Origin of the sequence: Enterobacter cloacae complex sp. BZL2005 (assembly GCF_049238885.1) — a bacterium.
In the GTDB taxonomy this organism is placed as follows: Bacteria; Pseudomonadota; Gammaproteobacteria; order Enterobacterales; family Enterobacteriaceae; genus Enterobacter; species Enterobacter roggenkampii.
On the sequence record NZ_JBMKGI010000002.1, the window covers coordinates 571,814 to 615,566 of the forward strand.

41 protein-coding genes, 1 tRNA gene and 4 pseudogenes (1 of these 46 only partly in view) are annotated in these 43,753 nt (G+C 55.7%); 16 read left to right on the forward strand and 30 right to left on the reverse strand.

What is annotated here, in order from left to right; translation table 11 throughout:
• The 14 genes from ACOTXI_RS07135 to pdxB form a co-directional block, all read right to left on the reverse strand.
• Positions 1-383 carry the 5' portion of an ABC transporter permease gene (locus ACOTXI_RS07135; RefSeq protein ID WP_008502590.1) on the reverse strand. The gene continues 334 nt to the left of window position 1, outside the view, so only the first 383 of its 717 coding nucleotides appear in the window; the start codon lies at positions 381-383; its stop codon lies beyond the left edge, outside the window.
• Positions 380-1,066, reverse strand: a complete 687-nt coding sequence (locus ACOTXI_RS07140; RefSeq protein ID WP_008502591.1) for a histidine ABC transporter permease HisQ — start codon at positions 1,064-1,066, stop codon at positions 380-382. The genes ACOTXI_RS07135 and ACOTXI_RS07140 overlap by 4 nt, the downstream gene beginning before the upstream one ends.
• An 88-nt stretch (positions 1,067-1,154) precedes the next feature.
• Positions 1,155-1,937 (reverse strand): histidine ABC transporter substrate-binding protein HisJ, encoded by a 783-nt coding sequence (gene hisJ / locus ACOTXI_RS07145; protein ID WP_008502592.1) that lies wholly within the window; start codon positions 1,935-1,937, stop codon positions 1,155-1,157.
• A gap of 226 nt (positions 1,938-2,163) precedes the next feature.
• The gene (gene argT / locus ACOTXI_RS07150; protein ID WP_008502593.1) at positions 2,164-2,946 is read right to left on the reverse strand and encodes a lysine/arginine/ornithine ABC transporter substrate-binding protein ArgT; all 783 of its coding nucleotides are present in this window, start codon (positions 2,944-2,946) and stop codon (positions 2,164-2,166) included.
• Positions 2,947-3,237: 291 nt separating this feature from the next.
• Positions 3,238-3,807, reverse strand: a complete 570-nt coding sequence (locus tag ACOTXI_RS07155) for a UbiX family flavin prenyltransferase (protein WP_032663144.1) — start codon at positions 3,805-3,807, stop codon at positions 3,238-3,240.
• Positions 3,808-3,896: 89 nt separating this feature from the next.
• Complete coding sequence (purF, locus tag ACOTXI_RS07160) at positions 3,897-5,414, reverse strand: amidophosphoribosyltransferase (RefSeq protein WP_021241570.1); 1,518 nt, start codon at positions 5,412-5,414, stop codon at positions 3,897-3,899.
• 33 nt (positions 5,415-5,447) lie between these two features.
• The gene (cvpA, locus tag ACOTXI_RS07165; RefSeq protein WP_103786751.1) at positions 5,448-5,936 is read right to left on the reverse strand and encodes a colicin V production protein; all 489 of its coding nucleotides are present in this window, start codon (positions 5,934-5,936) and stop codon (positions 5,448-5,450) included.
• 165 nt (positions 5,937-6,101) lie between these two features.
• Positions 6,102-6,800, reverse strand: coding sequence for a cell division protein DedD (gene dedD / locus ACOTXI_RS07170; protein WP_008502596.1), 699 nt, complete (start codon positions 6,798-6,800; stop codon positions 6,102-6,104).
• On the reverse strand, positions 6,790-8,058 hold the full coding sequence (folC, locus tag ACOTXI_RS07175; RefSeq protein WP_058654833.1) for a bifunctional tetrahydrofolate synthase/dihydrofolate synthase: 1,269 nt from the start codon (positions 8,056-8,058) through the stop codon (positions 6,790-6,792). The genes dedD and folC overlap by 11 nt, the downstream gene beginning before the upstream one ends.
• A 70-nt stretch (positions 8,059-8,128) precedes the next feature.
• Positions 8,129-9,034, reverse strand: a complete 906-nt coding sequence (gene accD / locus ACOTXI_RS07180) for an acetyl-CoA carboxylase, carboxyltransferase subunit beta (RefSeq protein ID WP_008502598.1) — start codon at positions 9,032-9,034, stop codon at positions 8,129-8,131.
• A gap of 154 nt (positions 9,035-9,188) precedes the next feature.
• Positions 9,189-9,848 carry a DedA family protein gene (locus ACOTXI_RS07185; protein WP_008502599.1) on the reverse strand — a complete coding sequence of 220 codons (660 nt, stop codon included), beginning with the start codon at positions 9,846-9,848 and terminating at the stop codon, positions 9,189-9,191.
• A 28-nt stretch (positions 9,849-9,876) separates the two neighbouring features.
• Positions 9,877-10,689 carry a tRNA pseudouridine(38-40) synthase TruA gene (truA, locus tag ACOTXI_RS07190; protein ID WP_021241572.1) on the reverse strand — a complete coding sequence of 271 codons (813 nt, stop codon included), beginning with the start codon at positions 10,687-10,689 and terminating at the stop codon, positions 9,877-9,879.
• Positions 10,689-11,702, reverse strand: a complete 1,014-nt coding sequence (locus ACOTXI_RS07195) for an aspartate-semialdehyde dehydrogenase (protein WP_023325776.1) — start codon at positions 11,700-11,702, stop codon at positions 10,689-10,691. Before ACOTXI_RS07195 ends, truA begins: the two co-directional genes overlap by 1 nt.
• Before the next feature lie 67 nt (positions 11,703-11,769).
• On the reverse strand, positions 11,770-12,906 hold the full coding sequence (gene pdxB, locus ACOTXI_RS07200; RefSeq protein WP_023294134.1) for a 4-phosphoerythronate dehydrogenase PdxB: 1,137 nt from the start codon (positions 12,904-12,906) through the stop codon (positions 11,770-11,772).
• A 113-nt stretch (positions 12,907-13,019) separates the two neighbouring features.
• On the opposite strand from pdxB, the gene flk reads away from it, so the two are divergent.
• Complete coding sequence (gene flk / locus ACOTXI_RS07205; RefSeq protein ID WP_008502603.1) at positions 13,020-14,024, forward strand: flagella biosynthesis regulator Flk; 1,005 nt, start codon at positions 13,020-13,022, stop codon at positions 14,022-14,024.
• 90 nt (positions 14,025-14,114) lie between these two features.
• Here the strand turns inward: flk and ACOTXI_RS07210 are convergent, their stop codons facing one another.
• Complete coding sequence (locus tag ACOTXI_RS07210) at positions 14,115-15,293, reverse strand: MFS transporter (protein ID WP_087855230.1); 1,179 nt, start codon at positions 15,291-15,293, stop codon at positions 14,115-14,117.
• Positions 15,294-15,500: 207 nt separating this feature from the next.
• On the reverse strand, positions 15,501-16,718 hold the full coding sequence (gene fabB, locus ACOTXI_RS07215) for a beta-ketoacyl-ACP synthase I (protein ID WP_008502605.1): 1,218 nt from the start codon (positions 16,716-16,718) through the stop codon (positions 15,501-15,503).
• A 158-nt stretch (positions 16,719-16,876) separates the two neighbouring features.
• Between fabB and mnmC the strand changes: the two genes are divergently transcribed.
• Positions 16,877-18,874, forward strand: coding sequence for a bifunctional tRNA (5-methylaminomethyl-2-thiouridine)(34)-methyltransferase MnmD/FAD-dependent 5-carboxymethylaminomethyl-2-thiouridine(34) oxidoreductase MnmC (gene mnmC / locus ACOTXI_RS07220; protein WP_421633873.1), 1,998 nt, complete (start codon positions 16,877-16,879; stop codon positions 18,872-18,874).
• Between the two features lie 97 nt (positions 18,875-18,971).
• Here the strand turns inward: mnmC and ACOTXI_RS07225 are convergent, their stop codons facing one another.
• Genes ACOTXI_RS07225 through prmB form a run of 6 tightly spaced genes read right to left on the reverse strand, consistent with a single transcriptional unit; the run spans position 18,972 to position 23,520 of the window.
• Positions 18,972-19,247 (reverse strand): YfcL family protein, encoded by a 276-nt coding sequence (locus tag ACOTXI_RS07225; protein ID WP_008502607.1) that lies wholly within the window; start codon positions 19,245-19,247, stop codon positions 18,972-18,974.
• Positions 19,248-19,260: 13 nt separating this feature from the next.
• Complete coding sequence (locus tag ACOTXI_RS07230; RefSeq protein ID WP_008502608.1) at positions 19,261-19,806, reverse strand: elongation factor P hydroxylase; 546 nt, start codon at positions 19,804-19,806, stop codon at positions 19,261-19,263.
• The gene (locus ACOTXI_RS07235) at positions 19,806-20,615 is read right to left on the reverse strand and encodes a sulfite exporter TauE/SafE family protein (protein ID WP_058654829.1); all 810 of its coding nucleotides are present in this window, start codon (positions 20,613-20,615) and stop codon (positions 19,806-19,808) included. Before ACOTXI_RS07235 ends, ACOTXI_RS07230 begins: the two co-directional genes overlap by 1 nt.
• Positions 20,615-21,439 carry a penicillin-insensitive murein endopeptidase gene (gene mepA, locus ACOTXI_RS07240; protein ID WP_008502610.1) on the reverse strand — a complete coding sequence of 275 codons (825 nt, stop codon included), beginning with the start codon at positions 21,437-21,439 and terminating at the stop codon, positions 20,615-20,617. Before mepA ends, ACOTXI_RS07235 begins: the two co-directional genes overlap by 1 nt.
• 2 nt (positions 21,440-21,441) lie before the next feature.
• Positions 21,442-22,527, reverse strand: coding sequence for a chorismate synthase (aroC, locus tag ACOTXI_RS07245; RefSeq protein ID WP_087855231.1), 1,086 nt, complete (start codon positions 22,525-22,527; stop codon positions 21,442-21,444).
• Between the two features lie 60 nt (positions 22,528-22,587).
• Positions 22,588-23,520: a 50S ribosomal protein L3 N(5)-glutamine methyltransferase gene (gene prmB / locus ACOTXI_RS07250; RefSeq protein ID WP_008502612.1), complete on the reverse strand. Its 933-nt coding sequence runs from the start codon at positions 23,518-23,520 to the stop codon at positions 22,588-22,590.
• Between the two features lie 145 nt (positions 23,521-23,665).
• Here prmB and smrB point away from each other — a divergent pair, with 145 nt between their 5' ends.
• A complete protein-coding gene (smrB, locus tag ACOTXI_RS07255) occupies positions 23,666-24,217 on the forward strand; it encodes an endonuclease SmrB (protein WP_023344606.1) in 552 nt (183 codons plus the stop codon).
• 46 nt (positions 24,218-24,263) lie between these two features.
• Here smrB and sixA read toward each other — a convergent pair whose 3' ends face one another.
• The 4 genes from sixA to ACOTXI_RS07275 all read right to left on the reverse strand — a co-directional run bounded on the left by sixA (position 24,264) and on the right by ACOTXI_RS07275 (position 28,977).
• Positions 24,264-24,749 (reverse strand): phosphohistidine phosphatase SixA, encoded by a 486-nt coding sequence (gene sixA / locus ACOTXI_RS07260; protein ID WP_014884683.1) that lies wholly within the window; start codon positions 24,747-24,749, stop codon positions 24,264-24,266.
• A 209-nt stretch (positions 24,750-24,958) separates the two neighbouring features.
• A complete protein-coding gene (gene fadJ / locus ACOTXI_RS07265) occupies positions 24,959-27,106 on the reverse strand; it encodes a fatty acid oxidation complex subunit alpha FadJ (RefSeq protein ID WP_058654827.1) in 2,148 nt (715 codons plus the stop codon).
• Positions 27,106-28,416 (reverse strand): acetyl-CoA C-acyltransferase FadI, encoded by a 1,311-nt coding sequence (fadI, locus tag ACOTXI_RS07270; RefSeq protein WP_058654825.1) that lies wholly within the window; start codon positions 28,414-28,416, stop codon positions 27,106-27,108. The genes fadJ and fadI overlap by 1 nt, the downstream gene beginning before the upstream one ends.
• A 276-nt stretch (positions 28,417-28,692) precedes the next feature.
• Positions 28,693-28,977: a YfcZ/YiiS family protein gene (locus tag ACOTXI_RS07275; RefSeq protein WP_023294142.1), complete on the reverse strand. Its 285-nt coding sequence runs from the start codon at positions 28,975-28,977 to the stop codon at positions 28,693-28,695.
• Between the two features lie 372 nt (positions 28,978-29,349).
• Between ACOTXI_RS07275 and fadL the strand changes: the two genes are divergently transcribed.
• Entirely contained in the window at positions 29,350-30,633 is a 1,284-nt protein-coding gene (gene fadL, locus ACOTXI_RS07280) for a long-chain fatty acid transporter FadL (protein ID WP_008502618.1), read from the forward strand.
• A gap of 44 nt (positions 30,634-30,677) precedes the next feature.
• On the opposite strand, the gene mlaA is transcribed toward fadL, so the two are convergent.
• Positions 30,678-31,430 carry a phospholipid-binding lipoprotein MlaA gene (mlaA, locus tag ACOTXI_RS07285; protein WP_008502619.1) on the reverse strand — a complete coding sequence of 251 codons (753 nt, stop codon included), beginning with the start codon at positions 31,428-31,430 and terminating at the stop codon, positions 30,678-30,680.
• A gap of 315 nt (positions 31,431-31,745) precedes the next feature.
• Here mlaA and ACOTXI_RS07290 point away from each other — a divergent pair, with 315 nt between their 5' ends.
• The 8 genes and pseudogenes from ACOTXI_RS07290 to ACOTXI_RS07325 form a co-directional block, all read left to right on the forward strand.
• Positions 31,746-32,675: a formate/nitrite transporter family protein gene (locus ACOTXI_RS07290; RefSeq protein WP_023325783.1), complete on the forward strand. Its 930-nt coding sequence runs from the start codon at positions 31,746-31,748 to the stop codon at positions 32,673-32,675.
• 75 nt (positions 32,676-32,750) lie between these two features.
• Positions 32,751-32,825, forward strand: a tRNA-Arg gene (locus ACOTXI_RS07295).
• Positions 32,826-33,000: 175 nt separating this feature from the next.
• Positions 33,001-34,200, forward strand: coding sequence for a tyrosine-type recombinase/integrase (locus tag ACOTXI_RS07300; RefSeq protein WP_007851503.1), 1,200 nt, complete (start codon positions 33,001-33,003; stop codon positions 34,198-34,200).
• Between the two features lie 143 nt (positions 34,201-34,343).
• Positions 34,344-34,565, forward strand: a pseudogene (locus ACOTXI_RS07305) (transposase); the annotation flags it as partial.
• Between the two features lie 236 nt (positions 34,566-34,801).
• Positions 34,802-35,884 carry a DNA-binding transcriptional repressor LacI gene (lacI, locus tag ACOTXI_RS07310; protein ID WP_103786753.1) on the forward strand — a complete coding sequence of 361 codons (1,083 nt, stop codon included), beginning with the start codon at positions 34,802-34,804 and terminating at the stop codon, positions 35,882-35,884.
• Positions 35,885-36,005: 121 nt separating this feature from the next.
• On the forward strand, positions 36,006-39,080 hold the full coding sequence (gene lacZ, locus ACOTXI_RS07315; RefSeq protein ID WP_015386474.1) for a beta-galactosidase: 3,075 nt from the start codon (positions 36,006-36,008) through the stop codon (positions 39,078-39,080).
• Between the two features lie 51 nt (positions 39,081-39,131).
• A complete protein-coding gene (gene lacY, locus ACOTXI_RS07320) occupies positions 39,132-40,385 on the forward strand; it encodes a lactose permease (RefSeq protein ID WP_003846917.1) in 1,254 nt (417 codons plus the stop codon).
• A 65-nt stretch (positions 40,386-40,450) separates the two neighbouring features.
• Positions 40,451-40,591 (forward strand): annotated as a pseudogene (locus ACOTXI_RS07325) (maltose acetyltransferase domain-containing protein); the annotation flags it as partial.
• A 14-nt stretch (positions 40,592-40,605) separates the two neighbouring features.
• Here the strand turns inward: ACOTXI_RS07325 and ACOTXI_RS07330 are convergent.
• From ACOTXI_RS07330 to ACOTXI_RS07340, 3 genes and pseudogenes are all read right to left on the reverse strand, one after another.
• Positions 40,606-41,303, reverse strand: a protein-coding gene (locus tag ACOTXI_RS07330; RefSeq protein ID WP_226328998.1) for an IS1 family transposase whose coding sequence is annotated in 2 segments (ribosomal slippage) — positions 40,606-41,054 and positions 41,054-41,303 — 699 coding nt in all. Because the reading frame shifts where the segments join, the coding sequence is not laid out codon by codon here.
• A gap of 184 nt (positions 41,304-41,487) precedes the next feature.
• A pseudogene (locus ACOTXI_RS07335) lies at positions 41,488-41,592 on the reverse strand (transposase domain-containing protein); the annotation flags it as partial.
• Positions 41,549-41,812: a transposase gene (locus tag ACOTXI_RS07340; RefSeq protein WP_004118209.1), complete on the reverse strand. Its 264-nt coding sequence runs from the start codon at positions 41,810-41,812 to the stop codon at positions 41,549-41,551. The pseudogene ACOTXI_RS07335 and the gene ACOTXI_RS07340, both read right to left, overlap by 44 nt.
• A 14-nt stretch (positions 41,813-41,826) precedes the next feature.
• Between ACOTXI_RS07340 and ACOTXI_RS07345 the strand changes: the two genes are divergently transcribed.
• From ACOTXI_RS07345 to ACOTXI_RS07360, 4 genes and pseudogenes are all read left to right on the forward strand, one after another.
• Positions 41,827-42,090 carry a hypothetical protein gene (locus tag ACOTXI_RS07345; RefSeq protein WP_015386469.1) on the forward strand — a complete coding sequence of 88 codons (264 nt, stop codon included), beginning with the start codon at positions 41,827-41,829 and terminating at the stop codon, positions 42,088-42,090.
• A gap of 243 nt (positions 42,091-42,333) precedes the next feature.
• Positions 42,334-42,615, forward strand: coding sequence for a helix-turn-helix domain-containing protein (locus tag ACOTXI_RS07350; protein WP_004152118.1), 282 nt, complete (start codon positions 42,334-42,336; stop codon positions 42,613-42,615).
• 34 nt (positions 42,616-42,649) lie between these two features.
• The gene (gene hsp20 / locus ACOTXI_RS07355; RefSeq protein WP_000350435.1) at positions 42,650-43,219 is read left to right on the forward strand and encodes a small heat shock protein sHSP20; all 570 of its coding nucleotides are present in this window, start codon (positions 42,650-42,652) and stop codon (positions 43,217-43,219) included.
• 105 nt (positions 43,220-43,324) lie between these two features.
• Positions 43,325-43,753: pseudogene (locus ACOTXI_RS07360) on the forward strand (Clp protease ClpC); the annotation flags it as partial.

Here is a 43,753-nt window from a genome sequence, read left to right on the forward strand (position 1 = left end):
ACAGAACGAATCGCCCCCGCGAAAATCTCCGTGGTGTAGGCGCACGTGTTGAGCGTCAACGCCAGCACCGTACAGTTCAGACCGCTGCGGAAGAACGCATTCAGCATCTCAGTGCCTTTTACGATCTCAAGCGTATACATTCCCGAGTAGAACACCAGCAGCTGCACGTACAGCGGCGTACCGCGAAAGACGTAGGTGAACAGCCAGATCGGGAACTGGATAAATTTATTGTTCGAGACGCGGCCAATGGCAAGAAACACCGCCAGAATACCGCCCATTACCACGGAGGAGATCAGCAGCCAGAGCGTAATCGCCACGCCGGTAAAGCGGTAGCCATCTGTCCACAGCAGCGATTTCCAGTATTCCTGAATAATCTCAATCACAGGTCAGCCCTCTTCACACCCACGGAGTAGCGACGCTCCAGCAGAAGCAGCACACCATTGGAGACGGTCGTAAAGACCAGATAAATCACGCCACAGACCACCGCAAAATAGAACGGCTCCCAGGTGCTCTTACCCGCCAGCTGAGTCGCTTTCACGACGTCTTCCAGACCGAGCAGCGAGACCAGCGCTGTCGCTTTGAGGATAACCTGCCAGTTGTTCCCGATGCCCGGCAGCGCGTAGCGCATCATGGCCGGGAACATAATCCGACGAAACGTTTGTGATGAGGTAAAACCAAATGCGGTTGCCGCCTCAATGTGACCTTTCGGCACGGCCATGTAAGCACCGCGGAAGGTTTCAGTGAAGTAGGCGCCGTAGATAAAACCGAGGGTAATAATACCGGCCACCATCGGGTCGATATCAATTTGTCCCATGCCCATCGCGTCTGTTATGCCGTTAAGCGCAATCTGCAGACCGTAAAAAATCAGCAGCATCAGCACCAGATCGGGAACGCCGCGAATGAGCGTGGTGTAGCCTTCAAAGATTAGCGCCAGGGGTTTGTTAGCTGAAAGCTTCGCCCCTGCGCCTGCCAGACCTATCAGCACCGCCAGCACCACGGAGCTGATAGCCAGCTCAAGGGTGACAAGCGCGCCCTGTAAAATAACGCCAGAAAATCCGTACAGCATACCGCGAGCCCTGTCGTATCGTGAGTGGTGGAACCGTGTCTTTTCCCCTCCCGCCGTGGGAGGGGCCGCACGTTATATGACGGGGCGATTAGCCGCCGTAAACATTAAAATCAAAGTACTTTTTCGCCAGCTTGTCGTAGGTGCCGTCTGCGCGCATTTCAGCGAACGCCTTGTTCAGCGCTTCACGCAGTTCGTTGTCTTCTTTGCGCAGGCCCATACCGGTGCCCACACCAAACAACTTCACATCCTTAATGGACGGGCCGCCAAACTTGTAATCTTTACCTACCGGCGTTTTCAGGAAGCCTTCGCTAGCCGCGACTTCATCCTGGAATGCGGCATCAATACGGCCTGCCGTCAGGTCAGCGTAGATATTTTCCTGGCCCTGATAGGAGACAATTTCAATCCCCTTCGGTGCCCAGTGCTCGTTGCCGTAGGTTTCCTGAGTGGTGCCCTGCAGCACGCCCACGCGTTTGCCCTTCAACGACTCCAGCGTAGGCTGAATATCAGACGATTTCGCCACCACCAGACGTGAATCGGCCGCGTAGAGTTTGTCGGTGAAGGCAATCTCCTGCTGGCGTTTTTCAGTGATGGAGAGGGAGGACATGATTACGTCGATTTTTTTCGCTTTCAGGGATGGGATCAGCGCATCCAGCGGGTTCTCAACGTAGGTACACTGTGCTTTGATGCGTTTGCACAGCTCATTGGCCAGATCGATGTCAAAACCGACCAGTTCACCCTTTGAATTCTTCGATTCGAACGGCGCATAGGTAGGGTCGGTACCAATTCGAATTTTCTGCGGAATAGCTGCGAATGCCGCGGTGGCGCTGGAAAAGGCCAGTACCAGTGATAATGACAACACGAGTTTTTTCATATTTGTCCTCAACAAACTGTCTTCATACGGGATTTTTACGACGACGGGGTGGTGCTAATGTGCCATTAATCCCCTCAGTCAGGCAAAGATTAATGCCTTTCCAGCGGGAATTTTTGCATTATTAATGCGTAAGTATGCACACAGCGATCCAATACAGTGCATCAAATGCACCGTATTGGGTCAACCGCTCCCGTAACGCACCTTTCCGGTGCGTCACCGCCAGGTGTTATTCACCGTATACGTTGAAGTCGAAGTATTTCTTCGCCAGTTTGTCGTACGTACCGTCTTTACGCAGCTCTGCAAAGGCTTTGTCGAAGGCGGCTTTCAGCTCGGTATCATCCTTACGCAGGCCAATCCCGGTGCCGTCGCCAAAGTACTTTTTGTCTTTCACCGACGGGCCTGCAAACGCGTAGTCTTTACCCGCAGGCTGCTTCAGGAAGCCTTCGCTCGCGGCGACTTCATCCTGGAATGCCGCATCCAGACGGCCTGCCGCCAGGTCAGAGTAAATCAGATCCTGGTTCTGGTAAGCCACCACGTCTACGCCCTTCTCACGCCAGTTAGCATTGGCATAGCCTTCCTGCGTCGAGCCCTGAAGCACGCCGACATGCTTGCCCTTCAGCGAGTCGATGGTGGGCTTAATCGGGGAGCCTTTAGGCGCAATCAGGCGAGAATCCGCGGCGTAGAGCTTGTCAGAGAAGGCAATCTCCTGCTGGCGTTTTTCAGTGATGGAAAGAGAAGAGATAATGGCGTCGATTTTCTTGGCTTTCAGCGACGGGATTAACGCGTCAAAGTCGCTGCCCACCCATGTGCATTTCACCGCAATGCGTTTGCACATTTCATTACCCAGATCGATATCAAACCCCACGAAATCGCCTTTCGCATCCTTGGAAGAGAATGGCGCGTAGGTTGCGTCTGTACCGATACGAACCGTCTGTGGAAGCGCTGCGTAGCTACCTGCTGCCGCACTTAACCCCACCAGCAAAGACAGAGCCAGAACCGTCTTCTTCATACATTTACCCTCAAGTACCGTGATTTTATTATGTATTGTGTTGTGTGTTGTGTTGCAGGCTTCATCTTGCAGGTCTTATGCCACATTGCCGTCTGGTTAAAACTTCGACGTTAAATATGTTAATAAAACGTTGCGATACTGCCTTAATGGTGAAAGATAGCAGGTCTGCCGAACGAACCGGAGAGAGAAAAAGGGAAAAAACGAATTAAATGTCGAGGATATGATCGCCGTTGCATAATTGCCCTGAAACAGGGCAACGTGTCTTTTCATGCACCGGCTATGTGCACAGATTCAGGCACCCTGCCAGCGGGTGAAGAGATCCTCGGGCAGGTCGATGTCGAACTGATCGAGTACGCGGTTAACGGTCTGGTTGATAATGTCGTCCAGCGTTTGCGGACGATGGTAGAACGCGGGCACCGGCGGCATGATCACAGCCCCCAGCTCAGCAGCCTGCGTCATTAAGCGCAGATGGCCCAGGTGCAGCGGCGTTTCCCGCACGCACAGCACCAGAGGACGCCGCTCCTTCAGCACCACATCCGCCGCACGCGTCACCAGGGTGTCGGTATAGCTGTTCACAATGCCGGAGAGCGTTTTGATTGAACAGGGCAGGATCACCATGCCGGCGGTTTTAAACGAGCCTGAGGAGATGCTGGCGGCGATATCACGGGCGTCGTGAACGACATCCGCAAGCGCCTGAACATCGCGCAGGGAGAGATCGGTTTCCAGAGAGAGGGTCTGCCGCGCCGCCTGGCTCATCACCAGATGGGTTTCGACGTTCGCCACGTTACGCAGAACCTGTAGCAAACGTACGCCGTAAATCGCACCGCTGGCACCGCTGAGCCCAACTATGAGTCGTTTCATGATTTTCGCCCTTACTGATTTCAGGGCAGACTGTGCAGGATTTTGCAGGGAGTTGCAAGTGAGGGCATACGCCCTCACCTGCCGGAACATCAACCTTCGTTGTGCATCTCTAGGCTTTCGAGATCGTTTTGCAGCTGAACGGCTTTGGCGTCGTCGTTGCGCAGCGAATCAAGATAGTCGAGGTACTGCTGGTCAACGTCTTTGGTCACGTAAATGCCGTTGAACACGGAGCATTCAAACTGCTGAATTTCCGGGTTCTCGGCACGCACCGCGTCGATGAGGTCGTTGAGGTCCTGGAAAATCAGGCCGTCAGCGCCGATGATCTGGCGAATTTCATCCACTTCACGGCCATGAGCGATCAGCTCGTTGGCGGTTGGCATATCAATACCGTACACGTTCGGGAAGCGAATCTCCGGCGCAGCAGAGGCCAGATAGACTTTCTTCGCACCCGCTTCGCGTGCCATCTCGATAATCTGCTCAGAGGTGGTACCGCGAACGATGGAGTCATCCACCAGCAGAACATTCTTGTCGCGGAATTCCGCGCGGTTAGCGTTCAGCTTGCGGCGCACGGACTTACGGCGCAGATGCTGCCCCGGCATGATAAAGGTGCGGCCAACGTAGCGGTTCTTCACGAAGCCCTGACGGTATGGCTTATCCAGAATGCGGGCGATCTCCAGCGCGATATCGCAGGAGGTTTCCGGGATAGGAATCACCACGTCGATGTCGAGATCGTCCCACTCGCGGGCAATCTTCTCGCCGAGCTTGGTGCCCATGTTGACGCGCGCACTGTAGACGGAAATCTTGTCGATGAAGGAGTCCGGACGGGCAAAATAGACGTATTCAAACAGGCACGGGTTGCTGACCGGGTTGTCGGCACACTGGCGGGTAAACAGCTGGCCCTTCTCGGTGATATACACCGCTTCGCCCGGCGCAACGTCGCGCAGGAATTCGAAGCCCAGGGTATCCAGCGCCACGCTCTCCGAGGCAACCATATATTCGGTACGGCCATCGCCGAGGTCGCGCTTGCCGAGCACCAGCGGACGAATGCCGTTTGGATCGCGGAAGGCCACCATGCCGTGACCGATGATCATCGCCACGCAGGCGTACGCGCCGCGGATCTGACGGTTGGTCGCGGCAATCGCGGCAAAAATGTTGTCCGCTTCCAGCGGATAGTGACGGAAGTTATCCAGCTCGCTGGCGAACACGTTGAGCAGGATTTCAGAATCAGAGGTGGTGTTAATGTGGCGACGTTTCTCTTCGAACAGCTTTTTACGCAGCTCATGCGCGTTGGTCAGGTTGCCGTTATGGGCAAGGGTGATGCCATACGGTGAGTTGACGTAGAAAGGCTGTGCCTCAGAGGCGCTGGAACTGCCAGCGGTAGGATAACGAACGTGACCGATCCCCATATTACCTTGCAGACGCTGCATATGGCGGGCTTCAAACACATCGTTTACCAGGCCATTCGCCTTGCGTAAACGGAAGCAGTTGTTTGCATCAATGGTGATGATACCCGCAGCATCCTGCCCACGGTGCTGAAGCACCGTTAACGCGTCATAAATCGACTGGTTTACCGGCATGAAACCGGCGATACCGACAATACCGCACATTCGTCTTTTCCTCGTTAAGCCACATCTCAGGGTTTATGCCCTGGGCAAAAAACTCGACGAGCTTTGCAGATAGTCAAAGAACCATCTGATGATGAAGCTGAACTCTGGAATGAGCCGCGATTTCTGCCAGTCTTCACTTTTGGAGAACCCGGTGAAGGTATCCAGGAAGAACAGGATCGCGGCCACAATCAGCACGCCTCGTAATGCCCCGAAACAGATCCCGAGTACCCTGTCCGTTCCTGACAGACCGGTTTTCTCGACCAGCTGACCTATCACGTAATTGACGATAGCGCCAACAATCAGCGTCGCGATAAACAGCACCGCGATGGCGATTCCATTTCGGACCAGTTCATCTTCAAAGCCCGTGAACCAGACAGACAGGTAAGTGTAGTAATGACTGGCGACAAAGAAAGCACAACCCCAGGTCACCAGCGATAACGCTTCACGAACAAAGCCACGGATCAGGCTAACCAGACAGGAAAAACCAATCACCGCAATGATGGCGTAATCAATCCAGACCATATGTGTCCCACGATTAAACGCCCTGTCATCCAGTTCGGGGCGAATTCTAACAGAAAAAGAAAACGTTTGCGTAGGGATTTCCTTCCCGCGCGTAAATAAAAAAGGCGCTGAAAAAATGTTCAACGCCGTGGCTTATCGCCTCTCTCTTACAGGAGCAGGTCGTACTTAGTTCGCGCTGTAGCCCATTACTACACCGCTCAGGCCGGAGATCTGCTTCAGCTCACCCAGCGACCCTTTCAGTTTGTCTTTAGACGCTTCTGGCCCCACGAGGATACGGGTAATTTTACCCTGCACCGGCGTGGAAGGTGAAGTGTAAACACGATATCCCGCACTGCGCAGTTTACCCACCACCTCATTCACCTTGTCCGCATTTTTCAGCGCACCGAGCTGCACCACGTAGGCTTTGCCCGTTGGGGCAGCAGCGTCCTGCTGCGTCGGTTTTGCTGGCGGAGGCGTCTCTGACGCTGCGGCGAGCTGTTCTGCCGCTTTATCACGCTGCGGTTTCGGCTGCGGCTTCTCAACCGGCTTCGGTTTTTCAACCGGTTTAGGCTGCTCGACCGGCACAGGATCGATATCGCTGTTGCTCGTGGCCGCCAGGCGAGACGGATCGAGCGACGGTGCGGCGGCATCGCCCGCGCGCACCTCTTCCGCCGCCCCTTCCGGAGGCTGAGCAGGCAGCGCCTGCGTCGCCGCGGGCAGCATATCCGGCTCATCGCGGTCGCCCGGTTTCGGCACCAGCGGAATCGCGGCAAACTCATCCTGATAATGCTTTTTCTGCCCGTCGAGCAGCCCGGGAAGAATAATCACCCCGAGCGCGACCAGCACAATGGTTCCTGTTAAACGGTTCTGAAACTTACTCGCCACCGGTTCTCCCCGCGTCCATCACTTCCATGACATGTGCCACCGTGTGGAATGAACCACACACCAGCACGGTATCTTCTGGTTTAGCCTCCGCCATCGCGGCATGCCAGGCCTGCGCCACGCTACTGTAGATTGCACCTTTGCCGAGATGTTCCATCAGCTGCTCAGCCGTCGCGCCGCGTGGCCCCTCCAGAGGAGCACAATACCAGCTATCGACCACACTCTCCATGCAGGCCAGCGTCCCGCCGATATCTTTATCATGAAGCATACCGATAACCGCCAGCACGCGCCCGGTTTTTGGTAACGATTTGAGACGTCCCGCGAGATACGCCGCCGCGTGGGGGTTGTGCGCCACATCCAGAATCAGGCGCGGTGACTCGCTCACAATCTGGAAACGCCCTGGCAGAATCGCGTTTTGTATACCCTCGCGGATCGCCTGTTCGCTGACCACGAGGCCGCTGGCGCGCAGTGCCGCCAGCGCGGTTGCCGCATTTGGCTGCGGGACCTGCGGCAGCGGCAGGTTATCCAGCGCCCCCTGCGCGTCGCTAAAGCGCCAGCCGTTGTCCTGAACCTCATACTGCCAGTCAACGCCGCGGCGCAGCAGCTGTGCGCCCTTTTCGTTCGCCACGTCAGCAATGGTGTGCGGCATGTCCGGCTCGCCCACCACGGCAGGTTTATTTGCCCGGAAAATACCGGCCTTCTCGCGGCCAATGCTTTCACGATCGGGCCCCAGCCAGTCGATATGATCCAGCGCGATGCTGGTCACTACCGCCACGTCTGCATCGACGATATTGGTCGCATCAAGACGTCCGCCAAGACCAACCTCAAGGATCACCACGTCCAGCTGGGCCAGTTTGAACAGCCACAGGGCCGACAGAGTGCCGTATTCAAAATAGGTTAATGAGGTCTCTCCGCGCGCGGCTTCAATTTCCGCGAACGATGCCGTATGCGCGGACTCCGGCAGCTCGCGGTTCTGCACACGAACCCGCTCGGTGTAGCGTACCAGATGTGGCGAGCTGTACACGCCGACCCTGTAGCCCGCCGCCATCAGGACGGATTCCAGCGTGCGGCAGGTGGTACCTTTGCCGTTGGTGCCTGCGACGGTGAACACGAAAGGCGCCGGTTTCAGCACATCAAGACGCGCGGCAACCTGGCTTACGCGCTCAAGCCCCATATCGATGGTTTTACTGTGCAGGTTTTCCAGATAAGAAAGCCACGCGGCCAGGGGCGACGTGGCTTGGGGAATGCTTTTATTTTCCATAATGCCCGGTTGTCATTAACAGATTAGAAAGCAAAAGGGCAGCGCCAACCGGCCCTGCCCTTTTCAGTTATCAGGCCTCGGGTTCCTGATCCGGTACCACCACGCCTTCACGCGGCTCATCCGGGTTCGGCGCTGGCAGATTCATCAGCTTCGCCAGGATGCGCGCCAGTTTCAGGCGCATTTCCGGACGGCGGACGATCATGTCGATGGCGCCTTTCTCAATGAGGAACTCACTGCGCTGGAATCCCGGCGGCAGTTTTTCACGAACGGTCTGCTCGATAACGCGAGGACCCGCAAAGCCGATCAGCGCTTTTGGCTCAGCGACGTTCAGGTCGCCCAGCATCGCGAAGCTCGCGGAGACGCCGCCCATGGTTGGGTCGGTCAGCACGGAGATGTACGGCAGACCGCGCTCCTGCATCTTCGCCAGCGCTGCAGAGGTTTTAGCCATCTGCATCAGGGACATCAGCGCTTCCTGCATACGTGCTCCGCCGGAGGCAGAGAAGCAGATCAGCGGACAGTTGTCTTCCAGCGCCTGCTCAACGGCACGCACGAAGCGCGCACCGACCACGGAGCCCATTGAGCCGCCCATAAAGGAGAACTCAAACGCAGCGGCAACAACCGGCATCCCATGCAGGGTGCCTTTCATGACGACCAGCGCGTCTTTCTCGCCGGTCTCTTTCTGTGCGGAGGCCAGACGATCTTTATATTTTTTGGAGTCGCGGAACTTCAGCACGTCTTTTGGCTCAAGCTCGCTGCCCAGTTCTACCAGAGAACCTTCGTCCAGCAGGCTATGCAGGCGGTTGCGCGCCGACATACGCATATGGTGGTCACACTTCGGACACACCTCAAGGTTGCGCTCCAGCTCTGCGCGATACAGAACCTGGCCGCAGCTATCACACTTCGTCCATACCCCTTCAGGAATGCTCGCTTTACGCGTTGGGGTAATGTTGCTTTTAATTCGTTCAATCCAGCTCATTGATAACCTTTCTGCCTGAACCTGGTCGTATGCCAGTTTTGCTATAAGAGGCGAATAATGCCATTTTTGCCTCCAACAGACCATGAATGTTGCACATTAAAACATAACAGCCCGAAACTTTGGATAAAAAAGTGGTCGAACCGCCAGTGTGCATTTACTTCGCTTGCTTTGCCGCCGCACGTTTATGACGAATGATTTCGATAACGCCCGGCAGTACGGAAAGCACAATAATCGCTACAATCAGTAACTTAAGATTTTCCTGAACCACAGGGAGATCGCCAAACAGGTAGCCTGCATAGGTAAACAGCAGTACCCAAAGCAGCGCCCCCACGACGTTATACATGGCAAAATGACGATAGGACATATGTCCCATTCCCGCCACAAACGGTGCAAATGTGCGCACAATAGGCACAAAGCGCGCAAGGATAATGGTTTTTCCGCCATGGCGTTCATAAAACGCATGAGTTTTATCTAAATAACTGCGACGGAAAATTTTTGAATCGGGATTGCTGAACAGCCGCTCACCGAATACGCGTCCAATCGTGTAGTTGACCGCATCACCGACGATGGCGGCAATCACCATCAGCACCACCATAAGATGCACATTCAGATCGTTGGTGGGCAGCGCCGATAACGCCCCGGCGACAAACAGCAGTGAATCGCCCGGCAGGAACGGCGTGACAACCAGCCCGGTTTCACAGAACAGAATGAGGAACAGAATGGCATAAACCCAGACGCCATACTGCGCGACCAGCTCTGCCAGGTGAACATCAATATGCAGGATGAAATCAATCAAAAAACGAATTACGTCCATATTGTCTAAGCCTTAATTGCACCTTTGTTTAGTCCGCTAAAAACAGCGGCCCCATTGGCGGTTTCGGCAGGTCAAACCGATCAGGATAGTCTACCGAGACCAGATACAGCCCTTCCGCTTTCGCCGTGGCTGCCGCAAGCGTTCTGTCCTTCGCTGCCAGCAGGTCTGCAATCCAGCTCTCCGGCTGGTGTCCGGCACCCACTTCCATCAGGCTGCCCACAATATTCCGCACCATATGATGTACAAAGGCATTGGCTTTGATATCCACCACCACATACGCGCCAAAACGGCTGACGTGAATGTGCATAACATTACGCCACGGCGTGCGGGACTGACACTGCACCGCACGAAACGAGGTAAAGTCATTTTCACCAATCAGACACTGCGCCGCGCGATGCATGCGTTCCGCATCGAGCGGTTCATAAAAATGCGTCACGCCCTGGCTTAACACCGCCGGACGCAGACGCTGGTTGTAGATGACATAACGGTAACGACGCGCGGTGGCGCTGAAACGCGCATGAAAATCATCCGGCACAGCTTTCACCCAGCGCACCGCAATGTCACCAGGCAAATTCGCATTTACACCCAGCGTCCAGGCGGCATCCTTACGCACGGCGGTGGTCTCAAAGTGCACCACCTGCCCCGTGCCGTGTACGCCCGCGTCCGTACGGCCTGCGCACAGGACGTTAATCGGCTCGTTTGCCACCTGAGAGAGCGCTTTCTCCAGTTTCTCCTGGACGCTGCGCACCTCATTCTGACGCTGCCAGCCATAATATTTACTGCCATCGTACTCAATACCGAGGGCAATTTTATGAACTGGCTTTTGTTCCACGTCTGACATCAGTACAGGTACTCCTGCACCAGTTTTTCAGCGATCTTGACCGCCATCAGCGCGCCGCCGAAACGAACGTTGTCGGCAACGGACCAGAACTGAACCTGCTCCGGCATACCGTAGTCGTTACGCACGCAGCCAACGGAAAGATGCGCGCTACCGGTGGCGTCGCCTACCTGCGTCGGGAACTCGCTCTCTTCAGAGAGGACGATGTCTTCCCCGCGGCCAAACGCATCGCGCGCCTCTTCTGCCGCCAGGGGACGCAGCGCTTCAAAGCCGACCATCTGCGCGTGACCGTAGAAGACCGGGGACTGCACGACGCTTGCGGAGATCATCAGGCCATCGTCCTGCAGAATTTTACGTACCTCATCAACGATACGACGCTCTTCGCGCACGGAACCCTCGCGGTCCGGCAGCAGCGGCAGCATGTTGAACGCCAGCTGGCGGCCAAAGAAATCATCTTCGTCAATCGGGATGCCGTTCAGCAGCTTCGCGCTCTGCCCGGCCAGCGCGTCAACGGCCTTTTTGCCGTTTGCGGACGCGGACAGCAGGCTGGTGACGGTAATGCGCGACAGGCCGCCGTCGTCGATCAGCGGTTTCAGTGCAGTCAGCAGCTGGCTGGTCAGGCTGTTCGGCACCGCAATGACGTTACGGTTGCGGTAGTCAGCCAGCACAAACGGGTTCACGTCCGGCACCACCAGCGGCACATCCGGCTCCATGGAGAACAGACCGCTCAGATCGATGACCAGGCAGCCTGCGTTGGTCGCCTCTTCAACGTACGCCGCAGTGGCTTCAGCGCCCGCGGCGAAAAACGCCAGCTGCGCCTGCGTCCAGTCGAACGCCGCCGCATCCTGAACCATGACGGATTTATTGTTAAAACGCAGATGCTCACCCGCGCTATCCGTTCGCGCCAGCGCATAGATATCGCCCACCGGGAACTGACGCTCAGCAAGCGTTTCGAGCAGGGCTTCGCCCACGGCACCCGTGGCACCTAAAATGGCAATGTTCCAGCCTTCAGACATGGTGGTTTACTCCAGAAATAAAAAAGCGTCCCTGTCGGAGTATCCGACAGGGAGCATTAAGAAGACATTAATGCGCCGGGTGATGAACGGCGTTAAACCCCAGCTTGTGCAGCAGCGTCGCCGCCGACGCGTCGTCGCACATCACATAGAGGGAAGACCACTCGCGGCGCTCAACGTAGTTCTTGCGCAGCTTATCAAACTCACCCGGGATCCCCGCCACTTTACGCAGCAGCGCATCATCGCGGCGCACATCATACACCAAATGCACCAGCCTTTTCAGCGTTGCCTGATCGAGCGGGCCGTGAAGGGTAATGCGGCCAAATTCAGGCGCGGGGAGTAAGGTATCCAGCGCCACCTGCTGCGGATGGCCGATAAAGGCGCTGTAGGCTTCGAAGACCTGCGTCGTACCGCGGGCTTTCCCTTCGAGGGTATAACCTGCGATATGCGCGGTGCCCACGTCCACCTTGTTAAGCAGCTCAACGTTGAGGTCCGGCTCCGGCTCCCAGACGTCCAGCACCACGCTGAGGTCTTGTCCTTCGTTCAGACACGTCAGCAGCGCGGCGTTATCGACTACCGGACCACGGCAGGCATTTATCAGAATAGTGCCAGCCTTCAGACGGCGAATTAACGCCTCATCGGCCAGATGCAGAGACTTATACGGCCCCTCTTTAAACAGTGGCGTGTGGAACGTCAGCACGTCGCACTGTTCAACCAGCTCGTCCAGCGAACGGAAATCCCCGTCGTCGCCGTTGTCTTTGCGCGGCGGATCGCACAGCAACGTGCGGATCCCTAACGCTTCCAGGCGCTTTTGCAGGCGTCCGCCGACGTTACCCACGCCGACAATCCCCACGGTGCGGTCTTTCAGCGCAAACCCGTCGCGCTCGGCCAGCATCAGCAGCGAGGAGAAAACGTATTCCACGACGGCAATCGCGTTACAGCCCGGCGCGGCGGAGAAACCGATTCCGGCCTGCTTCAGCCATTTATCATCCACATGATCGGTCCCTGCCGTTGCGGTCCCAACGAACTTAATCGCCTTACCGGCGAGCAACGCCTCATTTACTTTGGTCACCGAGCGCACCATCAGGGCGTCGGCATCGTCCAGTTCGTTGACCGGGATCGGGCGACCAGGAACAGCCTTAACGTTACCCAGGCGGCTAAACAGCTCACGGGCGTAAGGCATATTTTCATCAACGAGGATTTTCACGTCTGAGTACCTGTTTGAGAGGAAGAAAACCTGCCAAGTGTGCCATAATCTGGCCGCCAGGCATATACGTCTGCCAGGTTTACGCTGAGTTTTGACTTTAAGGATTTTTGACGATGCAGCCCATTTCAGGTACGCCGCCACGCCCTCCGGGTGAAGGCCCCGTCACGCCAAACGTTGCCGGTGAACAACCGCTATCCACGCAACAGCGCACCGTGCTGGAGCGACTGATCACGCGCCTGATTGCGCTGACTTCACAGCAAAACGCGGAAGTCTGGGCCGGGGTGAAGCATGATTTAGGCGTGAGGAACGACGCACCGCTGCAGTCGCGCCATTTCCCCGCTGCCGAGCAAAATCTGAACCAGCGTATTACGACCGCGCAGCAGAACCACACCACGCGCCAGATTGTTTCTCAGCTGACGGAGCTGCTGGGCCAGGGAAATAACCGCCAGGCGGTGAGTGATTTTATTCGCCAGCAGTATGGTCAGACCGCGCTGGGCCAGCTTACGCCCGACCAGCTCAAAACCGTGCTGACGCTGCTGCAGAACAATGAGCTGTCGATTCCGCAGCCGCAGGTGCGCCCGGCGACCGAGCGTCCGCTGCTGCCCGCCGAGCACAATACGCTCAAGCAGATGGTGACGAAGCTGGCCGCGGCCACCGGCGAGCCGACGAAGCTTATCTGGCAATCCATGCTGGAGCTGTCGGGCGTGAAGGCAGGCGAGCTGATCCCGGCCAAACAGTTTACCCATCTGGTGACCTGGCTCCAGGCACGCCAGACGCTCAGCACCCAGAGCGCCCCTACCCTGCATACCGTGCAGGCCGCGCTGAAACAGCCGCTTGAGCCGCACGAGTTCGAGGTGATTCGGGATTATGCCCAGCAGAACTGGCAGGCCACGCCGCAAACGGTACTGACTACCGCGCAGGTGCAGGATCTGCTCAACCAGATCTTCGTTCGCCGCGCCGAGCGCGAAGGCGGTGTACCGGAGGTGAGAAATATTCAGCCGATCTACAGCCCGCTGTTTGCGCCGGTCGTGGAGACCTTCAGAACACTTTCTGCGCGTCCGGGATTGATGTTTATTGCATTACTGATTGCGCTGGCGATTTTCTGGCTGGTTGCCTGATATTTTGCCCGGTGGCGCTGCGCTTACCGGGCCTACAACGGCTTGAACCGTAGGCCGGGTAAGGCGCAGCCGCCACCCGGCAACAAGGACTCACGTTCTGCGAAACGCCACCAGCGTCACCACGATCCCCACCACCGCGGAAACCGCACCGGCCAGGAAGACGGACGGATAGTCAAACGAGGTGGCTAACAGCCCGGCCAGCGGCCCGGTTACCCCGTATGAGATATCCTGAAACGCCGCATAGCCGCCCAGCGCCGTCCCGCGCACCTGCGGAGCCACGCGCTTCACCACTTCAACACCGAGTGCCGGGAAAATCAGAGAACAGCCGCAGCCGGTCAGCGCCGCACCAAGCAGCGCAACGGATGCCACGGGTGCATTCCACAACAGCAGAAGACCGATGGTTTCAATGACCAGCGACGCCACCGCCACCTTCACGCCGCCAAAGCGATCCGGCATCCAGCCGAAGAAGACGCGCATCAGCACAAACGCGCCGCCAAACGCGGTAAGCGTAAAACCGGCCATCGCCCAGCCGCGGCTCATAAAATAGAGCGAGACGAACGTCCCAATCACCGCAAAACCCACGCCCTGCAGCGCCAGGCCCAGGCCCGGCTGCCAGATTTGGCCGACCACGCTCCACAGGGAAGGACGCTCGCCTTTGTGCGCGGGCACCTTACGCACCGAGCCGTTAAACGCCCATGCCACCAGCGGCAGCGCCATGGTGGTGGCAGCCAGCGCCGCAAAACCGAACTGGCTGTTGATCAGCAGACCAAGCGGTGCCCCGGCGGCCAGCGCGCCGTAGATGGCCATGCCGTTCCAGGACATCACCTTGCCGGAACGTGCTGGCCCTACCAGCCCCATTCCCCAGGTCAGGGTGCCGGTCAGCAGCTGGCTTTCACCAAAGCCCAGGATTAAACGGCCCAGCACCAGCAGCGCAAATTTATACGCGGCATCGACCGGCAATAGAGCCGCCAGCAGCCATGCGCCGCCCGCCAGGCCGCAGGCAAACATGCCCTGCAGCGCCGAACGTTTGGCACCGTGCTGGTCCGCCAGCCGTCCGGCGTAGCCGCGGGTTAAGACCGTCGCTAAAAACTGGATACCCACGGCGATGCCGACCATGGTGTTGCCATAGCCCAGCTCCTGGTGTACGAACAGCGGGATCACCGGCAGCGGCAGGCCAACGGTCATATAGGTCAGGAATACCGCAAAGGCGATACGGAACAGCGAGACGTTCGCTGAAGGGGTTGTTTCTGTTTGAGTTACTGCAGTCATGCTTTACTCCGAAATGAAGAGTAAGGCGGGGAAATGCCACGCCCCCTCTACCTGATTATCAGGATTAAGGTGCGTTGGTTGACGTTAAACGCTTACGCATTATCGTGAGGATAATGTTGAGTGATGAAGTTTGCCTGTGAGATCAGCCGCTTGTCAATGCATAAAAAAGGGAGCCTTATGGCTCCCCTTTCGAATCAAACATAAAACTTATGCTTTCAGCTTACGCATGACCAGCGTGGCGTTGGTGCCGCCGAAACCGAAGCTGTTGGACATGACGGTAGTCAGCGTCGCGTCCGTTGGTTTGGTCACGATGTTCAGGCCAGCAGCCTGCTCATCCATCTCTTCGATGTTGATGCTTGGAGCGATAAAGCCGTTTTCCAGCATCAGCAGAGAGTAGATCGCTTCCTGTACGCCAGCCGCACCCAGAGAGTGACCGGTCATGGCTTTGGTGGCAGAGATAGCCGGGCTGTTGTCGCCGAACACTTCGCGGATCGCACCCAGCTCTTTCACGTCACCTACCGGCGTAGAAGTACCGTGGGAGTTCAGGTAGTCGATTGGGGTATCAACACCGTGCATCGCCATCTTCATGCAGCGCACCGCGCCTTCGCCGGACGGAGCAACCATGTCGGCGCCGTCGGACGTTGCACCGTAGCCCACGATCTCAGCATAGATGTGCGCGCCACGTGCCAGCGCGTGCTCCAGCTCTTCAACCACAACCATACCGCCGCCGCCCGCGATAACGAAACCGTCACGGTGCGCATCGTAGGTACGGGAAGCTTTGTCCGGGGTCTCATTGTACTTGGTGGACAGTGCGCCCATCGCGTCGAATTCACAGGCCATTTCCCAGCCCAGCTCTTCGCCGCCGCCAGCAAATACGATGTCCTGTTTACCCAGCTGGATCTGCTCAACAGCGTTACCGATACAGTGTGCGGAGGTCGCACACGCGGAGCTGATGGAGTAGTTCACACCGTGGATTTTGAACGGGGTCGCCAGGCACGCGGAAACCGCAGAACCCATGGCTTTCGTGACCACGTACGGACCTACCGCTTTCAGACCACGCGGGCTACGCATGGCGTCAGCACCGAATACCTGCGCTTTAGATGAGCCGCCGGAACCGGCAATCAGACCCACGCGCGGGTTGTTCTGATAAACCTCTTCACTCAGGCCAGAATCTTTGATCGCTTCCTGCATGGAGAGATAAGCATAAATAGAGGCATCGTTCATGAAACGAACCACTTTGCGGTCGATCAAACCGGTGGTGTCCAGTTTGACGTTACCCCATACGTGGCTACGCATACCTGAATCTTTAAACTCTTCAGAGAAAGTGATCCCGGAGCGTCCTTCACGCAGAGATGCCAGGACTTCCTGCTGGTTATTACCGATGCTGGAAACAATGCCCAGGCCAGTAATCACTGCACGTTTCATTCAATACCTCTGTAAGTCGCACTATAGTAAGTTTCGAGTCGCACAATAGCGTACACTTGTACGCCGAACAAGTCCGATCAGACATTTTCTGCGGAAATTTGCACCGATGGACTCACATCGTTAAGATCGTGCCACTGCCTGTCAGACGAGTAACTTACGTGAAACAAAACGCTATACAACCCGCCAACCTCGAATTCAACGCTGAGGGTACACCTGTTTCCCGAGATTTTGATGACGTCTATTTTTCTAATGATAACGGACTCGAAGAAACTCGCTATGTTTTCCTCGACGGAAACCAGCTCAGCACCCGCTTCCCGGCGCACCCGCGGAGCCTGTTTGTGGTCGCGGAAAGTGGATTCGGCACCGGTCTGAATTTTTTAACCCTCTGGCAGGCGTTTAATCAGTTCCACGCTGCTCACCCTGAGGCTACGCTACAAAGATTACATTTCATCAGTTTCGAAAAATTCCCGCTCACCGCGCACGATCTGCGGCTTGCCCACCAGCGCTGGCCGGAGCTTGCGCCTTGGGCAGAACAGCTTCAGGCGCAGTGGCCGCCCCACATCGGCGGCTGTCACCGTCTGATTTTGGACGGTGGACGCGTCACGCTGGACTTATGGCTCGGCGACATCAACGACCTGACCGACAGGCTCGATGATTCGATGAATCAGAAGGTCGACGCGTGGTTTCTGGACGGTTTTGCCCCTGCCAAAAACCCGGACATGTGGAGCCAGCATCTGTTTAACGCGATGGCGCGGCTGGCGCGCCCTGGGGCTACCCTTGCCACCTTCACCTCGGCGGGCTTTGTCCGCCGTGGGCTGCAGGAGGCGGGCTTTACCATGCAGAAGACCAAAGGCTTTGGCCGCAAGCGCGACATGCTTGTCGGCAGGATGGAGCAGACGCTGGAGATCCCCGCTCAGACGCCCTGGTTTGCGCGCCGCGCCAGCGCATCGCGCGACGTAGCGATCGTTGGCGGTGGGATCGCCAGCGCCCTGCTCTCGCTCGCCCTTCTCCAGCGTGGCTGGCAGGTCACGCTCTACTGCGCTGACGACGCGCCCGCCAGCGGCGCATCCGGCAACCGTCAGGGGGCGCTCTATCCGCTTTTAAGCGCACACGACCCGGCCCTGTTCCAGTTTTTCCCCGCGGCCTTTACCTTCGCCCGCCGCCTGTACGACGCGCTGCCAGTGGCATTCGACCACGACTGGTGTGGCGTGACGCAGCTCGGCTGGGATGAGAAGAGCCAGCAGAAGATCGCGCAGATGCTGTCGCTGGGCCTGCCGGAAGAAATTGCCCGCGCGGTAAGTGCCCAGGAGGTGGCGGACACCGCTGGCGTAGAAACCGGGTGTGGGGGCATTCAGTACCCGCTCGGCGGCTGGCTGTGTCCGGCTGAACTGACCGCGGCGGTCATTGCCCTGGCGCAGTCGCGCGGGCTGGCGACGCATTATGCCCACAAGGTGGAATCGCTCAGCCGGACAGAACGCTGGGATCTGCGTTTTGCTGATGGCAAGGAGGCGAGCCATGCCAGCGTTGTGCTGGCCAACGGGCATCACATCAGCCAGTTTATCCAGACAGCGACGCTGCCGGTTTATCCGGTCGGCGGCCAGGTAAGCCATATCCCCACCGCGCCTGCGCTCGGCAAACTGCGCCAGGTGCTGTGCTATGACGGCTATCTGACACCGCAAAATCCGTCTAACGGCCATCACTGCATCGGGGCCAGCTATCATCGTGGCGAAACGGATATGCGCTACAGCGAAGCGGATCAGGCGCAAAACCGCCAGCGCCTGATTGACTGTTTCCCGGATGCGACGTGGGCGAAAGAGGTTGACGTCAGCGAGGGTGACGCGCGCTGCGGCGTGCGCTGCGCCACCCGCGATCATCTGCCGATGGCGGGCAACGCGCCGGACTATGACGCGACGCTTGCGGCCTATGAAGATCTGGCTGAAAACAAGGAAACGGCGGTGGCCGCACCGGTGTATCCGGAGCTGTTTATGCTGGGCGGGCTGGGTTCCCGTGGGCTGTGCTCTGCGCCGCTGCTGGCTGAAGTATTAGCCGCGCAAATGAGCGACGAGCCAATTCCGCTGGACAGGGTTACGCTTGCGGGACTGAATCCGAATCGCTTGTGGGTAAGGAAACTGCTGAAGGGGAAAATGGTTAAGTAAGGTGCGGCCTGGTGCCCTCACCCTAACCCTCTCCCACAGGGAGAGGGAAAATTAGTAGGCCCGGTAAGCGCAGCGCCACCGGGCGAAAAACAATGACTTAGCGTTTAGCCTGCTGGAACAGGTTGTCCCACATGCCCAGCACCAGTGACTGGTCGCGCGGAGAGAGCTCCCCGGCCTGAATGGCTTTCTCCAGACTGCGGGTCACTTCCTCATGAACAGCGTCGGCAGAGTGATCGTCACCTGCTTCCAGCTCGGCTACCGCGAGCGTCAGGTGACCACGCAGATAACCGCTGGCGAACAGCTCATCATCGCTGGCGTGTTCCACCATGTCATCAATTAACGCCAGAATGCGTGATTCAAATTCTGCGATCATCTTCTTTCCTCTGTTAAAGATCTTCCGGCCAAGGGAAGCTTTCCGCCGCAATCGCCGGCGTGTGGTAATAATTCTGTAAGGCCTCGATCAGGCGCGCCGGACGTGCCGGGATGCCTTTCTCAAGGTATTCCATCACCTGCGCATGCACGCGGCGCTGGAAGACAATACGGTCTGGCTCGAAGTCGCCTTCGAGGTTGTCGCAGCTGACGTTGAACGGGAAACCCGCCGCCACGCAGAACAGCCATTCCAGCGCCTGCGGCTTCACTTCCACATCCTCAAACTGCCCCTGCGTCGCGGCGTCTCGCCCGTCCGGGCAATACCAGTAACCGAAGTCCACCAGTTCGCGACGCGCTTTTCCGGCGATGCACCAGTGCGAAATTTCGTGCAAACCGCTGGCGTAAAAGCCGTGCGCAAAGACGATGCGGTTATACGGAACCTCGTCATCAGCAGGAAGATAGATCGGTTCGTCGTCGCCTTTAATCAGACGGGTATTAAAATCGTCAGCAAAACAGCCGTCAAAGATCTCAATCAGCTGTTCATATTTATGCGTACTGTTCATTAGTGCATCCCCAACCAGGTGAGGATCTCCTGTCCATGGCTGTCATAAAGAAGTTTGGCGCTCATCACGGCCGAGACGATAACGATCATCGGACGGATCAGCTTTTGCCCTTTGCTTAATACCAGACGCGAGCCTGCGCGCGCGCCCAGGAACTGCCCTGCCATCATCACAAACCCGGTTGCCCAGATAACCTTGCCGCCAATGATAAACAGCAGCAGGCCGCCGACGTTCGAGGTCGCGTTGAGCACTTTGGCATGGGCGGTAGATTTGGCGAGGTTAAACCCGGCCAGCGTCACGAACGCCAGCGCGTAAAACGAGCCTGCCCCCGGGCCGAAGAAACCGTCGTAAAAACCGACGCAGCCCCCGGCAATCAGCGCAAACGGCAGGCCGTGCAGACGACGCTGACGGTCTTCCTCGCCGAGTTTCGGCATCAGCAGGAAGTAGAGACCGATACAGATAACCAGAACCGGCAGGATCTGGCGCAAAATATCCGACTGCACGTGCTGCACCAGCAGCGCGCCCGACGTGGAACCGATAAAGGTCATCAGGATATTGAGCTTCTGGTCGGCCAGGTTCACCACCTTGCGGCGGATAAAATAGAGCGACGCTGAGAGCGAGCCGCCGCAGGCCTGCAGCTTGTTGGTGGCAAGCGCCTGCGCCGGGCTCATGCCCGCCGCCAGCAGCGCGGGTACGGTTAATAGCCCGCCGCCGCCCGCAAGGGCATCAATAAAACCTGCCAGCATAGCCACAAAGAACAGCACCACCAGCAGCAGCGGTGACACCATAAACAGCTCGACGAAATTATCCATTAAAGTACATGCTCATCCAGTAGCGCCTGGCAGGAAGGCGGCAACGGAGGCGGTGTCTTCTTCTCAGGCTTAGAGGTTCCAGGTTTTGCCGGTTCAAACCAGCTTTGCAGTTCCGCACCACAGCCATCGCCTGGCGGCGGTAGCGGCTGATCTTCGCATTCCAGGCTGTTCGCCGGGCAACGCAGACGAACGTGCATGTGCGCACGATGCTGGAACCACGGGCGCACTTTGCGCAACCAGTCGCGATCGGTTCCCTCATCGAGGCACAGCTGTTGCTTGATAGCCGGGTTGACGAAGATCCGCGTGACGTCGTTATCTTTTGCCGCCAGCTTAATCAGGCTGAAGATATCCGGCGTCCACAGTGAGGGCACAACGCGCTTACCGTCGCTCGACACCAGATCCAGCGCCTGCGGTTTCAGCAACTGGGCTGAACTCCAGCGCGCTTTAGGCAGCTGCAGGAAGATATCGACATCCAGTCCGGTCTGGTGACTGGCGTGTCCACCATTAAAACGCCCGCCTGCAGGCATCCCCATATCGCCGATCAGCATCGTGCCCAGCCCCAGATTATGCACCTGGTTTCCCAGCCGCTGGATGAACAGCACCAGATCCGGGTGGCCGAAGTAACGACGCTGGTCGGTACGCATCACCTGATAGGTATCCGATTGCAGCGGAAGTTCCTGAGCCCCCACGATACAGCCGTTAGAAAAGGCGCCGATGGACTGCGCGCTCCCCGCCACCGGATGGGTGATTTTTTGCCACGGCGTGGCGGCCAGACTGGCTCCACTGGCAAGCAGCGCCAGCAGAGCAATTGCGGTTTTTTTCATGTTTACCAGCGTGGAATGGTGGTCGTCACATCCGCATTCTGCGCGCGCTGGCGCAGGAAGTGATCCATCAGCACGATCGCCAGCATCGCTTCTGCGATCGGCACCGCGCGGATCCCGACGCACGGATCGTGACGTCCTTTGGTGATCATTTCAACTTCTTCGCCATCGCGGTTAATCGTGTGGCCTGGCACGGTAATGCTGGAGGTTGGCTTCAGCGCGATGTTGGCAATAATCTGCTGCCCGCTGCTGATCCCGCCCAGAATGCCGCCCGCGTGGTTGCTCTGGAAGCCCGCTTTCGTGATTTCGTCGCGATTCTGGCTGCCGCGCAGGGATACCACGTCAAAACCGTCGCCAATCTCAACGCCCTTCACCGCGTTGATGCTCATCAGCGCGTGCGCGATGTCGGCATCGAGACGGTCAAATACCGGCTCGCCCCAGCCTGGCGGGACGCCGTCGGCCACGACGGTGACTTTCGCCCCGATGGAGTCGCCCTCTTTTTTCAGACCGCGCATCAGTTCGTCCAGCGCGTCCAGCTTGTCGGCATCCGCACAGAAGAACGGGTTTTGCTCGACCTGATCCCAGTCTTTGATCGCCAGCGGAATGTCGCCCATCTGGGTCAGACAGCCGCGGATCACGATGCCAAATTTCTGCTGCAGGTATTTCTTAGCAATGGCGCCAGCCGCCACGCGCATCGCGGTTTCACGCGCGGAGGAACGTCCGCCGCCGCGATAGTCGCGGAAGCCGTACTTTTGTTCGTAGGTGTAGTCGGCATGGCCTGGACGGAACACGTCCTTGATGGCGCCGTAGTCCTGGGAGCGCTGATCGGTGTTTTCAATCAGCAGACCAATGCTGGTGCCTGTAGTGCGTCCTTCAAAAACGCCGGAGAGAATTTTGACCTGGTCCGTCTCGCGACGCTGCGTGGTGTAGCGAGAGGTGCCCGGACGACGACGGTCGAGGTCATGCTGCAAATCGGCTTCGGTCAGTTCGATGCCTGGCGGTACGCCATCAACGATACAGCCCAGCGCCAGCCCGTGCGACTCGCCAAAGGTGGTCACGCGGAATACCTGTCCAATACTGTTTCCTGCCATCACGGCTCCGATGTTGTTGTTTGTGTTTGAGCGTTGTGAAACGGGCCGAAGCCCGCTGGATTAATCTTTATAGATGCTGAAGTGTTCGCGCGCGTCGAGCAGCTGCGCTTTGGTCAGCATAAAGACGCCGTCACCGCCGTTGTCGAACTCAAGCCAGGTGAACGGCACATCCGGATACTGCTCTATCAGATGTACCATGCTGTTGCCCACTTCACAAATCAGAACGCCGTCGTCGGTCAGATAATCTGGCGCGCAGGCCAGAATGCGGCGGGTCAGCTTCAGGCCGTCAGAGCCTGACGCCAGACCCAGCTCCGGCTCGTGGCGGTATTCGTTCGGCAGATCGGACATGTCTTCCGCATCGACGTACGGCGGATTGGTGACGATCAGATCGTACTGCAGCGTCGGCAGATCGCGGAACAGGTCAGAGCGAATTGGCGTAACGTGATGGATCAGGCCGTGCTCTTCTATGTTGTGCTCGGTCACGGCCAGCGCGTCGGTGGAGATATCAACCGCGTCCACTTCCGCTTCCGGGAAGGCGTAAGCGCAGGCAATGGCGATACAGCCGCTCCCGGTACACATATCCAGAATGTGCTGCGGCTGATGGCCGATCAGGCCTTCAAAGTGGTTGTTAATCAGCTCACCAATCGGCGAGCGCGGCACCAGCACGCGTTCATCGACATAGAACTCGTGGCCGCAGAACCAGGCTTTGTTGGTCAGGTAGGCGACCGGGATGCGTTCGTTGACGCGACGGATCACGCGCTCAACGATGCGGTGTTTTTCGCTGGAGGTCAGGCGCGCGGTGCGCATGTCTTCCGGAATATCCAGCGGCAGATAGAGTGACGGCAGCACCAGCTGCACGGCTTCATCCCACGGGTTGTCGGTACCGTGTCCGTACCAGATATTGGCGGCGCTGAAGCGGCTAACCGACCAGCGCAACATGTCCTGTATGGTATGCAGCTCGTTTACTGCTTCATCGACAAATATTTTATCCACTCTTTCCTCCAGGGCATGCTCGCATAATTTTCGGCGGCTAGTTTGCCATGAAGACGGCGATAAATCAGCAATGACGCGTACCGCTTGAGGTTAAAAAATGCGTTTAGTCGGGTACACTATCGGAAATACGAGATGAGAATGACGAATGAAAAAGAAAACATCGCTCAGCGAGGAGGATCAGGCGCTCTTCCGCCAGCTAATGACCGGGACGCGGAAAATCGCGCAGGACACCATCGTCCATCGCCCGCTGCGTAAAAAAATCAGCGAAGTTCCGGTCAAACGGCTGCTGCAGGAGCAGGCCGATAACAGCCACTACTTTTCAGACGAGTTTCAGCCGCTGCTTAATACCCAGGGCGCGGTGAAATACGTGCGCGAGGACGTCAGCCATTTCGAACTGAAAAAGTTACGCCGGGGAGATTATTCGCCGGAGCTGTTTCTGGATCTGCACGGCTTAACGCAAATGCAGGCGAAACAGGAGCTGGGGGCGTTGATTGCCGCCTGTCGCCGCGAACATGTTTTTTGCGCCTGCGTGATGCATGGCCACGGGAAACATATCCTCAAGCAACAGACGCCGCTGTGGCTGGCTCAGCACCCACACGTAATGGCGTTTCATCAGGCACCGAAAGAGTACGGCGGAGATGCCGCCTTGCTGGTATTGATTGAAGTTGAGGAGTGGCAGCCGCCAGAGTTGCCCTGACAGAAGGGCGGGAAAGATATAGCACCCCGCCCTGTCACACGTCACGTCAGATCGCTTTTGCCATCTTCAGGTTGCACGGGCTCATTTGCCAGTTGAAGACCCCTTTGCCGGTTTCGTCGAGGGTGACGTTGGCAATCGCGGAAGTGGTGAACATAGGCGGCGTTTCGCCCGGGCACAGCTCAGATACCAGATAGCCGACCAGCGGCAGGTGGGAAATGACCAGTGCGGAAGCGACACCTTCATTGCACAGCGCCTGAAGATAAGCGCTGACAAGGCCGACATCACCGCATGGTGTCAGTTCGGGGAGAACATCCACACTGGACGGCAGGTTCATACACTCCCCTACCACATCCAGCGTCTGTTCTGCACGCAGGAACGGACTCACAAGAACGCGTTCAATGTCCACTTTTTGACCTTTAAGCCAGGTTGCCATCAGACGGGATTCGTCGCAGCCACAGACGGTTAAAGGACGTACTGAGTCACTGGCGGCATCGAGTGCCGCGTCGCCGTGACGCATGATGAAAACTTGCATATTGCACCGCTTTTGTTAACCAGAATCACCGGCGTTAACTACCCGCGATAAATGCTAAGAGGTAGAAAACCCGATGGCCGGGCATTGTGCCTGATCCATTCGATGAATGAAACGCTGTTTTTTACCTCAATGGCGTAAGTATAGTCAATCTCTGTTTACAAAATCGCCAGAACAGGTTCATTCACCTCAGGATTTACCCTTCTTTGACTTCAGTTTACGAAATCAGTTTCCCGTGCAGGCCAAAATGTCTGGCCCCGTTCCGCCATCTGCAATAATTCGTCACACGGTGTAAACCGTGGGCCATATTGCGAGGCCAGACGTTGCAAAATGGCAACCACTTCACCCGCGCCGAGTGTATCCATGTAGCGGAACGGGCCGCCAAGGAACGGCGGAAAACCAATACCAAATACCGCGCCAATGTCGCCATCGCGTGCGCTCTTGATCACCAGCTCACCAAAGCAGCGCGCCGCTTCATTGAGCATCATCATCACGCAACGTTCAGCGCACTGAACGGCAGACAGTTTTCCCTGACCGGTGGTCGAAATAAGCCCATAAACCGAAGGGTCGACCTGTTTCTTGCTTTTACGCCCTTTCGCGCCGTAAAGATAGAAACCGCGTTCATTTTTTCTGCCTTTGCGATCGTCCTTCAAAATTGCAGAAACAATGTTTGCAGGCGGGCTAAAACGATCGCCATAAGCCGCCTCCAGCACAGGTATAATTTTAGTGCCGGTGTCTATTCCCACCTCATCCAAAAGTTGGATTGGGCCAACGGGGAAACCAAACTTTACCAGCGCCTCGTCGACGTGCTCGATCTTCTCGCCTTCCGTCAGCAGCCGCATGGCTTCATTCATATAGGGCGCCAGAATACGGTTAACGTAGAAGCCGGCTTTATCTGCGACCACGATCGGCGTTTTACCCTGCTTCTTCGCAAGCTTGACTACCGTGGCGATGGTTTGCGGACTGGTAGTCTCGTGTGGAATAACTTCCACCAGCGGCATTTTTTCTACCGGGCTAAAGAAGTGCAGCCCGATCACCTGCTCCGGACGCGCGGCTTTCGCCGCGATATCGCCAATCGGTAATGACGACGTGTTGGAGGCAAAAATGGTATGCGGGGCGCAATGCTGCTCAACGTCTGCCACCATCTGCTGCTTAAGCGCCAGATCCTCAAACACCGCTTCAATCATCAGATCGCGGTGCGCAAAACCGCTGTAATCCGTCGTACCGGAGATCATTGCCAGGGTTTTATCACGCTCGCTTGCCTTGATATGGCGGCGTTTGACCTTTTGATCAAGGTTCTGCCAGCTGTACTGCAGCGCGTGGTTGATTCCCTTAGGGTTAATGTCTTTGATGCGTACCGGCAATTTGCCTTTGCTGGCGGTAACAAAAGCGATACCGCCGCCCATGAGCCCCCCACCCAGTACGCCAATGGCACGCAGAGGCGCAGGCTCCGCCTTGCTGCCGGGATCTTTTTTGACGTCAGTGCTGGCGAAGAAGATGCTGCGCAATGCCTGTGACTGCGGCGTCATCGCCAGTTCACCAAAGGCTTTGGCCTCCGCGGCATAGCCGCTGCTGCTGCCCTGCGACAGCCCGGTTTCGATCACGTCGAGGATCCGCTTTGCCGCCGGGTAATTGCCTTTGGTTTTTTGTTCGGTCTTTTTGCCCACCATATTGAACAGGAGCGTTCTCCCCAGCGGACCGGCCAGCACGCGCTCGCGAACCGGCAGAGGACGTTTTGCCTGACGCCCTTTCAGCGCAAGCTCAACGGCGGCCTCCAGCAAAATGGACTGCGGCACGACGTCATCGACCAGACCGGCTTTCAGCGCCTGACGGGCACGCAGCTGTTTACCGGTTAAGATCATCTCCAGCGCCGTGCTGACGCCCACCAGCCGCGGCAGACGCTGCGTTCCGCCAGAACCTGGCAGCAGGCCCAGCTGCACTTCCGGCAGGCCCAGAATGGTTTTCGCATCGTCAGTACAGATGCGGCTGTGGCAGGCCAGCGCCAGCTCCAGCCCACCGCCCAGACACGCACCGTGGATCGCTGCGATGACCGGGATTGGGAGACCGTTGATCTCCGACATCACCTGCTGGCCCTGACGCGCCAGCTCTTCGGCTTCCAGCGCGCTTTGCGCCCGGGCAATCATGTTGATATCCGCCCCGGCGATAAAGTTGTCGGGTTTGGCAGAGATAAACACCAGGCCGCGAATGGCTTTGTTCTCGCGGATCTGCTTTAGCATCGCGCGCACCTGAACGCCAAATTCGGCCTTCAGGGTATTCATCTTTTCATCAGGCACATCAATAGTGATAACGGCCACGTTATCGAGGCGAACCGTCAGATTAAATGCAGATGGCATATCCATTATTCAGCCTCCAGAACCATTGCTGCGCCAAGGCCGCCCGCCGCACAGGCGGTAACAAGGCCAAACCCACCGCCACGGCGACGGAGTTCATGTAATGTTTGCGTGATCATCCTCGCCCCTGTAGCGGCAAACGGATGACCGTAGGCGATAGAGCCACCCAGCACGTTGAATTTACTCTGATCCACTTCACCCGTGGCATGCGCGCGGCCCAGCACATCACGTGCGAAACGCTCGCTTGCCAGCAGCTGGACGTTTGCCAGGGTTTGCGCGGCAAACGCTTCGTGCATATCAATCAGGGTTAAATCAGCCAGCGTCAGCCCCGCGCGATCCAGCGCCAGCGGCGTGGACCATGCCGGACCTAACAGCATGTCCTGCCAGACGTCAATGGCGGTGAAGGCGTAGCTGCGTAAATAGCCCAGGGGAGTAATGCTCAGCTCTTTCGCACGGGATTCGGTCATCAGGATCACGGCGGCAGCCCCGTCCGTCAGCGGCGTACTGTTCGCCGCCGTCACGGTGCCGTGCTTGCGGTCAAACGCCGGGCGCAGTTTGGCGTAATCCGCCAGCGTTGACGTGCCACGAATATTGTTATCTTCCGCAAGCGGTTCGCGATAGGGCGGAATATAGGCGGTCATGACCTCATCGGTCAGCTTGCCTTCCGACCAGGCTTTTGCCGCAAGCTGATGTGAACGATGCGCCAGCGCATCCTGCTGTTCACGCGTAATGCCGTAGGTTTTGGCCATCTGCTCGGCGGTGTCGCCCATGCGCAGGCCGGTGGAATATTCCGCTACGGCAGGGGGAACAGGCATCAGATCGCGCAGACGTAAACGCGAGAAGAGTTTGAGCTTCTGACCCGTCGTGCGGGCTTTGTTGGCATCGACCAGAATACGCGCCAGCTTTTTACTGACCCCAATCGGCAGTACCGAAGAGGAGTCCGCTCCCCCCGCTATCCCGGCGCGAATGGTGCCCGCCATCAGGCTTTCGGCGACGTTAGCCACGGCCTGGAAACTGGTTGCGCAGGCGCGGCTGACGCTGTAGGCGTCGGTATGAACATTCATCCCGGTACCGAGGACGATTTCCCGCGCAATGTTGGGGGCTTCAGGCATCTGCACGACCTGGCCGAAGACCAGCTGTTCGATGACCTCCGGCGGAATTTCGCTGCGAGCCAGCATCTCCCCCACTACCATTTTCCCCAGGTCGACGGCCGGTATGCCATGAAACGCCGTTGCCTGACGCGCAAATGGCGTGCGCAATCCACTGACTATGGCAATGCGATCGCCCTGACGGGTAATAAGCGGTAATGCCTGACTCATAACACTCCCCTGTAAAAAATATTCGCAAACACAAAGTGGTCTGACCTGATAACAGTCTTAACCATTTTTTTACATTCAGCCAATCGGGGAAACGAAAAAGTGCGAGCTAAAACACAGAGAAGAAAAAGAAAATGCCCCTGCATGGCAGGGGCATTTGTGCGGTATGTTGCCAGGTGCGCAAGGAAAAGCAAAACGGTAACCCGTAGGTTACCGATTTTAATGCTTACGCCCTCTCCCGTGGGAGAGGGTCGGGCTGAGGGCATCAGGCCGCAGGAATTAACGCAGACCCAGCTGGAAAATAAGCGTTTCAGCTTCGCAGGCAAAAACAAAGTCGATGTCCAGCTTCACGCCGCCTTCCACTTCGGTAAAGGTCGACTTGATTTCACACGGATCGGATTCAACATCACGCGCACGCTTGCTCAGCGCGGCCAGGGTCTCTTCCGCTTCGGCGCGGTTGGTGAACACACGGCTGTAAGACGCGGTGCAATCGGAGTTGTCCATGATGGTGCCAACATCCATACAGCAGCAAACCGGGGTTTCATCAGCACTGCATTTACTCATAGCTCAATTTCCTCTGTATTCGCGCAGCGCGCGAGATAAACACGATGCTGATATTTTACGCCCCGGCGCGTGCTCTCTCCAGCCGTTAATGGCGCAAAATCGGATAAGTGACCAATATCACACTAAAAAATGATCTAAAACAAAAACCACCCTTTTGGGTGAGTCGCGATGGTCACAATTTTGCCAACCAGATCTCGTTTCACGAAACATGTTTGAAAATATTAATAAACAAACTTGCAACATTCAGGCTGGTCGGACCTATACTCTGGCCACTGGTCTGATTTGTCTGTCATACCTCAGACCCTACACTTCGCGCTCCTGTTACGGTATGTAACAATTATTGAATAAAAATAACTCAATGAGGTTATGGTCATGAGCCAGAAAACCCTGTTCAACAAGACTGCGCTGGCAGTCGCAGTGGCACTCGTCTCCACTTCCGCATGGTCAGCGGGCTTTCAGTTAAACGAATTTTCTTCCTCTGGCCTTGGCCGCGCGTATTCAGGGGAAGGCGCTATCGCTGATGATGCGGGTAACGCAAGTCGTAACCCCGCATTGATCATGATGTTTGATCGTCCGACCTTCTCTGCCGGTGCGGTTTATATCGATCCTGATGTCAACATTTCTGGCAAATCGCCTTACACGGGTGCGAGCCTTAAAGCGGACAATATTGCCCCAACAGCATGGGTCCCTAACCTGCACTTCGTTGCGCCTATCAATGAACAGTTTGGCTGGGGAGCATCCGTAACCTCTAACTACGGCCTTGCTACCGAGTTCAATAGCAACTATCCGGCTGGTGAATACGGCGGTAAAACAGACCTTACTACGCTGAACCTGAACCTGAGTGGTGCTTATCGCCTGAACGACAACTGGAGCTTTGGTCTGGGCTTTGATGCCGTCTACGCCGATGCCAAAATTGAACGTTACTCCGGGGAGCAAACTGCTCGCCTGCCAAAAAACAGCAATAAAATTGCCAGCCTTGAAGGTGATGAGTGGGGCTATGGCTGGAACGCCGGTATCCTGTACGAGCTGGACAAAAACAACCGTTGGGGCCTGACCTATCGCTCCGAAGTGAAAATTGACTTCGACGGCGATTACAAGAGCGGCATCCTGAAGCCTGTGAACAACGTGGTTCCTGGTGCGGGTACCACCATTCCTTGGGGAACGTCAAACCAGACCGTTCCAGGTTCGCTGTCACTGCATTTGCCAGAAATGTGGGAAGTCTCCGGTTATAACCGCGTTGCACCGCAATGGGCGATCCACTACAGCCTGGCCTATACCAGCTGGAGCCAGTTCCAGGAGCTGAAAGCGACCGGAAGCAATGGTCAAACGCTATTCTATAAGGACGAAAGCTTCCACGACGCTTATCGTATTGCGTTGGGTACCACCTACTACTACGATAAAAACTGGACTTTCCGCTCCGGTATCGCATTTGACGACAGCCCGGTTCCGGCAGACAAGCGTTCCATTTCCATTCCGGATCAGGACCGCTTCTGGATAAGTGCAGGCGCGACTTATGCGTTCAACGAGAATGCATCTATCGATGCGGGCGTATCTTATATGCACGGTCAGAAAGTGACGTTCCAGGAAGGCCCTTACGAGTTTACCTCTGAAGGTAAAGCCTGGCTGTTCGGTACGAACTTCAACTACGCGTTCTAATCGCGCAGGAATTGAAAAAGGTGAGCATTGCTCACCTTTTTTATTTACTCCGAATCGATATCTTTTAGTTCGTTCTCGATCGCCTTCGCGTTTGGATTCTCTTCCGGTTTCAGCTTACCGCCGTTAGCAATAAAATCATGATTCTGGAAGTACGCTTCCCGCACCATAATATACGGGTCAGAAGACTGGCGCAGTAAGCCATCAGAGTCGAGCAGTTGAGCACGGGTTTCAATCCCTTCCACCGTCCATTTACCCACCGACAGCGGCCAGGTCAGCCACGACAGAACCGGATACAGCGTATCAACCATATCGCCGCCGTCATCACGAAGGGTGAAACTGCCGTAGAACGGTAATTGCATGTACGGCCCGTACCCGACGCCATAATGTCCCATTGTGCTGCCGAAACGGTGCGGCTGCTCACGCTGCAGTTTCGGGTTCGCCATGCCTGCCACGTCAATAAAGCCGCCCATCCCCAGAATAGAGTTAAGGAAGAAGCGGGTAAAGTGCACCATCCCCTGATACGGGTCGCCCTGCAGGAAGTAGTTCACCATTACCGCAGGCTCTTCGAGGTTGCTGGTAAAATTACTTAACCCGTTACGCGCGGGCTGGGGAACATAATCGCGCCATGCTACTGCCACCGGGCGAACCACATACGGGTCCAGCACGTTGTAGTTGAAGTTATACATGGAGCGGTTAAATCCTTCGAGAGGATCGGAGCGTCCCGTTTGCTCCCCGGAGCTGGCGCAGCCCACAAGCATCGTCGCGCCAAGCGCAAGCGCCGACAGCCGAAGTTTCATAAATATCTCCCTGTTCAGTATGGCTATCGTTGATTGCCATCCGTAACGGAGCCGTTGATGCTCCGTCTGTAAACGTGCAAGCGATTGTAACAGCACGTTTACCGATGTCTATGAGCACAATTACGGGCAGTAATCACCGTGACTCTGATCTCAGCATAGCCTGGCTTTTGGAATTCGTTTCGCTGGCAATTTTATAATGTCTTTGAAAGAGATGTATCACCTTTGTTGTCATTGCCGCCAATTTAAGAGCATCCCCACAGGCATCCCGATAAAAGCCGCTACGCTTAACAGAAAGATCAACCTCCGGGAGCAGATATGAAAGACGTGGGCGAAGAAAAAATTGGCGAGAGCGATGAGGAACTTGAAATTGAAAGCGAGGAGAAAGCGCGTGGCGAGAAAATAGAAATTGATGAAGACCGCCTCCCTTCCCGTGCGATGGCCATCCATGAGCATATCCGCCAGGACGGTGAAAAAGAGATGGAGCGCGATGCCATGGCCCTCTTCTGGTCAGCTATCGCCGCAGGGCTCTCAATGGGCGCATCTCTGCTCGCCAAAGGGATATTTCATGTTCAGCTGGAAGGTGTGCCGGGCGGTTTTTTACTCGAGAATCTCGGCTATACCTTCGGCTTTGTGATTGTCATCATGGCCCGCCAGCAGCTGTTTACCGAAAACACGGTGACCGCCGTTCTGCCGGTGATGCAAAACCCTACCCTCGGCAACTTCGGTTTATTGATGCGTCTGTGGAGCGTCGTCCTGCTGGGTAATATCATCGGCACGGGCATCGCGGCCTGGGCGTTTGAGTACATGCCGATCTTTGATGAACCCACCCGGGATGCATTTGTAAAAATCGGCATGGATGTGATGAAAAACACCCCGATCGAAATGTTCTCGAATGCCATCATCTCCGGGTGGATTATCGCCACGATGGTCTGGATGTTTCCTTCAGCAGGGAGCGCCAAAATTGTGGTGATTATATTGATGACCTGGCTGATTGCGCTGGCTGACACCACGCATATTGTGGTCGGTACCGTAGAAATACTGTATCTGGTCTTTAACGGTACGCTTCACTGGAGCGACTTTTTCTGGCCGTTCGCCCTGCCGACACTAGCAGGAAACATCTGCGGCGGAACGTTTATCTTCGCGCTGTTAAGCCATGCCCAAATCCGTAACGACATGTCGAACAAACGCAAAGCGGAGCTTAAAGCGCGGGAAAATGATGATAAATCGACAAAAAAATCGTCCTGAATGGTGACTCTTTGAGCAGTCAGGCGGCGATGCGCTTAACGCAAAGTGTAAATGACGCTATACTCGTGCCGCCTCGTCCCCTTAGTTAAATGGATATAACGAGCCCCTCCTAAGGGCTAGTTGCAGGTTCGATTCCTGCAGGGGACACCAGATATAACTCTCCTGATGTCTACCGAATTCAATAAAAACCTTTTATAATCAGCCATAACCCCTCTTCTCAGGCTATGCGACGTCAACTGAAGTCTACCCATATCTACGTGAATCAATAAACGTTTGGGGGCCTAAGTGGGGGCTTATCCTGTTCAACGGAAAATGAGGCCCCCAAATGCCACTGAATGCTCGTCAGGTCGAGACTGCAAAGCCCAGAGATAAAGCCTATAAACTCGCTGATGGCGGAGGGCTCTATCTCATGGTCAATACTAACGGTTCAAAGTACTGGCGAATGAAGTATCGATTTGCCGGTAAAGAGAAAAAACTCTCGTTCGGAACCTATCCTGACATCTCACTTGCGGAAGCCCGCACTAAGCGCGATGAAGCGAGAAAAACATTGGCAAATGATAAAGATCCCGGTGAAGTTAAAAAAGCCGAACTACTTGCCCAAAAACTATCGGTTACGAATACTTTTGAAGCGATAGCGGTTGAGTGGTACAACGCAAAAGTTTCTGGCTGGTCAAAAAACTACGCTGACTATGTTAACCGGGCCTTCAAAAACAATGTATTTCCCTTTGTTGGATCGCAGCCGGTTAATGAGATAAAGCCACTGGAGCTTCTGTCTGTATTGCAGCGTATGGAAAAGCGAGGTGCGCCGGAGCTTGCCAGTAAAGTGCGCCAACGTTGTAGCGAAGTGTTCCGTTACGCTATTGTTACTGGCCGAGCCGAGTACAACCCTGCGGCTGATCTTGGTAGTGCTTTACAGGGGTACGAGAAACAACATTATCCCTTTCTTACTGCTGCTGAGCTACCCGAGTTTTTACAAAAGCTTTCACAATACACCGGCAGTCTAGTAACGCTTCTGGCGACCCGACTACTCATGCTTACGGGCTTACGAACCGTCGAATTACGTATGGCAGAATGGAGTGAAATCGACTTCGAAAACCATATCTGGGAAATACCGAAAAGTAGAATGAAGATGAGGCGACCCCACATAGTGCCCCTTTCTGCTCAATCCTTAGCAGCACTTCGGCAACTAAAGCAATTGACCGGTACTTACCAGTTTATCTTTGCAGGTCGAAACGATGTTAATAAACCAATGAGCGAAGCCAGCATCAATATGGTTATTAAAAGGATTGGTTACGATAAGAGAGCAACCGGACATGGTTTTCGTCACACCATGAGCACAATCTTGCATGAGGAAGGATTCAACACTGCTTGGATTGAGACCCAGCTCGCGCATGTGGACAAGAACGCGATTCGCGGGACCTATAACCATGCGCAGTATCTTGAAGGGAGGAAAGAGATGATGCAGTGGTATGGGGACTATTTGGATGGATTGCGATTGGATGGAAACGTTGCCAGAGTTAGTTAATGAAGAGCCGATTCGAGTTCGGCCTTCGCACCAACAGTATGTAAATAGACCTCAACTGAGGTCTTTTTTTATGCCTAAAATGAATCGCCACGGGTTTAACAGACACCTCAGAGTCATTTAAGATGGCTTAAAGAGAGGTGCCCATGAGCGGTAAGCGTTATCCCGAAGAGTTTAAAACTGAAGCAGTCAAACAGGTTGTTGATCGCGGTTATTCTGTTTCCAGCGTTGCAACACGTCTCGATATCACCACCCACAGCCTTTATGCATGGATAAAGAAGTACGGTCCGGATTCTTCCACTAATAAAGAACAGTCAGATGCTCAGGCCGAGATCCGCCGTCTCCAGAAAGAGCTGAAACGGGTTACCGGTAATGCTGTCAACCTGTTGATGACTATTTTAATCTGTAGTCATTCAATCCTTGTAACATCAGGATGATCCTGGTGTCAGTGAAAATACGAAATCAACACGTTGGTATCATTACCCACCTGTGAACTGACGTCGGCATTTTGAATCTCACTTCGGCGTGCCCCCTCCGAATGGCGCAAAACATTTCGTGGTATGGCATGATAGCACCCGAAGAGAGTCAATTCAGGGTGGTAAATGTGAAACCAGTAACGCTATACGATGTCGCAGAGTATGCCGGTGTCTCTTATCAGACCGTTTCCCGCGTGGTGAACCAGGCCAGCCACGTCTCTGCGAAAACGCGGGAAAAGGTGGAAGCGGCGATGGCGCAGCTGAACTACATTCCCAACCGCGTGGCACAACAACTGGCGGGGAAACAGTCGTTGCTGATTGGCGTTGCTACCTCCAGTCTGGCCCTGCACGCGCCGTCGCAAATTGTCGCGGCGATTAAATCTCGCGCCGATCAACTGGGTGCCAGCGTGGTGGTGTCGATGGTAGAACGAAGCGGCGTCGAAGCCTGTAAAGCGGCGGTGCACAATCTTCTCGCGCAACGCGTCAGTGGGCTGATCATTAACTATCCGCTGGATGACCAGGATGCCATTGCTGTGGAAGCTGCCTGCGCTAATGTTCCGGCGTTATTTCTTGATGTCTCTGACCAGACTCCCATCAACAGTATTATTTTCTCCCATGAAGACGGTACGCGACTGGGCGTGGAGCATCTGGTCGCATTGGGTCACCAGCAAATCGCGCTGTTAGCGGGCCCATTAAGTTCTGTCTCGGCGCGTCTGCGTCTGGCGGGCTGGCATAAATATCTCACTCGCAATCAAATTCATCCGATAGCGGAACGGGAAGGCGACTGGAGTGCCATGTCCGGTTTTCAACAAACCATGCAAATGCTAAATGAGGGCATCGTTCCCACTGCGATGCTGGTTGCCAACGATCAGATGGCGCTGGGCGCAATGCGCGCCATTACCGAGTCCGGGTTGCGCGTTGGTGCGGATATCTCGGTAGTGGGATACGACGATACCGAAGACAGCTCGTGTTATATCCCGCCGTTAACCACCATCAAACAGGATTTTCGCCTGCTGGGGCAAAGCAGCGTGGACCGCTTGCTGAAACTCTCTCAGGGCCAGGCGGTGAAGAGCAATCAGCTGTTGCCCGTCTCACTGGTGAAAAGAAAAACCACCCTGGCGCCCAATACGCAAACCACCTCTCCCCGCACGTTGGCAGATTCCTTAATGCAGTTGGCACGACAAGTTTCCCGACTTGAAAGCGGGCAGTGAGCGCAACGCAATTAATGTGAGTCAGCTCACTCATTAGGCACCCCAGGCTTTACACTCTATGTGTCCGGCTCGTATGTTATGCGAAAATGTGAGCGGATAACAATTCACGCAGGATACAACTATGACAATGATTACGGATTCACTGGCCGTCGTATTACAACGTCGTGACTGGGAAAACCCTGGCGTTACCCAACTTAATCGCCTTGCGGCACATCCCCCTTTCGCCAGCTGGCGTAATAGCGAAGAGGCTCGCACCGATCGCCCTTCCCAAGAGTCGCGCAGCCTGAATGGTGAATGGCGCTTTGCCTGGTTTCCGGCACCAGAAGCGGTACCAGAAAGCTGGCTGGAGCGCGATCTTCCTGACGCCGATACTGTCATCGTCCCCTCAAACTGGCAGATGCACGGTTACGATGCGCCTATCTACACCAACGTGACCTATCCCATTGCGGTCAATCCGCCGTATGTTCCCACGGAGAATCCGACGGGTTGTTACTCGCTCACATTTAATGTTGATGAAAGCTGGCTACAGGAAGGCCAGACGCGAATTATTTTTGATGGTGTTAACTCGGCGTTTCATTTGTGGTGCAACGGGCGCTGGGTCGGTTACGGACAGGACAGTCGTTTGCCGTCTGAATTTGACCTGAGCGCATTTTTACACGCCGGAGAAAACCGCCTCGCGGTGATGGTGCTGCGCTGGAGTGACGGCAGTTATCTGGAAGATCAGGATATGTGGCGGATGAGCGGCATTTTCCGTGACGTCTCGTTGCTGCATAAACCGAGCACGCAAATCAGCGATTTCCATGTAGCCACTCACTTTAATGATGATTTCAGCCGCGCTGTACTGGAGGCAGACGTTCAGATGTACGGCGAGCTGCGCGATGAGCTGCGGGTGACGGTTTCTTTGTGGCAGGGTGAAACGCAGGTCGCCAGCGGCACCGCGCCTTTCGGCGGTGAAATTATCGATGAGCGTGGTGGTTATGCCGATCACGTCACCCTACGTCTGAACGTCGAAAACCCGAAACTGTGGAGCGCCGAAATCCCGAATCTCTATCGTGCGGTGGTTGAACTGCACACCGCCGACGGCACGCTGATTGAAGCAGAAGCCTGCGATGTCGGTTTCCGCGAGGTGCGGATTGAAAATGGTCTGCTGCTGCTGAACGGCAAGCCGTTGCTGATTCGCGGCGTTAACCGTCACGAGCATCATCCTCTGCATGGTCAGGTCATGGATGAGCAGACGATGGTGCAGGATATCCTGCTGATGAAGCAGAACAACTTTAACGCCGTGCGCTGTTCGCATTATCCGAACCATCCGCTGTGGTACACGCTGTGCGACCACTACGGCCTGTATGTGGTGGATGAAGCCAACATTGAAACCCACGGCATGGTGCCAATGAATCGTCTGACCGATGATCCGCGCTGGCTACCCGCGATGAGCGAACGCGTAACGCGAATGGTGCAGCGCGATCGTAATCACCCGAGTGTGATCATCTGGTCGCTGGGGAATGAATCAGGCCACGGCGCTAATCACGACGCACTCTATCGCTGGATCAAATCTGTCGATCCTTCCCGCCCGGTACAGTATGAAGGCGGCGGAGCCGACACCTTCGCAACCGATATTATTTGCCCGATGTACGCGCGCGTGGATGAAGACCAGCCCTTCCCGGCTGTGCCGAAATGGTCCATCAAAAAATGGCTTTCGTTGCCTGGAGAGACGCGCCCGCTGATCCTTTGCGAATACGCCCACGCGATGGGTAACAGTCTTGGCGGCTTCGCTAAATACTGGCAGGCGTTTCGTCAGTACCCCCGTTTACAGGGCGGCTTCGTCTGGGACTGGGTGGATCAGTCGCTGATTAAATATGATGAAAATGGCAATCCGTGGTCGGCTTACGGCGGTGATTTTGGCGATAAGCCGAATGATCGCCAGTTCTGCATGAACGGTCTGGTCTTTGCCGACCGCACGCCGCATCCGGCGCTGACGGAAGCAAAACACCAGCAGCAGTTTTTCCAGTTCAGTTTATCCGGGCGAACCATCGAAGTGACCAGCGAATACCTGTTCCGTCATAGCGATAACGAGCTCCTGCACTGGATGGTGGCGCTGGATGGCAAGCCGCTGGCAAGCGGTGAAGTGCCTCTGGATGTCGCTCCACAAGGTAAACAGTTGATTGAACTGCCTGAACTACCGCAGCCGAAGAGCGCCGGACAACTCTGGCTAACGGTTCACGTAGTGCAACCGAACGCGACCACATGGTCAGCAGCCGGACACATCAGCGCCTGGCAGCAGTGGCGTCTGGCGGAAAACCTCAGCGTGACACTCCCCTCCGCGCCCCACGCCATCCCGCAACTGACCACCAGCGAAACGGATTTTTGCATCGAGCTGGATAATAAGCGTTGGCAATTTAACCGCCAGTCAGGCTTTCTTTCACAGATGTGGATTGGCGATAAAAAACAACTGCTGACGCCGCTGCGCGATCAGTTCACCCGCGCACCGCTGGATAACGACATTGGCGTAAGTGAAGCGACCCGCATTGACCCTAACGCCTGGGTCGAACGCTGGAAGGCGGCGGGCCATTACCAGGCCGAAGCAGCGTTGTTGCAGTGCACGGCAGATACGCTTGCCGACGCGGTGCTGATTACCACGGTCCACGCGTGGCAGCATCAGGGGAAAACCTTATTTATCAGCCGGAAAACCTACCGGATTGATGGAAGTGGTCAAATGGCGATTACCGTTGATGTTGAAGTGGCGAGCAATACGCCACATCCGGCGCGGATTGGCCTGACCTGCCAGCTGGCGCAGGTAGCAGAGCGGGTAAACTGGCTCGGATTAGGGCCGCAAGAAAACTATCCCGACCGCCTTACTGCGGCCTGTTTTGACCGCTGGGATCTGCCATTGTCAGACATGTATACCCCGTACGTCTTCCCGAGCGAAAACGGTCTGCGCTGCGGGACGCGCGAATTGAATTATGGCCCACACCAGTGGCGCGGCGACTTCCAGTTCAACATCAGCCGCTACAGTCAACAGCAACTGATGGAAACCAGCCATCGCCATCTGCTGCACGCGGAAGAAGGCACATGGCTGAATATCGACGGTTTCCATATGGGGATTGGTGGCGACGACTCCTGGAGCCCGTCAGTGTCGGCGGAATTCCACCTTAGCGCCGGTAGCTACCATTACCAGTTGCTCTGGTGTCAAAAATAATAATAACCGGGCAGGCCATGCCTGCCCGTATTTCGCGTAAGGAAATCCATTATGTACTATTTAAAAAACACAAACTTTTGGATGTTCGGTTTATTCTTTTTCTTTTACTTTTTTATCATGGGAGCCTACTTCCCGTTTTTCCCGATTTGGCTACATGACATCAACCATATCAGCAAAAGTGATACGGGTATTATTTTTGCCGCTATTTCTCTGTTCTCGCTATTATTCCAACCGCTGTTTGGTCTGCTTTCTGACAAACTCGGGCTGCGCAAATACCTGCTGTGGATTATTACCGGCATGTTAGTGATGTTTGCGCCGTTCTTTATTTTTATCTTCGGGCCACTGTTACAATACAACATTTTAGTAGGATCGATTGTTGGTGGTATTTATCTAGGCTTTTGTTTTAACGCCGGTGCGCCAGCAGTAGAGGCATTTATCGAGAAAGTCAGCCGTCGCAGTAATTTCGAATATGGTCGCGCGCGGATGTTTGGCTGTGTTGGCTGGGCGCTGTGTGCCTCGATTGTCGGCATCATGTTCACCATCAATAATCAGTTTGTTTTCTGGCTGGGTTCTGGCTGTGCATTCATCCTCGCCGTTTTACTCTTTTTCGCCAAAACGGATGCGCCCTCTTCTGCCACGGTTGCCAATGCGGTAGGTGCCAACCATTCGGCATTTAGCCTTAAGCTGGCGCTGGAACTGTTCAGACAGCCAAAACTGTGGTTTTTGTCACTGTATGTTATTGGCGTTTCCTGCACCTACGATGTTTTTGACCAACAGTTTGCTAATTTCTTTACTTCGTTCTTTGCTACCGGTGAACAGGGTACGCGGGTATTTGGCTACGTAACGACAATGGGCGAATTACTTAACGCCTCGATTATGTTTTTTGCGCCACTGATCATTAATCGCATCGGTGGGAAAAACGCCCTGCTGCTGGCTGGCACTATTATGTCAGTACGTATTATTGGCTCATCGTTCGCTACCTCAGCACTGGAAGTGGTTATTCTGAAAACGCTGCATATGTTTGAAGTACCGTTCCTGCTGGTGGGCTGCTTTAAATATATTACCAGCCAGTTTGAAGTGCGTTTTTCAGCGACGATTTATCTGGTCTGTTTCTGCTTCTTTAAGCAACTGGCGATGATTTTTATGTCTATTCTGGCGGGCAATATGTATGAAAGCATCGGTTTCCAGGGCGCTTACCTGGTGCTGGGTCTGGTGGCGCTGGGCTTCACCTTAATTTCCGTGTTCACGCTTAGCGGCCCCGGCCCACTTTCTCTGCTGCGTCGCCAGGTGAATGAAGTCGCTTAAGAAATTAATGTCGGATACGGCGCGAGCGCCTTATCCGACCAACTTATCAGGACGGAATGTTAAAAATGAACATGTCGATGACAGAAAAAATAAAAGCAGGCAAGCTATTTACCGATATGTGCGAAGGCTTACCTGAAAAAAGACTTCGTGGGAAAACATTAATGTATGAGTTCAATCACTCGCATCCATCAGAAGTTGAAAAAAGGGTAATGACTCCAACTTATTGATAGTGTTTTATGTTCAGATAATGCCCAATGACTTTGTCATGCAGCTCCACCGATTTTGAGAACGACAGTGACTTCCTGCCCAGCCTTGACAGATGCTGCCTCAGATTCAGGTTATGCCGCTCAATGCGCTGCGTATATCGCTTGCTGATAACGTGCAGTTCTCCCTTCAGGCGTGATTCATAAAGCGGCCAGCCATCCGTCATCCATACCACGACCTCAAAGGCCGACAGCAGGCCCAGAAGACGCTCCAGCGTGGACAACGTGCGTTCACCGAATACGTGCGCCACAACCGTCCTCCGTATCCTGTCATACGCGTAAAACAACCAGCGCTGGCGTGATTTAGCGCCGACATAACCCCACTGTTCGTCCATTTCCGCGCAAACAATGACGTCACTACCCGGTTGTATGCGTGAGGTTACCGACTGCGGCCTGAGTTTTTTAAGTGACGTAAAATCGTGTTGAGGCCAACGCCCATAATGCGGGCGGTTGCCCGGCATCCAACGCCATTCATGGCCATATCAATAATTTTCTGGTGTGTACCGGGCTGAGAGGCGGTGTAAGTGAACTGGAGCTGCCATGTTTTACGGCAGTGAGAGCAGAGATAGCGCTGATGTCCGGCAGTGCTTTTGCCGTTACGCACCACGCCTTCAGTAGCGGAGCAGGAAGGACATCTGATGGAAATGGAAGCCACCCGCACAGCGCGCTGGGATATCACTCCCCGAGGGAATACCGGCAGCGGACATCGTTAACTTAAGATACAAAAGCTGTTCGGAGATGGAGGGTCAAGATCAGGGTGACCTGCGCCATGATGTTATCCGAGCCCTGTTTCCTAATCACTACACCGGTATTTGATTACCCAGGTCAACTTCAGGCTGTTACAGGGACGGCAACCGTGTCAGCACATCCTTGAGATAGGCATACGGATCGTGCCCATTATTACGGGCCGACTGGATCAAACTCATGATCGCAGCAGCGCGCTTGAGTATGCGAACCCACGCCGAGCATTTGAGAAGGCAACGGGATGAACGCTGGCTGGATAGCCGTGGTTTTCTGGGTAGGCAGCCGAATCCATTTGTGATCGAGGTTGGCATTGAGGCTGTAGCCCAAGGCGATGTTTGCGATGGAGGCACCGGGTTCAGAACACTCCTGAATGACCTGAGCCTTGAAAGATTTGCTGTAGGTACGGCGCTGAGGGCGCATGGAAAATCCGCTTGATGGGCCATGGCCTTCGGCGGCGGTGTCGGGAAGGTGTGTTGGCCGGACGGATACTGTTGAACTACGTTGTCTGGGGCAACGGAAGTGTTTCGGCCCGACTCTGGAACGCGATCCGCAGCGACGACTGGGCAATTCCGCACGTTAGCCTGAGCAGCCTCGGGGAAATCGTCGTCTGGGCGCGCCCAGACGAGTTTCCGTCAAGGAACATGCAGACGAGCAAGGGGCTGCGGGCACTCGGCTACAACGTGAGGATCGGTGTTTGATCGAGGCGCCTGTGGTACACGCAGGCTGACGAGCCAGGCGCTGTCCATTGCCTGATCAGACCGCCCCGCTGCGCCTTGCCTGAGCAGTTGACCTGCATCAATGGGGCGGGAGAACGCTGTACATTGACTCTTGAAGGCTGTCATGGTAAGCGTAATATCTTACAAAGTATTACAAGGATTTCCTTGGCCGGAACCGCAAAGCGACGCGATTGGAGAGGGTGAGATGAAAGCGCACCTACAGGGATGAAAGCGCACCTACAGGTGATTTTCACGCTCGATGAATTGGCTGCGTACTTGAAAGTCGGCAAGCGGACGCTTTATCGGCTCGCCGCGCACGGGGAAATTCCGGCTTTCAAGGTGGGCGGGACGTGGCGGTTTCCTCAAAGTGAAATCGATCAGTGGATCAATGATCAGACCCGAGCCGCAGCAAAGAAGGAGGTGATGCGCAAGCGTGAACAGCAGAAGTCATCCGAGCAGCCCGTGTCGCCTGGGCGCACTGCCCGTCACAGCAGGCAAAGGGCTTGAGTAACTCGTTTTCCAATTTTTCTGGAGGTATGACATGGACATCGATTTCAAGAAGTTGGCTCCCTGGAACTGGTTCAAGAACGAGCAGCAAGAGCAGCAGACCGCCTCTTCCCTGCCGGTGCAGCGCAATGACCTGCCAGCGGCGAGCGGGCCAGTCAGCCCGATCCTGCAACTGCATCGGGAAATCGACCGGCTGTTCGATGACGCATTCCGGGGCTTCGGTTTTCCGGCGTTGAACATGCCGCAGTGGCCATCCGATTGGTCGGGCATGCTGAAGCCGGCCCTGGACATCCAGGAAACCGACAAGCAGTACAAGATTGCCCTGGAAGTGCCCGGTGTCGAGGAGAAGGACATCCAGATCACTCTCGACAACGACGTGCTGATGGTGCGTGGCGAGAAGCGCCAGGAACAGGAGAAGAAGGAAGGTGGCTTCCACCGTGTGGAGCGCTCCTACGGCAGCTTTCAGCGTGCCTTGAACCTGCCTGACGACGCCAACCAGGATTCAATCAAAGCATCGTTCAAGAACGGGGTGCTCACGGTCACGATCGACAAGCGCGAGGTCAGCGCGCCGAAGCAGGGACGCTCGATCCCGATCAACGGCTGACGTCGCCGGCTCGTTTGTCACAAGAAAAACCCGGCACGAGACGAGGAGTCGCGGTTCGCGATGCCTCGTCGCCTCAACCTTGTCAACCTTCTCAGGAGCATCAGCATGGCCAGAAAACAATGCCAGGTCTGCGGCCAACCCGCCACCGTGCGGGTGGAAGCCAATCTCAACGGTCGTCACAGCACCATGCTGTTGTGCGACGACCATTACCGGCAATTAGTGCGCCAGCAAAAGCGCACCGTTTCGCCGCTGGAAGCCTTGTTCGGCTCGCGCAGCGGCCTGTTCGAGGACTTCCTCGGCAGTGACTTCTTCCGCATCGGCGACGACGCGACGCCAGTTGCCGCCGATACCGATGACGTGGTCGATGCCTCGTTTGGCGAGCCCGCCGCCGCAGGTTCGGGTGCGCCGCGCCGTCGCGGCAGTGGGCTGGCCAGCCGCATCAGCGAACAGTCGGAAGCCTTGCTGCAGGAGGCCGCCAAACACGCTGCCGAATTTGGCCGCTCCGAGGTGGATACCGAACATCTGCTGCTGGCG

Excerpts from the sequence above, each read along its gene's own strand:
- ACOTXI_RS07140 (WP_008502591.1), bottom strand. The coding sequence starts at position 1,066 with ATGCTGTACGGATTTTCTGGCGTTATTTTACAGGGCGCGCTTGTCACC.
- hisJ (WP_008502592.1), bottom strand. The coding sequence starts at position 1,937 with ATGAAAAAACTCGTGTTGTCATTATCACTGGTACTGGCCTTTTCCAGC.
- argT (WP_008502593.1), bottom strand. The coding sequence starts at position 2,946 with ATGAAGAAGACGGTTCTGGCTCTGTCTTTGCTGGTGGGGTTAAGTGCG.
- ACOTXI_RS07155 (WP_032663144.1), bottom strand. The coding sequence starts at position 3,807 with ATGAAACGACTCATAGTTGGGCTCAGCGGTGCCAGCGGTGCGATTTAC.
- purF (WP_021241570.1), bottom strand. The coding sequence starts at position 5,414 with ATGTGCGGTATTGTCGGTATCGCCGGTTTCATGCCGGTAAACCAGTCG.
- cvpA (WP_103786751.1), bottom strand. The coding sequence starts at position 5,936 with ATGGTCTGGATTGATTACGCCATCATTGCGGTGATTGGTTTTTCCTGT.
- folC (WP_058654833.1), bottom strand. The coding sequence starts at position 8,058 with ATGGAAAATAAAAGCATTCCCCAAGCCACGTCGCCCCTGGCCGCGTGG.
- accD (WP_008502598.1), bottom strand. The coding sequence starts at position 9,034 with ATGAGCTGGATTGAACGAATTAAAAGCAACATTACCCCAACGCGTAAA.
- ACOTXI_RS07185 (WP_008502599.1), bottom strand. The coding sequence starts at position 9,848 with ATGGACGTAATTCGTTTTTTGATTGATTTCATCCTGCATATTGATGTT.
- truA (WP_021241572.1), bottom strand. The coding sequence starts at position 10,689 with ATGTCAGACGTGGAACAAAAGCCAGTTCATAAAATTGCCCTCGGTATT.
- ACOTXI_RS07195 (WP_023325776.1), bottom strand. The coding sequence starts at position 11,702 with ATGTCTGAAGGCTGGAACATTGCCATTTTAGGTGCCACGGGTGCCGTG.
- flk (WP_008502603.1), top strand. The coding sequence starts at position 13,020 with ATGCAGCCCATTTCAGGTACGCCGCCACGCCCTCCGGGTGAAGGCCCC.
- ACOTXI_RS07210 (WP_087855230.1), bottom strand. The coding sequence starts at position 15,293 with ATGACTGCAGTAACTCAAACAGAAACAACCCCTTCAGCGAACGTCTCG.
- fabB (WP_008502605.1), bottom strand. The coding sequence starts at position 16,718 with ATGAAACGTGCAGTGATTACTGGCCTGGGCATTGTTTCCAGCATCGGT.
- ACOTXI_RS07225 (WP_008502607.1), bottom strand. The coding sequence starts at position 19,247 with ATGATCGCAGAATTTGAATCACGCATTCTGGCGTTAATTGATGACATG.
- ACOTXI_RS07230 (WP_008502608.1), bottom strand. The coding sequence starts at position 19,806 with ATGAACAGTACGCATAAATATGAACAGCTGATTGAGATCTTTGACGGC.
- ACOTXI_RS07235 (WP_058654829.1), bottom strand. The coding sequence starts at position 20,615 with ATGGATAATTTCGTCGAGCTGTTTATGGTGTCACCGCTGCTGCTGGTG.
- mepA (WP_008502610.1), bottom strand. The coding sequence starts at position 21,439 with ATGAAAAAAACCGCAATTGCTCTGCTGGCGCTGCTTGCCAGTGGAGCC.
- aroC (WP_087855231.1), bottom strand. The coding sequence starts at position 22,527 with ATGGCAGGAAACAGTATTGGACAGGTATTCCGCGTGACCACCTTTGGC.
- smrB (WP_023344606.1), top strand. The coding sequence starts at position 23,666 with ATGAAAAAGAAAACATCGCTCAGCGAGGAGGATCAGGCGCTCTTCCGC.
- sixA (WP_014884683.1), bottom strand. The coding sequence starts at position 24,749 with ATGCAAGTTTTCATCATGCGTCACGGCGACGCGGCACTCGATGCCGCC.
- fadJ (WP_058654827.1), bottom strand. The coding sequence starts at position 27,106 with ATGGATATGCCATCTGCATTTAATCTGACGGTTCGCCTCGATAACGTG.
- fadI (WP_058654825.1), bottom strand. The coding sequence starts at position 28,416 with ATGAGTCAGGCATTACCGCTTATTACCCGTCAGGGCGATCGCATTGCC.
- ACOTXI_RS07275 (WP_023294142.1), bottom strand. The coding sequence starts at position 28,977 with ATGAGTAAATGCAGTGCTGATGAAACCCCGGTTTGCTGCTGTATGGAT.
- fadL (WP_008502618.1), top strand. The coding sequence starts at position 29,350 with ATGAGCCAGAAAACCCTGTTCAACAAGACTGCGCTGGCAGTCGCAGTG.
- mlaA (WP_008502619.1), bottom strand. The coding sequence starts at position 31,430 with ATGAAACTTCGGCTGTCGGCGCTTGCGCTTGGCGCGACGATGCTTGTG.
- ACOTXI_RS07290 (WP_023325783.1), top strand. The coding sequence starts at position 31,746 with ATGAAAGACGTGGGCGAAGAAAAAATTGGCGAGAGCGATGAGGAACTT.
- ACOTXI_RS07300 (WP_007851503.1), top strand. The coding sequence starts at position 33,001 with ATGCCACTGAATGCTCGTCAGGTCGAGACTGCAAAGCCCAGAGATAAA.
- lacZ (WP_015386474.1), top strand. The coding sequence starts at position 36,006 with ATGACAATGATTACGGATTCACTGGCCGTCGTATTACAACGTCGTGAC.
- lacY (WP_003846917.1), top strand. The coding sequence starts at position 39,132 with ATGTACTATTTAAAAAACACAAACTTTTGGATGTTCGGTTTATTCTTT.
- ACOTXI_RS07340 (WP_004118209.1), bottom strand. The coding sequence starts at position 41,812 with ATGCGCCCTCAGCGCCGTACCTACAGCAAATCTTTCAAGGCTCAGGTC.
- ACOTXI_RS07345 (WP_015386469.1), top strand. The coding sequence starts at position 41,827 with ATGGGCCATGGCCTTCGGCGGCGGTGTCGGGAAGGTGTGTTGGCCGGA.
- ACOTXI_RS07350 (WP_004152118.1), top strand. The coding sequence starts at position 42,334 with ATGAAAGCGCACCTACAGGTGATTTTCACGCTCGATGAATTGGCTGCG.
- hsp20 (WP_000350435.1), top strand. The coding sequence starts at position 42,650 with ATGGACATCGATTTCAAGAAGTTGGCTCCCTGGAACTGGTTCAAGAAC.